At 41.7% G+C, this 57,671-nt stretch carries 48 protein-coding genes (1 of these 48 running past the window's edge); 36 read left to right on the forward strand and 12 right to left on the reverse strand.

Annotated features, from left to right (window positions below; genetic code table 11):
- Nucleotides 1-704: 704 nt before the first annotated feature.
- The 7 genes from C4F40_RS00815 to C4F40_RS00845 form a co-directional block, all read right to left on the reverse strand.
- The gene (locus C4F40_RS00815; protein ID WP_196937475.1) at nt 705-1,190 is read right to left on the reverse strand and encodes a GNAT family N-acetyltransferase; all 486 of its coding nucleotides are present in this window, start codon (nt 1,188-1,190) and stop codon (nt 705-707) included.
- A 1,109-nt stretch (nt 1,191-2,299) separates the two neighbouring features.
- The gene (locus C4F40_RS00820) at nt 2,300-3,343 is read right to left on the reverse strand and encodes a hypothetical protein (protein WP_196937476.1); all 1,044 of its coding nucleotides are present in this window, start codon (nt 3,341-3,343) and stop codon (nt 2,300-2,302) included.
- Nucleotides 3,343-3,609, reverse strand: a complete 267-nt coding sequence (locus tag C4F40_RS00825) for a hypothetical protein (RefSeq protein WP_196937477.1) — start codon at nt 3,607-3,609, stop codon at nt 3,343-3,345. Before C4F40_RS00825 ends, C4F40_RS00820 begins: the two co-directional genes overlap by 1 nt.
- 502 nt (nt 3,610-4,111) lie before the next feature.
- Nucleotides 4,112-4,720 (reverse strand): hypothetical protein, encoded by a 609-nt coding sequence (locus C4F40_RS00830; RefSeq protein ID WP_196937478.1) that lies wholly within the window; start codon nt 4,718-4,720, stop codon nt 4,112-4,114.
- 448 nt (nt 4,721-5,168) lie between these two features.
- Entirely contained in the window at nt 5,169-5,849 is a 681-nt protein-coding gene (locus C4F40_RS00835) for a 2'-5' RNA ligase family protein (protein ID WP_196937479.1), read from the reverse strand.
- Nucleotides 5,850-6,044: 195 nt separating this feature from the next.
- Entirely contained in the window at nt 6,045-7,118 is a 1,074-nt protein-coding gene (locus C4F40_RS00840; RefSeq protein WP_196937480.1) for a Fic family protein, read from the reverse strand.
- A 252-nt stretch (nt 7,119-7,370) separates the two neighbouring features.
- Complete coding sequence (locus tag C4F40_RS00845; RefSeq protein ID WP_196937481.1) at nt 7,371-7,775, reverse strand: hypothetical protein; 405 nt, start codon at nt 7,773-7,775, stop codon at nt 7,371-7,373.
- On the opposite strand from C4F40_RS00845, the gene C4F40_RS00850 reads away from it, so the two are divergent.
- On the forward strand, nt 7,758-8,150 hold the full coding sequence (locus C4F40_RS00850; RefSeq protein WP_196937482.1) for a hypothetical protein: 393 nt from the start codon (nt 7,758-7,760) through the stop codon (nt 8,148-8,150). The two genes, C4F40_RS00845 and C4F40_RS00850, sit on opposite strands and share 18 nt — an antisense overlap.
- A 511-nt stretch (nt 8,151-8,661) precedes the next feature.
- On the opposite strand, the gene C4F40_RS00855 is transcribed toward C4F40_RS00850, so the two are convergent.
- A complete protein-coding gene (locus C4F40_RS00855; protein WP_196937483.1) occupies nt 8,662-8,898 on the reverse strand; it encodes a helix-turn-helix domain-containing protein in 237 nt (78 codons plus the stop codon).
- A 930-nt stretch (nt 8,899-9,828) separates the two neighbouring features.
- Here C4F40_RS00855 and C4F40_RS00860 point away from each other — a divergent pair.
- Genes C4F40_RS00860 through C4F40_RS00870 form a run of 3 tightly spaced genes read left to right on the forward strand, consistent with a single transcriptional unit; the run spans nt 9,829 to nt 16,079 of the window.
- On the forward strand, nt 9,829-13,194 hold the full coding sequence (locus C4F40_RS00860; RefSeq protein ID WP_196937484.1) for a SusC/RagA family TonB-linked outer membrane protein: 3,366 nt from the start codon (nt 9,829-9,831) through the stop codon (nt 13,192-13,194).
- 40 nt (nt 13,195-13,234) lie between these two features.
- Nucleotides 13,235-14,560, forward strand: coding sequence for a RagB/SusD family nutrient uptake outer membrane protein (locus tag C4F40_RS00865; RefSeq protein WP_196937485.1), 1,326 nt, complete (start codon nt 13,235-13,237; stop codon nt 14,558-14,560).
- A 1-nt stretch (nt 14,561) separates the two neighbouring features.
- Complete coding sequence (locus C4F40_RS00870; protein ID WP_196937486.1) at nt 14,562-16,079, forward strand: TlpA family protein disulfide reductase; 1,518 nt, start codon at nt 14,562-14,564, stop codon at nt 16,077-16,079.
- 61 nt (nt 16,080-16,140) lie between these two features.
- On the opposite strand, the gene C4F40_RS00875 is transcribed toward C4F40_RS00870, so the two are convergent.
- Nucleotides 16,141-16,515 (reverse strand): hypothetical protein, encoded by a 375-nt coding sequence (locus C4F40_RS00875; RefSeq protein ID WP_196937487.1) that lies wholly within the window; start codon nt 16,513-16,515, stop codon nt 16,141-16,143.
- Nucleotides 16,516-16,855: 340 nt separating this feature from the next.
- Entirely contained in the window at nt 16,856-17,386 is a 531-nt protein-coding gene (locus C4F40_RS00880; RefSeq protein WP_196937488.1) for a hypothetical protein, read from the reverse strand.
- Between the two features lie 539 nt (nt 17,387-17,925).
- Between C4F40_RS00880 and C4F40_RS00885 the strand changes: the two genes are divergently transcribed.
- From C4F40_RS00885 to C4F40_RS00900, 4 genes are all read left to right on the forward strand, one after another.
- On the forward strand, nt 17,926-18,843 hold the full coding sequence (locus tag C4F40_RS00885; RefSeq protein ID WP_196937489.1) for a lysophospholipid acyltransferase family protein: 918 nt from the start codon (nt 17,926-17,928) through the stop codon (nt 18,841-18,843).
- A gap of 42 nt (nt 18,844-18,885) precedes the next feature.
- On the forward strand, nt 18,886-19,902 hold the full coding sequence (locus C4F40_RS00890) for a LytS family sensor histidine kinase (RefSeq protein ID WP_196937490.1): 1,017 nt from the start codon (nt 18,886-18,888) through the stop codon (nt 19,900-19,902).
- Nucleotides 19,895-20,623 carry a LytR/AlgR family response regulator transcription factor gene (locus C4F40_RS00895; RefSeq protein ID WP_196937491.1) on the forward strand — a complete coding sequence of 243 codons (729 nt, stop codon included), beginning with the start codon at nt 19,895-19,897 and terminating at the stop codon, nt 20,621-20,623. Before C4F40_RS00890 ends, C4F40_RS00895 begins: the two co-directional genes overlap by 8 nt.
- Before the next feature lie 75 nt (nt 20,624-20,698).
- The gene (locus C4F40_RS00900; protein WP_196937492.1) at nt 20,699-20,980 is read left to right on the forward strand and encodes a hypothetical protein; all 282 of its coding nucleotides are present in this window, start codon (nt 20,699-20,701) and stop codon (nt 20,978-20,980) included.
- On the opposite strand, the gene C4F40_RS00905 is transcribed toward C4F40_RS00900, so the two are convergent.
- Entirely contained in the window at nt 20,981-21,310 is a 330-nt protein-coding gene (locus C4F40_RS00905; protein WP_196937493.1) for a hypothetical protein, read from the reverse strand. It abuts the gene before it with no gap.
- A gap of 244 nt (nt 21,311-21,554) precedes the next feature.
- Here C4F40_RS00905 and C4F40_RS00910 point away from each other — a divergent pair, with 244 nt between their 5' ends.
- The 9 genes from C4F40_RS00910 to C4F40_RS00950 all read left to right on the forward strand — a co-directional run bounded on the left by C4F40_RS00910 (nt 21,555) and on the right by C4F40_RS00950 (nt 33,018).
- Nucleotides 21,555-22,184, forward strand: a complete 630-nt coding sequence (locus tag C4F40_RS00910; protein ID WP_196937494.1) for a fibronectin type III domain-containing protein — start codon at nt 21,555-21,557, stop codon at nt 22,182-22,184.
- Between the two features lie 203 nt (nt 22,185-22,387).
- Nucleotides 22,388-22,792 (forward strand): DUF5675 family protein, encoded by a 405-nt coding sequence (locus C4F40_RS00915; protein ID WP_196937495.1) that lies wholly within the window; start codon nt 22,388-22,390, stop codon nt 22,790-22,792.
- 256 nt (nt 22,793-23,048) lie between these two features.
- Complete coding sequence (locus C4F40_RS00920; RefSeq protein WP_196937496.1) at nt 23,049-23,288, forward strand: hypothetical protein; 240 nt, start codon at nt 23,049-23,051, stop codon at nt 23,286-23,288.
- Between the two features lie 404 nt (nt 23,289-23,692).
- Complete coding sequence (locus tag C4F40_RS00925) at nt 23,693-24,223, forward strand: RNA polymerase sigma-70 factor (protein ID WP_196937497.1); 531 nt, start codon at nt 23,693-23,695, stop codon at nt 24,221-24,223.
- Between the two features lie 55 nt (nt 24,224-24,278).
- Complete coding sequence (locus tag C4F40_RS00930) at nt 24,279-25,418, forward strand: FecR family protein (protein ID WP_196937498.1); 1,140 nt, start codon at nt 24,279-24,281, stop codon at nt 25,416-25,418.
- 186 nt (nt 25,419-25,604) lie between these two features.
- Nucleotides 25,605-29,219, forward strand: coding sequence for a SusC/RagA family TonB-linked outer membrane protein (locus C4F40_RS00935; protein WP_231389876.1), 3,615 nt, complete (start codon nt 25,605-25,607; stop codon nt 29,217-29,219).
- Between the two features lie 24 nt (nt 29,220-29,243).
- Entirely contained in the window at nt 29,244-30,830 is a 1,587-nt protein-coding gene (locus C4F40_RS00940; RefSeq protein WP_196937500.1) for a RagB/SusD family nutrient uptake outer membrane protein, read from the forward strand.
- Between the two features lie 2 nt (nt 30,831-30,832).
- On the forward strand, nt 30,833-31,720 hold the full coding sequence (locus C4F40_RS00945; protein WP_196937501.1) for a zinc-binding metallopeptidase: 888 nt from the start codon (nt 30,833-30,835) through the stop codon (nt 31,718-31,720).
- A gap of 5 nt (nt 31,721-31,725) precedes the next feature.
- A complete protein-coding gene (locus C4F40_RS00950) occupies nt 31,726-33,018 on the forward strand; it encodes a DUF4302 domain-containing protein (protein WP_196937502.1) in 1,293 nt (430 codons plus the stop codon).
- Between the two features lie 354 nt (nt 33,019-33,372).
- Here the strand turns inward: C4F40_RS00950 and C4F40_RS21720 are convergent, their stop codons facing one another.
- Nucleotides 33,373-33,552, reverse strand: a complete 180-nt coding sequence (locus C4F40_RS21720) for a sigma factor-like helix-turn-helix DNA-binding protein (protein WP_390881601.1) — start codon at nt 33,550-33,552, stop codon at nt 33,373-33,375.
- A 14-nt stretch (nt 33,553-33,566) separates the two neighbouring features.
- On the opposite strand from C4F40_RS21720, the gene C4F40_RS00960 reads away from it, so the two are divergent.
- The 19 genes from C4F40_RS00960 to C4F40_RS01050 form a co-directional block, all read left to right on the forward strand.
- The gene (locus C4F40_RS00960) at nt 33,567-33,923 is read left to right on the forward strand and encodes a family 43 glycosylhydrolase (protein WP_196937504.1); all 357 of its coding nucleotides are present in this window, start codon (nt 33,567-33,569) and stop codon (nt 33,921-33,923) included.
- A gap of 348 nt (nt 33,924-34,271) precedes the next feature.
- Nucleotides 34,272-34,694, forward strand: coding sequence for an adenylyltransferase/cytidyltransferase family protein (locus C4F40_RS00965; protein ID WP_196937505.1), 423 nt, complete (start codon nt 34,272-34,274; stop codon nt 34,692-34,694).
- A 68-nt stretch (nt 34,695-34,762) separates the two neighbouring features.
- Nucleotides 34,763-35,626, forward strand: coding sequence for an aldose 1-epimerase family protein (locus C4F40_RS00970; protein ID WP_196937506.1), 864 nt, complete (start codon nt 34,763-34,765; stop codon nt 35,624-35,626).
- Nucleotides 35,627-35,799: 173 nt separating this feature from the next.
- Nucleotides 35,800-36,804: a class 1 fructose-bisphosphatase gene (fbp, locus tag C4F40_RS00975; RefSeq protein WP_196937507.1), complete on the forward strand. Its 1,005-nt coding sequence runs from the start codon at nt 35,800-35,802 to the stop codon at nt 36,802-36,804.
- Between the two features lie 535 nt (nt 36,805-37,339).
- Nucleotides 37,340-39,961, forward strand: coding sequence for a xylan 1,4-beta-xylosidase (gene xyl3A, locus C4F40_RS00980; RefSeq protein ID WP_231389877.1), 2,622 nt, complete (start codon nt 37,340-37,342; stop codon nt 39,959-39,961).
- 229 nt (nt 39,962-40,190) lie between these two features.
- Complete coding sequence (locus tag C4F40_RS00985) at nt 40,191-41,372, forward strand: glycoside hydrolase family 88/105 protein (RefSeq protein ID WP_196937508.1); 1,182 nt, start codon at nt 40,191-40,193, stop codon at nt 41,370-41,372.
- A 284-nt stretch (nt 41,373-41,656) separates the two neighbouring features.
- The gene (locus C4F40_RS00990; RefSeq protein WP_196937509.1) at nt 41,657-42,679 is read left to right on the forward strand and encodes a glycoside hydrolase family 43 protein; all 1,023 of its coding nucleotides are present in this window, start codon (nt 41,657-41,659) and stop codon (nt 42,677-42,679) included.
- A 244-nt stretch (nt 42,680-42,923) separates the two neighbouring features.
- Nucleotides 42,924-43,784, forward strand: coding sequence for a PstS family phosphate ABC transporter substrate-binding protein (locus C4F40_RS00995; protein ID WP_196937510.1), 861 nt, complete (start codon nt 42,924-42,926; stop codon nt 43,782-43,784).
- A 66-nt stretch (nt 43,785-43,850) separates the two neighbouring features.
- Nucleotides 43,851-44,741 (forward strand): phosphate ABC transporter permease subunit PstC, encoded by an 891-nt coding sequence (gene pstC / locus C4F40_RS01000; protein ID WP_196937511.1) that lies wholly within the window; start codon nt 43,851-43,853, stop codon nt 44,739-44,741.
- A complete protein-coding gene (gene pstA, locus C4F40_RS01005; protein ID WP_196937512.1) occupies nt 44,731-45,588 on the forward strand; it encodes a phosphate ABC transporter permease PstA in 858 nt (285 codons plus the stop codon). The genes pstC and pstA overlap by 11 nt, the downstream gene beginning before the upstream one ends.
- Nucleotides 45,578-46,324, forward strand: coding sequence for a phosphate ABC transporter ATP-binding protein PstB (pstB, locus tag C4F40_RS01010; protein ID WP_196937513.1), 747 nt, complete (start codon nt 45,578-45,580; stop codon nt 46,322-46,324). Before pstA ends, pstB begins: the two co-directional genes overlap by 11 nt.
- 398 nt (nt 46,325-46,722) lie before the next feature.
- On the forward strand, nt 46,723-48,426 hold the full coding sequence (locus C4F40_RS01015) for a trypsin-like peptidase domain-containing protein (RefSeq protein WP_196937514.1): 1,704 nt from the start codon (nt 46,723-46,725) through the stop codon (nt 48,424-48,426).
- An 81-nt stretch (nt 48,427-48,507) separates the two neighbouring features.
- The gene (locus tag C4F40_RS01020; RefSeq protein ID WP_196937515.1) at nt 48,508-50,853 is read left to right on the forward strand and encodes a GH92 family glycosyl hydrolase; all 2,346 of its coding nucleotides are present in this window, start codon (nt 48,508-48,510) and stop codon (nt 50,851-50,853) included.
- Between the two features lie 2 nt (nt 50,854-50,855).
- The gene (locus tag C4F40_RS01025) at nt 50,856-51,797 is read left to right on the forward strand and encodes an endonuclease/exonuclease/phosphatase family protein (protein ID WP_196937516.1); all 942 of its coding nucleotides are present in this window, start codon (nt 50,856-50,858) and stop codon (nt 51,795-51,797) included.
- Nucleotides 51,798-51,859: 62 nt separating this feature from the next.
- On the forward strand, nt 51,860-52,441 hold the full coding sequence (locus tag C4F40_RS01030; RefSeq protein WP_196937517.1) for a DUF4202 domain-containing protein: 582 nt from the start codon (nt 51,860-51,862) through the stop codon (nt 52,439-52,441).
- A 61-nt stretch (nt 52,442-52,502) separates the two neighbouring features.
- Nucleotides 52,503-54,038, forward strand: a complete 1,536-nt coding sequence (locus C4F40_RS01035; RefSeq protein ID WP_196937518.1) for a SulP family inorganic anion transporter — start codon at nt 52,503-52,505, stop codon at nt 54,036-54,038.
- A gap of 289 nt (nt 54,039-54,327) precedes the next feature.
- Entirely contained in the window at nt 54,328-55,728 is a 1,401-nt protein-coding gene (locus C4F40_RS01040) for a 3-keto-disaccharide hydrolase (RefSeq protein WP_196937519.1), read from the forward strand.
- 30 nt (nt 55,729-55,758) lie between these two features.
- The gene (locus tag C4F40_RS01045) at nt 55,759-57,177 is read left to right on the forward strand and encodes a Gfo/Idh/MocA family oxidoreductase (protein WP_196937520.1); all 1,419 of its coding nucleotides are present in this window, start codon (nt 55,759-55,761) and stop codon (nt 57,175-57,177) included.
- A 136-nt stretch (nt 57,178-57,313) separates the two neighbouring features.
- Nucleotides 57,314-57,671, forward strand: partial view of an RNA polymerase sigma factor gene (locus C4F40_RS01050; protein WP_196937521.1) — the 5' portion only. Its footprint extends 245 nt past the window's final position; only the first 358 of its 603 coding nucleotides appear in the window; the start codon lies at nt 57,314-57,316; its stop codon lies off the right edge, out of view.

Consider the following 57,671-nt stretch of genomic DNA (forward strand, 5'->3'; position numbering starts at 1 on the left):
CACAGGTTTTGAAACTGATCCGTTTAAACTGTTAAATTTTTGTATGCAGATTGTTTTTTTTAACACAACTCGTTTTACATTGCAGAGCTGGGCTTTCAGCCTTCGGTTCGAGAAATATTCCTTATATATGCGTTGCGTCAAAAAGTATCGTAAATATAGTAAATGTTGTAAGTTAATTCACCATGATGGAAGGTTATGTTTAGCGAAGCAAAATTAACTGAGCACGCTTCCCTAATCGTATTCGAATATATGCAAACATAGTAATAGAAAAAGACTGTATTCTGTACAGGATTAATTGTCTCCAGAAGAATATGGACAAAAATTAAATAAACAGAACATTGCAGCTTAACTAAATGTCCGTTTTATTATTGCAATTCCACCGGCTTCTTTATTACTTTTTGGATAATCGCAAATGGATATCCCTCCCGAATATAATTACAGCTATTGGTATATTTATCAATATAGATACAAGCGTCAAATTTTCGCTTAGAAGGTCGGCCATGCGCTTATGGAGACAATTGCCTTATTAACGCTAAGCTTTTCCAAGAAGACGTTTAAGATCAAGGGCTGATTATGCTGTACATGCCTCTAGCACGAGCACCGCACTGCTAACCGAACGACCGCCGAAGGCAGCTGCGAAGCAAACTGAGCTCTACGAAGTAAATGTTCGCGCAACAGGGGATTAGTGTCAACAATCTTGTTCTTCACACTTTCCTGATTAATTTCTCTGTAGGTATTCCATCTTCCACGCCACAGAAAAAGCTCTTAAATCCAAATTTTTCAAGGAGTCTTTTTGAAGCCAAATTATCGGGATCGATGACTCCGATTAGATCTACTGTCGGATACACCTTGTCCGCTAGATGTAAGAGCTTCGTGCAGACCATTGTACCGTATCCTCTCCGCCAAAATTTTTCTTTAAGTAGATATCCAATCTCCAGTTTCGACCTGTCGTGTTTGTACCATTCTATTTTGCAATCCCCAATAAATTTGTGCTCATTATTATGGATTTTGAAATAGCCGATTTCGTCGTACTGCGCATTAACCTCGAGGATTGAATCAAATTTTAACCTAGCTTCTTCTACCTGAAGTCCTTTGCCAGATATATATCGCATCACGTTGTTTTCCTGTACAAGGGCGTAATACGTTTCGAAATCACTTTTTGTATACTTTGCAATTGTAATCGTATCCATATAAAAAAATATACATGACGTTGTATATGCAATCTCTGGTTTCCATCACTTCTTTTTCATAATCTCATAACCCATACTTTTCCTTCCCTGAGGAGTAGGTGCTTCCAGTTTTTCCTGGAGCATATGGGAGCTAATCTTTTACCTTAATAGGCACGGGACAAAGTCCACGCGCCAGCGAGTTGGATCTACCAGCGCGAGCGAGGTGTTTGTAAACGTCTGTTAAAATATCAACTGCTAAGATACAAAAAAGCCAATGCCGGTAACATTGACTTTCTTTAATCACTTTAATAATTTCAGAGTATGGAACAAACGACCTTTCCATACAGAAGAATTCGGCTGGCAATTAGTGTGTCGGATGTACATGTGATAAAGGTAAGCTACTACTTCATGTAGAGAGAATGTAGCTTATCTTTAAGTTATCCTCGTGGTTATCCTACGGCTCAACTGGGAGGATCCCTCCACTTTTAAGTTCAATAACTTTTTCAACCCACCCCGTCAAACCGCAATTGGTTGATGCTCGAACGCTTACCCTTACCGTCCGATTTCCTGAACCGCTTCCAATTCTCAAATTCAACGTTGGTCCACTGGTATTGTGAAGTGAATTTGGCGGTGCTCCGACAACAGTCCAATTATATGTTGCACCAGCAACTGGCGAAACCGAGAACGTGTAAAGACCAGTGCATGCTAGTGGCCCAGCTGGACCAAAAATCCTTGGATCTTCAGGACCTACCCTAATCGACTTAGTTACTGTCAATGAATTTTGAACAGACTTTAGTAGCACATTCCCGTTAGCACTTCCAATTCGAGTAATTTTATATTGATTATTTCCTAAGTTTGTTAAAGTCGCAATATTTGTTGCGTTTTCTAATGTTATCACACCTGGATTAGTAATTGTATAGGTTTCTTCGTCGCAATCTTAGGAAGCGGGACAGGCACAAGAAGAAGATCGGCAGGCACTATTGGCTTAGCTGGTCACGAGCAAAGTAGAACAATCGTTTAATAGTAGTAAGAGAGGTGGCCAATATTCGTTGACCACCTTTTTATTTAACTTGGTGCTAGTCGAGAGTTCTTATAAGTATGATAACAGTTCATTTTCGAATCGTATTCGATTACCAGGGAGAGTTTCCAAAATAAAAAGCATATTCCTTTGAATATGTTGCGCAACCATTAGTGGCAGTGCATATTAACGTAATGAAGCCACCAACTCCCTTAGAGCGCACTTCTACTGTATTCCCGTTTGCGGACCAAGTCACTGCAGGAAGACCCGTGGAACCTCCCATTTTCGTCCACGAATACGTCGTAGAACCTTCACTATTCATGTTTCTTACTTTAAGAACTCCGGTATACCTGTAATTACCATTGCCACTTAATACAGTAAAGGCATCTCCAGTAGGACTATCTTGTAAACCAATCATATCTTCAATTCCCAAATTAATAAGTCCACCAATATTTATCTCTTTTGTAGTAACAAAATTGCCAGTAGTTGCTTTCAAAGTAATTACTCCGTTAGCACTTCCAATTCGAGTAATCTTATACTGGTTATTTCCTAAGCTAGTTAGCGTAGCGATGTTTGTTGCGTTTTCTAGGGTTACCGTTCCGGGATTTATTATAGTATATATATCCTCTGAACAAATGCTTTTGGGCCCCGAAATTTCTGTTTTGACGACTATCTCTGTTTCCCAATCGTCGTAAACGATTTCGACAGTATTTCCGCCGTTCAATCGGCCTCGATATCCTATCTTAAGTATTCCACCTTCGTTATATTCTTTTGGGATATAAATATTAAGCTGTTTGAGGGATGTGGAAGTCGGGCTTCCTTCGGGAGCCATAAAATCTGTGTGATCAAATTCTACCTCATTCGATACAACCTCATAACCTCCATTAGGGCGGAAAAGGAACATAAATGCTTTTAAGTCATAGAAAAGGGTCCCGGTATGTTGTGGACTTCTTTTTAGGCCCACCATTCCCGTGTAAATTTTGTCGGTACCATCATCTGTATATAAGATCTTGTTTTTTCCGTCGACACCTTGAAAAAATGTAGCTGTTCCTGCCTGAAAGCCAAACTGGGCTCCGTTAATTACATCACTAAATGTTTGCGTATAAGCTGATGTAATTGTTAGTGTTGAAATTATTAATAAATATAGTACTTTCATTATTTCTGTAAGTTTAGGTATACCTCAGGTTCAATCGACATAATATATTCACGAAGTTTAAATACTTGTGCTTCTTCGTCAAAATAAAACATGGAGGTGTCTAATCCAACCCCTTTCGAAAATTCTAACATGATAGAATCCTTGTTGTATTTTTTGCCGTAGATTAAGAGATAATCCTCGACCTTATTATCGGCTGATCGATCATCTTTTTTACATGCATTTAGGCCTAAACCCAATGCCAAGAATAAATAGAAAATTTTTTTCATAGTTTTTTAGTTAGTTTGCTACGTTAGTACTTTGCAATGCTAAAATATATGAAAAATATCCCGGAGCAAAAAAAGTATCATTAATGTTACGTGTTATCTTGTTTTGCAACTGGTTGATAGTGTGTGAAAAGCACTGGTGATCCACGACAATATTTACACTATTCGCAGACTAACACCGCAATGTCTCCGGTGCTTTTCATGATGAAGAAGTAGCTATATTTCATTTATGCTTCCCATAAAAAGTAGCTCTGGGTCCATTAATTTTGAATCTAAGTTAATAGTCTGTTTACTTATGAGGTCAATTTTAATTGTTCCACTTCTTGTATCGAGAAATTCCACCCGCTGGAATTCCACCATTGAGAGTGTCGACATAGGTCGCCTTATTAACGCGGAGCTTTTTCAAGAAACGTTTAAGATAAAGGTCTGATCAATGCCGTACATTTTGGATTTTCCGATCTCGTTACCTTTTTTTAAAAAAAATATCGCCTGCAGTTTCTGTTTTTTACTTTCTATTGTAGTTCCTTTCGTTATATTCTTGAATCACTCTTTTCAATTCTTTTACGGAAAGCCTTCTCTTTATGCCAGTTTCAAGAGCAGCGACAGACAATTCGTCATCACTTAATATCGCCTTGAGTTTATTGATTTTTTCTTTACCCGCACTTCCAAAAAGCCCAGTACTATTGACGTAGATCAATTGGTTGCTTCCTTCTTTGATTAAAAACATAATACTCTGGGTCCATCCTCCACCAGAAAATCCAAATCCTCCTGCCATCGGAGCACCGCCGTAGTTGATGTTTTCAATAAGAAATATTGGGCCTGTGCTGGTCGATTCGTATATTTTGAGACGTGCGTCAGACTTAGCATCTTCTTTAATAGCGGAGAGGTACGTTAGACCCTTGCTAAACCGATATGCTTTTTTGAAGTCGTTTGCACCAATCTTGGTACTTTTCTTTGTGCTTATCGGCGTAAATTTAAATGACTTGGATTTTTTACGGCCAATGTTTCCATAGACGGTATCCTGTGAGTTTGTAATATAATAATCGCTCTTATCCTGTCCAAAGCTATACATACTGACGAAAAGCATAGCTATACTGATAAATACAAATTTCATATATATGTTTTACTGATAAAAAATTATTTTCATACTTTCGCTATGCTGAGAAATACCCAAAAACACAGAGTACAGGAACAAAAGATCTATTCATGATTCTCTGTTAAATGGCCGTGGCCATATGCTTTATAAGGCTTGAAAAACCTTTGAATATTTGTTGCAGCTTTTTTTAGCGCCGGGCTAAGGTACTATAGATGTATTATGTGCAGGTTAATTTTTGTAAATATTTGAGTTAAGTTCTAGCGCTGTTTTCACACACTTTCGATAACACCTTGTCAATAAATCGGTTGAATTTTCGTTTTCGGAAGGTTTTCTCCCGGGGGCAGGTTAAAGTCGATACGGTGTTGAATTAGTTTTCGGATCTCGGGCAGTGAAAAAGCGGAACATATTATAATGACCTTCTGTGAGGCATCGATTTGATTTAATATGTCATCAATGATGGACATGTTTACAAGTGGGCCTTAAAGAGCGTCTTTACGATATGGGCCTTCTGGTACCAATCATTATAGACAAGTTCGACAGCTTCTGGTCTGAAATGTCCAAAGTCAACATTCCTGTAGTTTTCCAATAGTTTAGCATATTTTTCAGGATGCTTTATTTGTTTTCGGAAACGTGCTGTTGTGATATGCGCGGTAGATAATGTATATCTGGCATCGATGCTCTGCTGTAAAGAGGTTGCCTTAAAGTTACTTCTCAACCGATTCCTTAGGTATTCAAGGTTGTCATTTAATGGGAAACCCTGAACCATTACAGCTTCTGCAGAGGTAGATATTCCTTTAAATTGGAGGCCGATCTCCGGGATATTTCTGATACTTTCCTTAATGAGGTGCACATAATTTGGAATATTTACTTGACTAAGGTCAAAGCCGTCATAACAGGAGATGATCGATAGCACGGTGATGTGCATATCTGTGATCGGTTGATAATACTGTTGGTTGTCAATATTACTCATTTCCCCTTGGAAATACTGAATGCTCTTTTTGATGTCATCACTGGGCCTTATCAGGACAGTCAAGCCTCGTCGTCTGTCATTTCCATCATCGATCAATTTATCGGTTAGCACATTTCCATTACGGATTTTTTCGATAGATTGGTTATACAGTTTATTGTAATGTTCCGTCAAGTTCATGTGTCTTCACTGTTAAAGATGATCAAATGGGCTAATGACAACCTCTTCAAATTCGCAGTAAAAGTAGAAATACCGGTTGGAATATTTAGGAATAACTGATGATTTTTAAATCTTTACGTCCGTATCCTTCTCTTTTAGCACTTTTTGGATAATCGCAAAGAAACCCAGGTAGTTCTGAAAACCTTGCTATGAGGGTTATTCTTTTTCGTTCAAGACATAAACACTTCCTTTTCCTTTTCCAATCATTGTCAGCACTTGTTCGTCTCGTAAATATTGTAAATCCTTTTTCAAAGTACTCAATCCTATTTCGGGAAATTGCTTTGCCAGATCACTTACTTTGATAGGTTGACTGTCTTGAATAAAATCTTTTATTAACCTTTGCCTGTTGTTCAGATAACCGCCTTTGGATTTGAATACGTCATATTTTTGTTCCAATTTTTCGGTAAGGGTTTTCAAACTCTCTAAAAAGAAAATCAACCATTTGTCAATACGTTCTTGTTCTGTTCCTCTGTTTTTTTGCCCTGTCATTAAGACTTCGTAATAGGCTTTTTTATTTTGCTCAATATGATTTTCAAATGAAATATACTGAATAAAAGGATAATCATTTTGTAGAAGACAAAGTGTTGTAAGTAGCCGGGATAACCTGCCGTTTCCGTCTTGAAAAGGGTGTATACTCAAAAAATCGTAAACAAAACTACCAATAACAATAAGTTGATGAATGCTTTTTTGTTCTATTTGCTCGTTTGTCCATTCAACTAATTCCTGCATTTCTCCTGCTACCAATGCAGGTTCGGTGGTTGCAAAAATGGTTCGTTGTTCGCCTGTCGGATAGGTTGCTACTACTTTGTTTGAAAGAAACTTGTAAGTACCTCTGTGTCGTTCGTCTTTATTGCTGTATTTCAGCAATATTTGGTGTAATTGTTTGATATAACTTTCGGAAAGGCGTATATCAGAATAGTTGTCATAAATGAGTTCCAAAACTTCATAATACCCGACAACTTCCTGTTCGTCACGGCTTTTTAGTTTTGTTATTTTAATGTCGTTTAGAAGTTCTTGCACTTCTTTGTCGGTAAGTGTTGCTCCCTCAATTCTCGTAGATGAACCGATACTCTCAATAGTAGCAATTTTCCGTAATTCTTTCAGATAACGGTTTTCCTGTTTTTCGGCACTATTCCATTTGCCCTTAAAACTGTCAATGTAACCAACAAGCTGTAAGACTCTTTGGTTGGTGATAAAATCAAAATTGAGCTTTTGAATAAATTTATCCATATATTATCTGTATTTTATCCGAAAAAGGGATTGTACAAAGATATGAATTTATCTGTATCTTATCCGTATTTTATCCATAAAAACGGATTGAAGTACGGCAAGTTTTTCCCTTGACGGCCCCTAGCTGCATTGCCTCAATGGAGCCAAATGTCAAGAAGTTCTTTATTTGGAATGAAATTATCATGGTATTAATCAATTATTTCCCAATAGCCTCCTTTTAGTGGAAGGCTTAATGGGAAATTCAGATATGGTTTATTTTATAATCTCTTTCAGCTCGGAGTTTACTATATAACCGCCGACTTGATTTGCTCCATCTGTAAAGTCTATTAGTTCATGTTCGCGTAAGATCTTGATATACCGCTCTACCGTTTTCCGAGACATTCCCGTAATCTTGCTGTAATCAGGTACGCGTTTCTTTTCGTTGTATAATATTGCCTGAAGTAAAACCGCTAATTTTCTTTTGGTGGTTGGTCTAGCTCCCTCAATAGTTCCCTCAATAGTTCCCTCAACAGCAGGTTCAATAGTTATAAAATATTGGATCAGGATGAGGCGGTGCTCCGTGCAGACAACAATCCGTTTGCGGTAGTTGTCCTCACTGCATTGCTGGCGATATTGCACCGTAATGTTACAGATGAGCAGTTGAAAGAGATCAAACACGATCTTTATGAAGAGATGATAAAGCGTGAGATGGATAAGGATACACGACAGGGGATATACGACTTTTTGGCACGTTATGTGAGTTTTAAAAATCAGGAAACATTTATTATCTTTGAGAAAGAAGTAGAAATCAAACTAGGGAGGAATACTACAATGGGAACACGAGAATATTTGCTGGAAAAGGCTAAGAATCAAGGATTATTGCAAGGGATTGAAAAAGGGATTGAGAAAGGTGCTGAAGCGAAGAGTTACGGGGTTGTGGAGAATCTAATTACTGAACTTAATCTTGCGGACGATGCGATTGTCCGCATAGCCGAGGTATCTCTTGAATTTGTGAAGAAAGTACGTGCAGATCTAGCTAAAGGGAAAAAATAGGTAACACTTTATTTTACAGATATTAAATAAATAGCCGTTCGGATATCCCGAGCGGCTATTTTCTTTTTTTTAAATTATCGCTTTATGTCAAGGCACTGGAAACATTTGCTCCGCAGCTCGCTACGCTCGGTTCCGGCGCCAGGGAGATATATCTTGTATATAACAACCTCATCCGGTATCATTATTTTTTTACAGTTTTTCTTTCAATTTTAGCCATAAACCTATAATTGTATTTGCTATCTCAATTTGCGATGTCAAAAATTACTTCCCACTCCGTTTATTCACCTCCGCCTTTGTATCAGCATCGACAACAACAATCTCAACCACCTCATTTTCCATTAGCTTAGACGGAGTCCCGTCAGCTTTTTTCTTGGGGACTTTATTTATATCTAATTACGATCTGTTCTTCCTTTGGAATTCCATCATGAAAAAGATCTTCTAAGTTTTTAAAACCAAAAAAGCTTTTTTCAAGACGAGTTAAATAACTTATACTGCATTTTGCAATATTCAGTTATTCTTCATCTTTCTTTAAGGTTTCTTCTACTGAGATTTCTAAAGCATCGCAGACATTCAAAAGTTTAGAAAAGAAGAAATCTTCTTTTCCATTTTCCATGTCACTTATTTTGGCTCTATCCATTTTTGGAATTTTATCTGCAACTTGTTGTTGTGTTAATTCCAATTCGATACGTCTCAGTTTTAATTTCTTTCCAATTCTTAAAACTATTTCCAAGTGCTTCTTATCTATCATAAAAATATTTTTGTGGTTTTATTGCCACTTTTGATAATTATTACTATATTTGTTTAAGCGATTAGACAATAAGGCCGTTTAGCCATATTGAACGATGTTTTCTCGATCTACGAACGACTAAATACCATCGAGGGAACCGTGAAGATCGCCTCATGCTTAAAAAAAGTTTCTTACTTTTGTCATAAAGCATGGTGGTGGTCTCGCGTAAACTTTAGATGGTAGAGTCAAATGTCTCGTGTAGACATAGACGACAGGGCTAGTCACCCGTGGGTCTAAAGTGCGAGGCCGCCCTTTGCTATTTTAAGGGCTTCGAGTTCACATTGTTCACATAAATTTTTTAAGAATTATGAGAACGACAAAACTAACCCACAAGACCTGCAAAGACCTGATCAAGGATCAGAATCGCGGGTATTCCCCTAAGCAACATTTAAAGAACGTCATTTCACCTCCGGAATAAGTTTACTGATCTTTCAGATACTGAAAAGAGGGGGTAATAAATGCCAAAACGAAAGATTCGCAGGGCTGAATAATTTCAGAGGGCGAATGATTCTCGAAAGCAAAACTCTACTTTCTTTCTTGATGTATCTGGCCGACCTCTACCAACATTAAAACAAAATTGTTTGCAATGGGTCAATTGATCGGTTACACTTATACTAGTTCGTACCTAAAAGTAGTAATCTTTCCATAATCTGACAAATAATTTCTGCTTATATGTAGATATTGTAATGCGATATCGGTGCGGGTCGGTATTTTATTTCCGCAAATACGATAACTGAAAACTCTTTAACCTTTTTATGTCGCGTGATCTCGTATTCGGATTTTTCAAGAAAATACTTATTGACGATGTAATGACGTAGATAAAATAACGTTGAAGCTACGGTTTCATTCGGATTATAGAAGTCTATTCATAACGTCTTAACCATTAAAAGAATGCGAAAATTACGCAAAGGGGAAAGTTATGCGCTGTTGCGAAGTGTTATTCCCAGCCAATTTAAAGATCCCTCCAAAGTCGGGATGACAAAAAAGAAGGAAACCCTGCCTTGTCATGCCGAGGATACGAGGTATCTACTTAGCCGTTTATTTAGATCCTCCGCAAACAACAAATTTTTAAGCGGAGTTCTACGAATATGTATCCTGTTTTTCATAGTTGTGTTGTTTAGTGATGCCCAGGCGCAGTCGGGGCGTACACTCGGAGGAGAAGTGCGCTCGGCTGCCGACGGGCAGACTATCGAAGGGGCATCCGTACAGACTGGTAATAAATACACGTTAACGGACAAAGAGGGGAGGTTTAGTATCACGGCACCCCAACCCAAAGGAACACTAAAGATTCACCACATTGGATATGTGGCACAGACTGTCGCCTATGATGAAACAACTACGCCATTAGAAATAAGATTAGAGCCAAATGAACAGCAGATTGAAGAAGTAGAGGTGGTGAGTACGGGATACCAGCGTATCCCTAAAGAACGGGCTACAGGTAGCTTCGTGCAGATTGATAATGAGCTGTTGAATAGGCGGATTTCCACAAATCTGTTAGATCGGTTAGATGGAATTGTACCAGGCATGCAGTTTCGATCATCGTCGAGTGGGGGCTACAATCCATCTCTAATCGAGATCCGTGGAAGGAATACCATATCGGCGGGCTCTGCTCCACTGATTATTTTAGATGATTTCCCCTATCAGGGCGATATCAATGCAATCAATCCGAACGATGTACTATCGATTTCGGTACTTCGTGATGCCGCCGCCGCCTCCATCTGGGGTGCTCGCGCAGGAAACGGCGTTATTGTTATCCAAACCAAAAAAGGAAGTAACAAAGCAAGGGCGGAGGTAAACATAGCAAATAACGTCACGATCGGCAATAAAGTAGATCTTTACTCCGCCAATAGACCCATGCTCTCGTCCACCGAATATATCGAAGTCGAACAGTTTCTGTTCGATAAGGGGGCATACAATACCCGGATCCGTAACGGATTTCAGGGAATTTCCCCGGCCGTATCGATCTTTCAACAAACGAAAGATGGCACAATTTCGCTAGAAGAATCAACCCTTCTGATCAATAACTTGAAAGAACAGGATGTCCGTAATGATCTTCTACGGTTTTATTACAAACACCCGGTTAGCTACCAAACGAGCGTCGGCATCAGCGGAAGTTCGGCTGCCCACAGGTATTATATCGCAGCGGGCAATGATCTCCAAAATGGTAACGTGGTGAACGACAAAAGAAATCGAACTACACTGACAAACAACCACAGCCTGCTGTTTTTCGCGGATCGATTGCATGTTGATATCAATACATTCTACGCTTTCGATCGCCAAAAAAGTGGTCATGCAATTGCGAGCTTCTATCCGTACGATAGGATGCAGGATAATGAGAGAAATGCAATGGCTTGGACGAGCGCTAGCGGGTTAAGTTTATCGTTTACGGAAAACGTAAACGAACAACTGCTCGACTGGAGATACCGACCCTTGGATGAGCTAAACTTAGGCGCTAACAGAACGAATGACGATCGATTTCTACGGGTGAACACGGCAGTATCGTATAATCTATTCGATAAAGTAAAGGTAAAGTTGCTTTATGGCTATCAGCAGGGAGAAAGTAGCTCCTTACTTCAGAATGATCTCGACCGATTTTACACCAGAAATCTGATCAATACCTTCAGCAAGATTGAAAGCGGGGTGTTGCAGTATAATTTACCACAAGGTGAAATTTGGGACAGTGCAAACACAAGTAGGGGTACACATACTGGACGGCTGCAGGCCGACTACAAAGTTAAGTTCTTTAGGAATGACCTCGATCTCTTTGGTGGTTTCGAAGTCATGTCGGATAATAGATCCGTTGCGACCAATATATTGTACGGTGTGGATGCTGAAAAATTAACGAATCGGAACACCGATATCGATTTTAATAGAGCCTATCCCTATTATTACAACAACACTACAGCTACCATTCCCAATGGCTTCAACCAGGTGCGACATACAGATAGGTTCGTGTCGTATTACGTTAACGGGCTTTATAATGTTAGGGACAGGTATATGCTTTCTTTTAGTTTAAGAAAAGATGAATCCAATCTCTTCGGGGTCGATGCAAATCAGAAAGGGGTGCCCTTGTGGTCGGTCGGCGCAAAATGGGATCTCAAAAGGGAACAGTTTTTTAATCTGGACGTGGTAAGTAACCTAAAGCTCAAGGGAACATTTGGGTACACGGGAAATATTGATAAGTCTACTTCAAGATACCTAACCGCGCAATCGGCATCTTTTCTGACTAATCTCTACGGTCAGCTGTACGCAAATGTGATCAATCCACCCAATCCAATGCTACGCTGGGAGAAAATCCGAAATTCGAATCTAGGCTTGGAAATGTCTTTATGGAATAATAGCATTAACCTGGAAATCGAACGATGGGAAAAAAGCGGACAGGATCTCATCAGTAAGATCGATCTGGCTCCGCAGGCTGGGCTGGCAAGTTTCATCGGCAATGCGGCTTCGACAGCATCCGAAGGGATTGATGTGTCACTCCATACCAGAAATATGCAACGTAGCCGCTTTTCGTGGGATAGTTTTTTATTGATGAGTAAAAGCAAAAGTCTGGTCAGCGAAATATTCATCGAGCCGGGTTCAAATTACAATGTCGTCTCTTCGCCGGCGCAGAACTTTATCGAAGGGAATCCCTATTGGTCAATCTACAGCTTTCCATATAAGGGATTGGACGAGGCAGGTAACCCCATTGGCTTCCTGTTGGGTGAAGAGAGTAAAGAATACCCGGCGATATTGAACAGTACGGAGCGGGACGGTATCAAACTCCACGGCTCGAGTATCCCTACAGTGTTTGGGAGCTTTCGGAACCAATTTACATACAGAAGTTGGTCGCTGTCGTTCAGCTTGTTATATAAAATGGGGTATTATTTTAAGCGGTCGTCGCTTAATAACAGTACAGCATATGGCTCGGGTGGTACGGTCGACGCGTATCAGACCGATTACGAAGGTAAATGGATGACAGCCGGAGACGAAGCGCATACCGATGTGCCATCCCTTATCTATCCGGCAAACCTAAGTCGGTCTAGATTATACATCCAGTCCGATCGGTTGATCGAATCGGGAAGCCATATCTATTTTCAGGATGTGAATATTTCGTATGATATGGATCTTTCGTCGGGCATCAAGATGCGGACATACTTTTTTATCAACAATCTTGGTATGATTTGGCGAAAGAACAGACAAGGTATCGACCCGAATGCTTTAGGCGGGTACCCGATGCCGATAACTTATACCCTAGGTTTAAACTTTAATATATAGCGCCATGCGAATTTTTTATATAATCATAACGTGCGTATGCATGATCTCCTGTACGAAATCAGATTTCTTAGCAGAGAAACCGAGATCTTCGATGTTGGTTCCATCTACGGTGGAAGATTACCAATTGCTATTAAATAACCCACTTATTAACGAAGGCACTACGGGTTTGGGTCTAATTTCTTCCGACGATGTGTATTTCGATCAAGAGTCGCTAGAGGCTATCAGTCCACTGGTACGCCATGTGTACCTCTGGGATCGGGATATGTATGCAGGCGAACAGCAGGTTAAGGACTGGAACAATGGATACTTTGCAGTTTTTATTGCAAACAATGTGATCGAAGGGATAGAAGATGTAATTGGAACGACCAAAAACAAGCGGGACGTATTAGGTCAGGCTTTCTTTAAAAGGGCGTATGCGTATTTTGATTTGGCAACGCATTTTTGTGAATATGTTGACGACGCTAATGATAGCCAATTGGGTTTACCATTGCGAACGACGGCCGATGTGAATGTCATTGAACAGCGCGCTTCATTGGAGCAAACCTTCGAACTGATCAAATCTGATCTGTTACAGGCTAAAGACCTACTGATACATAGCGTTCCGGTGCAGGATAAGTATAGACCTTCCGTGTTGTCCTGCTTTGCGCTGCTTTCCCGTATGGAATTATACCGCGGTAATTACGAAGGTGCGGAGATTTATGCAGATTCTTGTCTAAAGCTTTCAGATGGCCTACTTGACTATAATAACATTGATCTCACAGTTTCGAATCCGTTTACAAGTGATCATGTAGAAATTATTTATAAAACTACCTGTCCAATGTACGTAGAGCTCTACGGTGCGGATTTTTCTCCAGCTCGTGTAAATCCACTATTGATCGAACTGTTTAATGCAAATGAACCCCGTAGAAGATTGTATTTTGGAACAGATAGCCGCGGATTGAGCTATGCTAATTACAGTTATACAGGTTTTTCCACATTTCCATTTACCGGCCTCGCCACCGACGAGATTTACTTGATCAAAGCCGAATCGGCCACTCGAAACGGTAACCTTTCCGAAGCGCAAGAAAAATTCGAAAATTTCCTACGCATGCGATATAGCGATATACCCTACGATCTTGAAGAGCTGAGTAAGGATAAGGAAAAAATGATGGATATGGTATTGTTAGAACGCAGAAAGGAACTGGTGTGGCGCGGAAGCCGATGGTTAGATCTCAAGAGACTAAATGCGGAAGGATATTCAATTTCCGTGCGTAGACAACAAGCAGTTGGGGCCGAGTTTTCACTGCTTCCAAATGATCCCAAATATATTTTTTCTATACCGGTAAGCGAAATTAACCGAAGTGGAATTACACAAAATTTAAGATAACATGCGGAACAAAATCATAATCGGATTAGTAGTATACCTGTTATTAGCAACGGGAGCAGCCAGCGCGCAGAAATATGCCAAACTTTCTGTGCGGCAAGATAATAATACAAAATTTTATATAGAGGAGATAGCCTTTACCAAGCTCAATAAGCAGATCAACTCAAGATCGAGTACAGATTTATCTGAATTTACTTTGAAACTGGATAGTGGGGTGAGCGATATCATGCTACCTGTAGATGATCAATTTTGCTATTATTGGCTAAGATACTCCGTCAAGGATACTACGGGAAAATATGTTGCAAATCAAAATACAGATGCACCTGAAGGTCGGCCATTTATTTTGTTGGAGAACGATTCATTGGAATTATCTTATGAGTTTTTCGACGGTAGAAATCCGAAGATAGCTTATTTAAGGTGTTTTTTCGATGGGAAAAATAAGGACTTCTACAGATTTCAATTTAATCCATTTTTTGTGGATCAAGCTGGGGACGAATTGCATGCTCGATTACTGGATAAAACACGATATTACATACCCAACGAATTTATTAGACTAGCTGACTTATATGTAAGAAAGGTGCAAGCTGCTTCTTCATCGATACTTGAATTTTTGAGAATTGATAGTTTAGTAAAAGAGATGTTGGTTGCGGATCATGTGACACATGTGTTGGACAGAACATATTCCATGATGCATAGTTACTATTTAGCAAATCCTGAAATAACCAAGTTAGAACTTGCGAAGTTATACGATGATATCGATATGTTAGTATATTTAGAAGGTTTCTCGCCTATAGGACTAGAGCGTTCGTATTACACTGCGAACGTGATGTACAGAAAGTTGATAAGGCAGATGAACTTAAGATCTTATGACGCCGCATGCAAGTTTGATGAGGATTTGTTGTATTACACGGCCGACGAAATGTTCAATGAAATTATTAAAATCAAGAACGAACGTTTACGTTCAAAATTAATCAGAGAGTGGTACGTTCAATTGTATAATATTGGAAAGCTAGATATTGATGATTATCGGGAAAGATTAGGCGAAATTTTGCTGGCACCGTACAATGAAATTTTGGCGGTAAATAGTGCAGCAGTGGAATATGAGTTTGTCGATATGGACGGGAAGTCAATAAAGCTTTCGGATTTTAGAGGCAAAGTCGTCTTATTGGATTGGTGGTTTACAGGTTGTACGGGTTGTAAGATACTGGCTCCCAAAATTAAGCAGGCCAAGCAGCTCTTTACAGAAAATCCCGATATTGTGTTTGTCTCGATTAGTATTGATAAACATTTTGACGTGTGGAGTAGATCTCTTGAAAGCGAGGAGTATACATCGTCGGAAGCGACAAATTTGTACACTGGTGGACTGGGTAAAGGGCATCCCATGATTGCTGACTTTGATATCATTGGCTATCCTAAACTAATATTGATCGATAAAAATGGTATGCCGGTGGCGGAGCATGTACCAGACCCAAGGGTTGATGTTGAGGGTTTTGTCCATTTTCTTAAAACATACATAGAATAATATTTGATAGGATTGATTTTAAAAAGAATAGCACCCGGCTGCGGGCGCTATTCTTGTCGATTTAATTCTGATAAAGTGCAAGCCCCGATTGTGCATGAGGCTCGATCCAGCCGTTGCTTTCATACTCTTCTATTTGAGTAGGAGTGTAAGATTCTTGTTCCGGCACATTCTCCATACCTTCTGCCGTGATTTGATACGTACAGTTTTTGCTGTCCGTCTGATTGCAGTTTAAAGACGGATTTACTGTATTACGCGGACTAAAGGAAGCTCCCTTATTGACCAAGAAGTTTGGTGCAAGTACTGCACTCTTTTTAGCATCTGCTTTTTCTTCGACATCTTCCTTGTTATCAAAAGACTGTGTTGTTACTGCTAGACCTAATAGTGCCACACCGAGCACGGTTAAGTTTTTTGTTGTGTTTTTAATTTTTGCTATCATTTTAGTAAACTTAAAACTGTATAACTTTTTTTGTTTTTCCATCATTGCCGCAGCCGTGTAGCCTTTATGACCCTGTTAGTGCTACGGTATGCTTTCCGTATTTCGATCCCCTGACTGCTACAGCCGTTGAACCACTTTGTCTTTAGCGCACCGGAACATCCGGGAACAATGCAAATTTTCTGTTATGATATTTCTTTTTCATTTTGTATGCTTTATTTGAGAAAGCAATACATTACGCCTCCCCGCAATTCAAAATTAGAAACAGAAATCAGATGATGGTTGGGCTATTGCGCCAATGAATTGGGATTCTATTGCAACGAATTGGGATTATAACCTGGATTTAAAACCGCTGTCGGAGAAACTCTTCGCTGGTGTCCAAAAATTTGGCAAGCTCTCGGCGCGTAATCAAGGGTATGACCTGCGAAAACTTTTCCCGAAACAACGTTAACCGGTCGCCTTTCGATATCTCCAACAGATGTGTCCTGAAATCCTTTTCCTGCTGCTGTTGTGCCAGTAGCTCATCGTATAGCTTGATCAGGTCGGGAGAAAGTTTCAACAGGCTGTACAGCGCATCGCGCTTTAGCAACAATACCGCTGAGGCCTCGATCGCCTTTAACTGTACATTATTACGTTTTAGCGGTACGATAATAATACCCGTTTTCAAAATATACCGCTTCGGTATGTGTTTTTCATATTTGCCAATAGTACCTACGCCAACGAAGTAGATGTCGCCCAGCTTAGCAGGTAGGTGTTCACCGGTGTCGAGTTCGATGTGGATAAAATAATCCAATAGGGTAGGCAGTTCGGCAAGCCAATCTGGGTATAAATCGGACAAATAATCACCGAATAGGGTTTCCATGTTCTCATTCATATTTAGATGTGTTGTTAGGCCCGAAATATACGGAATGAGCGGTATCGAATCCTAATTTTGGTACATATAGCATATAAGAGGGATATCGGTGCAAAAATCAGTGATATCTTACCCTTTCTACGCTTCGCGACCGTTTAAAATGTTGCTTAAAACGTATTCAGGCTATTCTTCCCACTTTTTTCTTTTATGAAATCTGTCCGTGATATTTGCGTATCAGCTGATGAGAAATAGTAAAAATCGTACGGTTTGACGGGAGTGATCTGACCCGTTTGGTTCCAGGTCAAAACAAAAATTCAAGTAGTATGGAAAATGTACTGAATGTTTTGGATGTGTCGGTCTTCATAGGCCGTGACATGGCGGAGATGATCAAAGGGGATCCGATCCTCGACGATCTGATCGACGCTGAAAAATGCTGGGTTTAATCATCTTAATCGGGTGAGTTAACCGCAAGATTTGTCCAAAAAGGGTGGAAGAGTTTATGGATATACGAAATCCACCTTTTTGGACATCTCTTATTGACCAACTATAAATAAATTGTTATGAACAACACGAATAATAACGAGGTGGTGCGTGCGCTCTGGTACGCGAATGTATTGCAGCACTTTCCAGATAAAAGTATCCTAGAATTGCAGGATGGGTTTGAAATATGGATGGCCAACAAAAAGGAATATGCCGATCTGTATAACAAGTGCACGGTGGCTGATTTATGTAAACAACCGGCTGTTTCTTTAAACACGGGCTCGGGAATATGGCTCACCTTCCACTTTGGACCGTACCGTCTACTCCCACGGATATTAATTGCCTCGGGGTATAAAGTTACACTGTTGGCATCTGCACGTATCATAGCGCGCGAACAACAATGGTATGAGGAAGAAATGGGTCGTGCAAGGTTAAGGACAGATGTCTTCGACTGTATTGTAGCCGATAATAATATGGTACTCAAACAGGTATTGACGCATGTGAAACAGCGTAATCGCTGGGTGCTTATTTATTTGGATGCCGATGAAGGTCTGCAGCAGGATGCGGTAAAACTCGACGGAAGCTTGTTAAAAGTGCCGTTGCATAAGGGGCATGTCTACTGGCGAACCAATATCTTAAAACTGGCAGAAAGGTTTAAGATAACCGTCGCGATCGGTCATCTAACCAAGAGTGAAATAGACGATAAGTGGAGAATAGATGGCCCACATTCGATTGGCCATGAAGACTCAACCTGTTGCGACGCATATCACGTGCGGTGTAGCACACAGTTAGTGCAGACGTTTCAACAGATGATCAAAAACAACTGGCTAGCCTGGGAGAACTGGGCATTGCTGCATCGGTACCAGAAGGAAAAGATCGCACCTGTGCCATTGGAGTTGAAGCAACCGGTCTTGATGATGCCAATGTTGCTCCGCGGTAAACCGTTCTTTTTCGATATGCGCGGGCAACAATTTTTTGAAATAAAATCCATAGAATAACTATTTTATTATTAATTTAACGATTCACCGATATCTAAATCAATGCATCAACTTAAAGACTGGTTCTTATCGCAGAGAGACGGCTTGTTTTTCCGGGCATCCTTGTGGCTGTTAGTCATACTAGCTACGCTGGTCGGAACAACACTTGAGGTCTTACACAGGTTTACCTTCGTTACGTTTTTAGCATATGCATTTCCTTATTTATTCGTCTTTTTAATATGGTTTTGCATAGGCTATTTCGTCGTGCATCGAAGGTGGATGAAATGGCTTTTATTGCCCTTGTCCGTTATCCTGATCTTAGCCACGATCGAAGCGACCTTTCAATATTATTATCACCTGCTTCCACGCTGGGATATTGTTTTCTTTTCAGAACTGACCGACGCACGAAGGATAATATTTAATACGAGAGTAGTTACAGCCAATCTGATCCTGATGGCAGCCGTATCGATAGACTATTTCTTCTGGCAGCGGTTTGTACTGCAGTTGGAATTTGCACGGGTAAAGAGTAGACTGAAGATGCAAGAGCATAGCCAGCTGCTGTCCGGACATTTCATCTCCTCACTATTAGATATGGCAGAGGATAACCGGTCAATCAGTACGGCAGATACATTGATTTTTTTTCGGTATATCTATACGATGCTTGCTCAACGTAAAACATTGGTAGCTTTGGAGGAGGAGTGGAAACACGTAAAGTTGTTGATGCAGATCGCCAGCCACCGCCGGTTTGAAGTACATGGAGAAAACCTCCTCAGTAAGCGGATGTGGAATAGATCCGTGCCTGCACTGACCCTGATGACTTGGTTGGAAAATGCGATTAAGTACAGCCCGGATAACTTAATGCAACCGATTTACCTGGAGTGGATGCTGCTGGAAGGAAAACTCCAGCTTATGATTCGCAATAGCGTGTCTACTGCGGTATCGCCGGGAACTGGTAAAGGGATGGCCTTGGTGAAACAGCTTTACGGAGAGTTTCTGCCAAATGATGCTGCTATCGTTTACGAAAACCAGAACGAGCACGAGTTTACTGTAATTTTAACCTTAACACATAATTATGCCTAAATTTTCTTTGTTGGTTGTCGACGACAACGCTAACGATGCGACGAAGTTAGTAGAAATATTGGGGGAGTTTGATGAGATAGATGATATAAATGTAGTAAAAGATGGATTTGAGGCTGCCCGCCTCATAAAAAAGCAAAATTTTGACATGGTTTTTTTGGATATTGAGATGCCCGGCATATCCGGAATAGAACTTTACAGTTCGCTGCCGCTGGATAAGCGGCCAGCGCTGGTATTGGTCACGGCACACGAAGAGTTTGCGCTTCAAGGGTTTGCCATTGATGCGATGGATTTTTTGGTGAAGCCAGTGACGTACGAGGCGGTAGCTAGAGCATTGATCAAAGTGTTTTCACGCCTCAATTTTTCCATAACCATAAAAACCTCGGTCGAACGCAGCTATATGTTCTTTCTGATGCAGGGAGGTATTTATAAACAGGTTATTTTCAAGGATGTGATATACATAGCCTCACAGGGCAATTACGTCGACATCATCGGCCGGGATTTCGAACTTACCGGGCGATATACGATGAAAGAAATGGAACTGGAGGTGCCTGCTTCATACTTTCTCCGTGTGCATCAGAGCTTTATTGTGAACATGAATTTTGTGGACCATCTTGTTGGGCAGCATTTGTTTCTAACAGAGGGTCAGATAGAGAAGGTGCCGATCAATCGCGAATCACGTAAGAAGCTCATCAGACGAGGGAAAGATAGAGGGGAGGACTGACAGTCAGATATAAATATCAAAAATTTTATTAAACCCAGCCGCTTTCGGAAGTGGCGAAAAACGTACTAACCAGTTATGAAAAGTTTAGTAAACCTTGTCCTTCAGGTCTTGAAGGATACCTATTTATTATTAGGCGAAATCAAACAACATATCGGACACCGTAGGCTTCCATTGGAGAAAAGACGGCGCTGGACCAAGTGGGAGGTGATCCAGGAGCTTGGCATGAGTGAGTCTACATACAATCGCCATATCAAATCGGGCTTGCTTAAGCCGATGCGACTTACCGGTGAGGACAACTATTTTGAGGAGGATCTGCAGGAGGCGTTCGAGCAGAGCCGGCTCAAAGGCAGGATCTGATTACAGTCTTACAGTATACGTTAGCAGGGGTACAGCTTTATGTAGGAGCCGTAACAGGTCTTGTGTGCTTTGTATCGGCGTATGTAGGCATGCTATCGCCTGGTGTAGCTCATCTATCACCTGCTGTATGCGCGTTAGCAAGGTATGCAAGTGCGCTATGTGGGCAGATACGTCTTTTACACCTTCCGATAAGTCGCCTAACGGGGTGTGTCTCCCTGCTACCGCATGGTGTAGACAGGATGCAACATGCTGTACGTGTGCTATACACGAGGGTAGGCTACATAACAGCTTGTGTGTCTTTTCTAGCATGGGCTGTAGTTCGTGTAGCATACGTTGAATGTACGCCACCGTATGCTGTATGCGGTGTTTTTTAGGTCTTTTTTAGATTTATCCTGTCTGAAAAATGTCTCATCGTGTCAATTTATGCCAAATCGTGTCAAAAGTCGCCGTGGGCCACATTGCATACCTACGTTTGTATCGTTCGGTCAGCTCGCGAGGACTACGGAACGGCAAGGATAGGTGAGAGGTGAATGTCGGCTTCATGGATCACCCTGTTCACGAAAAAAATAAAAAAATGGCAATTAAAGCAAAAGCACTCATCAGTTTTTCCCGGATGAAAGACGATGAACTCGTAGTAACAGCCAATACCATTGTTGGCGCTATGACAGACAACAGTAATTACCCCGCTCCGGCACCTGTACTCGATGATGTCCAGGTCTTGTTGGATGACTTTACGGGAAAACTGGCGATATCCCGCAAGCGGGGTTCGCCGGAGGATACGGCAATTAAGAATGACAGCAAGGAACCACTTGCTGAGGCGCTGCAACAGCTGGCCTATTATGTGAATTCGGTGGCCAAGGGAAGGCTTGCTGTTCTATTAAGCTCAGGATTTCCGACGAACAATATGGGCTCGGCAGCGTTGGTGCCGCTGATGGTGGAGTCGGTGAAAATGAGTGATGGAAGGCAGTCGGGACAGGCGCGGTTAAACTTTGCAGCACAGCGGGGGGCGCTGATCTACGAGTACCAGTACCGGATGATCACACAACCGGAGTCGGAATGGAGCGACCGCCTCACGACGACGTCGAGCCGCAACAATATACTCGCTCCGCTCGAGGTCGGAAAGCGCTATGAGGTACGTGTACGTGCCGTTAATACGCAGGGTGCAGGCGACTGGAGCCAGACCGCTAGCATTTTAGTGCGCTAGTGACTGGTGATTGGTGACTAGGGGTTAGTGATTGGTGACTAGGGGTTGGTAGTTAGAGGTTAGGAGATGTTTCTTCTCGTCTTTGCGAGGAGGAACGACGAAGCAATCTTTTTATGGATTGCTTCACTCCACCTCATATCCCCAAGCTTCGGTTCGCAATTACGGTTTAGGTCTTAATACTCAATACTTAATACTCACTACTAATGAATACAGCAACACTCTATCTCCGACGGAAATACGGAGAGAAGGGAACAAATGGAACCATCACCTACAAAGGTGAACACATTTGCCATGCCATAGAATTACCGGATCGGAATAACCTGCGGCGACTGAGCTGTATCCCGGAAGGGCGATATAAACTGGAGAAGCGCATCTACCCGAAGAACGGGGAACAGATCGGTATCCCGAATGTACTGGGGCGCGAAGCGATCCTGATCCATCCAGCCAATAACGCGATGAAAGAGTTACATGGCTGCATCGCTCCGGTTACAACGCTCACCGGGGAAGGAACCGGCGACCACAGCCGTAAGGCGTTGGAAAAGCTCAAAGCACTGGTGTACAGCCTATGGGATATGGAAGCAGAAGTGTTTTTGGTGATTAGGGGTTAGTGACTAGGAGTTAGGAGTTAGAACTGTTATTCTCGTCATCGCGAGGAGCATAGCGACGCGGCGATCTTAGAGGGGGCAGGCGTTAGGGGTTAGAAGACTAGGAGTCAGAAGTGTTATTCTCGTCTTGCGAGGAGCGTAGCGACGCGGCAATCTTTTGTCTTTTGCAAAATAAGATCGCGTCACCCTCGTGCCTCAGGTTCGCGATGACGTTGTAACGGTCATACATCTCAATACTCAATACTCAAACTTAATACTAATGAAAAACATTATAAACAAAATAAGCCGTGCAGTACAGGTGATACTGCTGGCTCCGATTAAATTGCCGGGAAAGGCATTAAAAATTATTAAATATGTCGCGGTGGGTCTGGGAGTGCTGGAGTCCGTAATGGATAATGGGAAGCAGGAATCTGAGACCGGGGATCAGGAAGCAGAAGTCCGAGGTCAGAAGGATAGCGAGGTAGACGAAGAAGAAAGGCCGGAGTGTGATGAAACTTAACGACGTGCGCATCAGTACGCTGGGCGGTACCTTTTGCTCGGTATGGGCTTCTATCTCACTAGGAGGGATCGCAGAAACTGTTGTACTCTCGACCGTAGGTGCGATAGTCAGTTTCTTCATCAGCGGCTGGCTTGGAAGAATAAGAAAAAAAGAATAGATAAGACCGTAACGCGATCCCTTAGAAAGGATCGCGTTTTTTCAGTTGCACGAGAGTACATCGCAATTCTTAGGGTAATGTTACAATGTTGGGTGGTTTTACGGTTTTATTTGTATTTTTTCTGTTATTGTAGGGTTTTCTTAAAATAAATCCTTTTTTTTGCTAACTTGCTTGTAGCATAGAGTCAAATCTCTGATTCTAGGAGTTGCTGCCAATCTAAATTGTCAACGATCAACAAATTAAGATTATGGATGCAGATAAACTGTTGTTTGATAAGTACTACCGTTCGTTATGTTACTTTGCGTGGCAAATGGTACAGGATGAAAGCCTAGCAGAAGATTTGGCTCAAGATGCGTTTGTGAGTTATTTTCAACATAAATTGACAGTGTCGGAAGATGAACCGGCAATCAAAGCGTACCTGTACTCCTCTATAAAATTTGCGGTATATAACCTCAATCGGAAAAACAATACAGTCAAAAAATTCTGGGAGCGTAACACGTATCAGGAGTCGGATGATATCGATTATGAACATCATATTATTCGTGCTGAATTTATGGCCGCTATTCATACCGTGCTAGCCAAGCTTCCGGATGCGTGCCGAAATATTATGTCAATGAGTTACGTAGAGGGACTTTCTAATGCGGAAATCGCAGATCAGCTGCAATTGAGTATGAATACGATTAAAACACAAAAGAAAAGAGGACTCCAAGTTCTTCGTGAAAAACTGCATCCAGATTATTTTTTGGTATTAATAGCTGTATTTCTATACGATTTTTAAAAAAATACATTTTTTTGTCACCCCATTTCCTGATTTAAGTTTCTTAGCTTAGATTATGGATACTAACCCCTTAAAAATAGCTGACATTTTAGTTAAAATGTTTAAGAACGAGTCTATCTCCGAAGATGAAAGACAGTTTTTAGACGTTTGGTTAAAGATGGATTCTCGGAATAGGGATCTTTTTGATGAGTTGCTAACTAGCAAGACGGAGTTAGATGGCAGTTGGTTGGAGCGTATCGATGAAGAGAATGCGTGGACGCAAATCAACAATAAACGAAATCGAGGTACAAAAAAGCATTTTTCTTGGATGGTTGCAGCGTCTATCGCCTTGTTGTTTTCTTTAAGTTTTTACCTGTTTTTCAATAATAGCGATTTCGATTCCCAGCCGCGCTTCGTGAAACGTGCAGATACCAAGTATACCAATGATATTTTGCCTGCAAACCTCGGCGCTAAGATCGTGTTGGCAAATGGAAAGGAGGTAAAAGTGGACGACACACTTACTGTTCCTCAGAATGGGGGCTTACTAGCCGAAGATCAGATAACCGCTTCCATTGCCGATGTAGCGGTGTTGAATACACTAGTGGTTCCCACGGCAAAATTTTTTAAACTGACGTTGTCCGACGGAACTATTGTGTGGGTTAACTCCAATAGTGAATTAAAGTTTCCTACCCAATTTAACAATACGGAAAGACGTGTATTTCTTTCTGGAGAAGCGTATTTCGAAGTAGCTAAAGATGTTTCTAAGCCTTTTTATGTAGAGACGGAAGATTTAAAAGTAAAAGTGCTGGGTACGCATTTCAATGTGTCGACTTACGGTGCAAAAAGCAAGACGTCTTTAAAAGAAGGAAGTGTAGAAGTGAGTAAGGACGCGCAATCTGTTATTATTTCGCCGGGACAAAGTGCTGAATGGAGTACGGAAGGCCTCAAAGTGAGACGTGCCGATTTGCAGAAAGACTTAGCTTGGAAGAACAACGAATTCTATTTTAAGGGGGATAATATCATCAACATCGCCAACCAATTAAAGCGTTGGTATGATTTGGAGGTTGTATTTTCTAAAGAAGTATCGCTCACTGATACATATTCGGGTGAAATACGACGGGATGTCCGCCTTTCCGAAGTACTGAAGATGTTGGAATTTGTGAGCGAATTAGATTTTAAACTGGATAAGAATAAATTATTAATAACAAAAAAATAGATTATGGTATAAACGGACAAAAAAGAAAAAAACAGGAGTGTTGGCGCACCCCTGTAAGACATTAAGTTAAATTAAGAATACTAACCCCTAACATCAACTCAATTACTCAAATGTATGAATAACTTATCATTTGACAAAAGGCGCATGGAAGCGTGGAAACCGCCTATTGTCTCAATTTTCCGAATTATGAAAATAACAACATGTCTTTTGTTGGTTTTTATGACTTGTGCTTACGCTGAAGGGACCGCACAAAAAGTATCACTTTCGCTAAGGAACGCGAAATTGGAGGATGCTTTTGCCCAGATCAGTAAACAGACAGACTATAGATTTTTGTACAGCGACGAGGTGCTAAAAAGGTCGGCGAGCGTGAATGTCAATGTACGAAACGCAAATTTAAAAGATGTTCTGAACGCGATTTTGCCCGGCGATAATTACTCTTTTAAAATTATTGCTGAAACCATTTCTGTCGTTTATAAAGAGAGTACTTTGCCTCAGCCTAGGGTAATCGAAGAGCAGCAGAATAGGGTGTCGGGAAGAGTCACAGACGGAAATGGGGATCCACTTCCTGGTGTGTCGGTAGGCGTCAAAGGCACATCTCTAGGCACTACAACGGACGAAGATGGAACTTTTGCTGTATCGGCACCACAAGGTAGTGTGCTGTCTTTTCGTTATGTAGGGTATTTGACGAAGGATGTTGCGATTCGAACTCAAACGGTGGTAAATGTACAGTTGGTTTCCGAGGATCAAGCCATTGAAGAAGTAGTTGTCACGGGTATGGGACAGCGTTTAGACAAGCGACTATTTACCGGAGCTACATCACAGATTTCAGGCGACGACGCACAAATTGGCGGACAAATTGACCCAAGCCGTGGACTCGAAGGACGAGTGGCGGGGGTTTCTGTACAAAATGTAACGGGAACTTTTGGAACAGCTCCAAAAATACGCGTGCGGGGTGCAACATCTATTTATGGTAGTTCTAAACCGCTATGGGTAGTAGATGGTGTTATCATCGAAGATGTGGCAGACGTGAATGCGGATGCGCTATCCTCTGGGGATGCACTTACGTTGATCAGTTCGGCGGTTGCAGGTATAAATGCACACGATATAGAATCTTTTCAGATTCTGAAAGATGGCTCTGCTACTTCTATTTATGGAGCTAGGGCAATGGCCGGTGTTATCGTAATTACGACAAAAAAGGGAACCGCTGGACGTAGCTCACTTAATTATGTTGGTGAGTATACATCAAGAGCAACTCCCCGGTATTCGGAGTTTAATATTATGAATTCCCAAGAGCAGATGTCGGTTTACGATGATATGTATAGCAGAGGGTATCTTAAGTTTGCCGAGACTGCTGTAGCGCAGAATACCGGTGTTTATGGTAAAATGTATGAATTAATTGCAAATGGCGAACTTTATAACGATCTATACGGTGATCGTAAACACACCAATGCACATTTGCGGGAAGCGGAATACCGGAATACGGACTGGTTCGGCGAATTGTTTCAGCCAAGTCTGCAACATAACCATTCAGTCAGTATGTCGTCTGGAACGGAAAAATCACAGTATTATTCTTCCATAAGTGCCCTAGTGGATCCCGGATGGACGGAACGTAGTAGCGTAAACCGGTATACAGGTAACTTGAATGCAAATTATAATATTTCAGACAATCTGAAACTCAATATAATTACCAATGGATCCTATCGCAGTCAGCAAGCGCCCGGCACTTTAGGGCAGTCTACAGATGTGGTTTTTGGCGAGGTAAAGCGCGATTTCGATATCAATCCTTATGCGTATGCCATGAACTCTTCACGTACCTTGGACCCAAATCTATTTTATATCCGTAACTATGCTCCTTTTAATATCCTACATGAGTTGGAAAACAACTATATGGATATTGATGTCGCAGATTTGAGATTTCAAGGTAATCTGAAATGGAAAGTTATTTCCAAGTTGGAGCTCGGAGCATTCGGATCTGTTCGATATCAGAACACAACCCAGCATCACTATATTAAGGATCAGTCTAATCAAGCGATGGCTTACAGGGCAGGTATTTCTCCTGAAAATTCTACGATACGGGATGCAAACCCATTCTTGTATAAAGATCCGGATGATCCCTACGCGCAAAAGGAATCGATCTTATCGGAAGGCGGGATATATAACCGAACCGATTATAAAATGTTGGAAAAGCTGTTCCGCTTTACGGCTCAATATAATGAGACGTTCAATATAAACCATACATTTAATGTTTTTGCAGGATCTGAAGTAACGGCTTCGGACAGGGGTAATACTTGGTTCAGAGGATGGGGACTGCAATATGACCTAGGTGAAAGTCCTTTCTCAGATTACCGAGTTTTTAAGCGTGGACAAGAGGAAAATACGCCTTATTTTTATGTAAATCGGAATAAAGATAACGATCCTACAAGTACAGTGTATAAGCAGGCGGCTTTCTTTACAAATGCCACCTATTCATTTGCTGGGAAATATATATTAAATGGGACTTTCCGTTATGAGGGAGCTAATAAATTAGGTGAAGCGACATCGGCACGGTGGATGCCAAGTTATAACATTTCAGGTGCCTGGAATGCGCACGAAGAAAACTTCTTTGAGAATATATCCCCAGCATTGTCGCACTTAACCTTGAAAGCTTCCTATAGTCTGACCGGAGATAGAGGTCCAGCGGATGTTACTAACTCATATGCGGTTTATCGTTCTTATACACCATGGAGACCTACAGCAGGCGATACGGAATCTGGATTGGAAATAGCGGATCTGGCAAATGAAGAGTTAACCTATGAGAAGAAGCACGAGCTAAATATCGGTACGTCGATGGGCTTTTTAGACAATCGTATTAATGTTGAATTTGATTGGTTTAAGCGTAATAATTTCGACTTGATCGGCGTTGTGAATACCCAGGGTTTAGGTGGTACCATATCCAAAATGGGGAATGTTGCGGATATGCAATCGCAAGGTGCGGAATTAAGTCTGACCGGACATATTTTTAGAAAAGAAAACTTCAAATGGACATCGAATATAATTTATTCGAATGTAAAAACGAAGGTAACAAAATTAGACACCAGAAGTCAAGTGATCGACTTGATTACAGGAACGGGATTTGCAATGCAGGGACGCCCTGTACGTGGATTGTTTTCTATTCCTTTTTCTCATCTGAATGACGAAGGGCTTCCTGTTTTCATTGGTCCGGATAGCGAGGAGACCATTACAGATATTTATTTTCAAGAGCGGGACAAGATTGGCTATTTGCAGTATGAAGGTCCTACGGATCCTATTCATACCGGAAGCTTTGGCAACATGTTTACCTACAAGAATGTTGGATTAAATGTATTTGTGACTTATTCGTATGGAAATGTGGTACGGCTAGATCCCGTCTTTAAAGACGAGTATTCTGATTTAACATCGTCTACAAAAGAGTTTGCAGATCGTTGGACGGTACCAGGAGATGAAGCATACACAAATGTTCCGGCAATAGCATCTGCAGGACAAAATCGCGCGTATAATTTTGATCTTCAATATGCCTACAATGCCTACAACTATTCTTCTGTTCGCACGGCAAAAGGTGATTTCATCCGTTTAAAGGATGTTTCGCTGACCTATGAATTGCCGAAAGATTGGATTAGTGCCTGGAATGTGAGCTCACTGGGATTACGTTTTAATGCGACCAACCTCTTGTTAATCTATGCTGATAAAAAGCTAAATGGACAAGATCCGGAATTTGTAAATGCAGGAGGGGTAGCAGCACCAATTGCTAGACAATATACCCTGACATTGCGATTGGGGTTATAATGGAAAATTTTAGAAAGTAAAGAAATGAAAAGAAAGAACACACTATATACAGCGATCGTTTTCTTATGTGGTCTCGGTCTTACTTCTTGCAACAAGTTTCTGGATGAGATGCCTGATAACCGAGCGACGCTGGATACAGAAGCAAAAATCGATAAAATGTTGGTTTCTGCCTATCCACAGACAGCATATCTGGTTTCGGCAGAGTTCTCTTCAGATAATGTGGACGATTATGGAGCAACAAATCCGTATAGTGAGCGGGATATTGCCCAACTGTTTCGCTGGGAAGAGGTTACAGAAAATACAGATGACAGTCCTAAAAGTTTGTGGGAGGCTTGCTATCAAGCAATTGCCAGTGCAAATGCTGCATTGGTTGCTATCGAAGAAATGGGAAATCCCGCATCGCTAAACCCCCAGCGCGGCGAGGCTTTGGCTGCGAGAGCGTATAATCATTTTATCCTGGTGAACCTTTTTGCTCAACATTACAGTAAAACACATTCCCTTACGGATCTAGGTGTGACGTATATGCTTAGTCCCGAAACGGAGTTAGATCCCAAATACGAACGCAATACGGTTCAGGAAGTATACGACTATATGTTACAGGATTTAGCGGAAGCCATTCCATTAATTGATGACGCTACATATAATTCCACACCCAAGTATCATATGAACTTTGCGGCTACAAATGCATTAGCGGCTAGAATAGCGCTTTATATGCAAGATTGGGAAAAAGCAGTTCAATATGCGAACGCCGCTATAGGCGTAAACCCTTCGGCAATACTTCGTGAAAATGATAAGATTAGCGCAAATGCCGTAGGAGGTGTATTGGATGTCGCGATTTTTTATAACCGGAGTGATATAAAAGCCAATCTGCTCCTGCAAACCGCTGGGACAAATCATGGTGTGTATTTCGGACCTTATTATGAAGGCGGTCGTTATAGTCATGGAGCGTTAATTGCTAACACAGAAACGATGCTTGCACCGGCCCCATATGGACAGCGAAACTCTATCGGATATAAGGTGAGAGCATTTGTTTATTCAGGCACTAATCTCGACAAGATCTTGATGGCTAGAGTTCCCTATCTATTTGAATTTACTGACCCCGTTGCAGGGATTGGTTATAGTCGAGGGGTTTATGCTGCTTTTACAACAGAAGAAACAATGTTAGTTAGGGCAGAGGCACTTATTCATTTAAAGCGATATAACGAAGCCGTTGTGGATATGAAGAGATGGGTTGATAATACGTTGGTAGCTCCTCCTGCCGTATTTACGGTAGAAAGTATCAATACTTGGGCGAATAATCTGGAGTATTTTACACCTCAGATGCCTACGCCTAAGAAAAAGTTGAACCCAGAATTTGCCGTGGAAGCCGGAACACAAGAAAACTTACTTCATGCGTTGTTGTTTATCCGCCGCGTAGAGACAATACATACGGGTTTACGCTGGTTTGATGTGAAACGATACGGCATAGAGATTGAAAGACGTATTGTTACCTCCGGTACTACCGTTGCCTCCGTAGAATCAGAGTCTAAATTGACTGTTCGTGATAAAAGGCAGGCTCTACAAATTCCTTTGGACGTAATCAGCGCAGGTTTAACCCCTAATCCGAGATAATTATGAAAAGATTAACTAAACTATTTACCATTTTATTGTCTTCAGTATTATTGTTCTCCTGCTCCAAGGAGAAACTTAATCCAGATAGTGTTTTTAAAGATTTGGACGTGGAGAAGAATGCGCTAGACAACTATATTTCCGCAATGTATACGGAAGACTACAACATCGCTATTGTATATAAATTCGTGGAGGGTGAATCAGACTTGAATTATAACCTCAGTCCCGCTCATTACGAAAGCTCGGTCCGTATGACCAAATTAATGCATTACCTTGGTATAGCACCTTACGATAAGGTGACAGGTAGCAAGAGTTTTATAAAGTCTTATTTTCCAAAAATACTCAATTATATTGGGTCGCCCGCCTATCGTAACAATGGTACCATGGTATTAGGCACCGCTGAGGGTGGAAAAAAGATTACTATGTATAATTTGAATGCACTCGATGAAGAAACAGGAGAGGATATTGAGTATCTAAATTTCTACTATTTTCATACGATCCATCATGAGTTTGCACATATTTTGCATCAAACGAAAGATTATCCAACATCTTTTGATCAGATTACGGGTAATGGATATGTATCGGATGCATGGAGCGATATCTACGATGATGAAACGGCTGTCGCCGAGGGCTTTATTTCGGCCTATGCTTCGAAAGAAGCAAATGAGGATTTTGTCGAAACCTATTCTTATTATATTACGTTGACACCCGAACAATGGGAAGAACGGACGACAATTGGAGGTGAGGAAGGTAAGGCGATCATTGAGGCCAAGCTTGATATTGTGCGTACCTATTTTTTAAATATATGGAAAATAGATTTAGACGAATTGCGGGCAGAGATCTTAAGTCGTCAGGGTAATTTACCAAATTTTGATCAGACATCTTTAAACTAGGAAATATGAAACTAAAATATTTAATATTAGCATTTATACTTCCTGTAATGCTAATTACATCGTGTAAACGGGAAGAGGATCGAATTTTTGATAAAAGTGCATCGGAAAGAATGACAGCGGCAATCGCTAATGTCTATACTGTCTTACAGGATAACGAAGCTGGGTGGATGATGAAATATTATCCGAGTAGCACGCGTGAATTTGGAGGTTATACTATTTTTGCCAAATTTGTTTCCAATGCACAAGTGTCTTTGACTTCAGATATTAACGATGACGTCATTACGAGTTCCTATTCTGTCGTGCAAGAATCAGGGCCGGTATTAACATTTAACGGCTTCAATAAAGTGATCCATTATTTTTCGGAGCCGGGATTGGATAATGGGGGCATCGGTGCGGATGATACGGGTATGAAGGGCGACTTCGAGTTTATAGTGTTAAAAGCTACAGCAGACTCGGTTGTTCTAAAGGGAAAGAAAAGTGGCAACGAAATTGTGATGTTACCTTTATCTGGAACTGAGTTTGAAACGAAAGCTGTAGAATATCAGGAAGCAAGTATATCCTTTGCAGAATTTGGAGTGTTTAATCTAGAAAATAGTAGTGGAGAAATTTCTCCTTTAACATATAGTTCAAGAACATTTCAGGATGCTTCAGACGCAAATAGTAAGTTGTTAACTTTCAGGGTGGTGCCTGGAGGTTTGGAATTTTATGAACAGGCGGATTTACAAGGTGCAAAATTCGACAAATTAAGTTTTACCGCCCCCAACGGAGAATATCCTTTGGGTTATTATTCTGATGCTAATAACAGTGTGAAAATTGTGCCACAAGTTACGCCTATCAATATGTGGTTTAAAGACAACTTATGGTCAATGTCCTATAATAACGTTGGAGCAACTGGTAAAAGTTTTTGGAACGACGCCCGTACGAGTTTGACGAATAATAACATTGTGCTGAATAATTATTATATAGGTACTTACAGCGGGTTAACAAGTATGGTTTATGTTTTGCAAAACGGGGCTGTAGTTGGTCTGATTACACACGATATCATGTTGATTCCCGGAACAGAAGATCAGGTTAAAATCTCGTTGGATGGAAGTATTTACAATTTAGGAGGTGGATTTGGTGTCGCGTATTGGACGGCTGGTCTGAACGCGCTTACCACGCCGTTCCAAAACCGTACATTTAGGATAACCGCTGATGATCCCAATAAGCCAGGCAGTGTTCTGTTGACGGATATTGGAATTCCGACAAATACATTTAGACTGTTTTTAGATGATATCGATGATCCATTTAATAATTAACATTGAAGAATTACCGGTATGGATGCGCTTCTTAGACTAGGTAGAAGTTTCTAGATATTCTATTTTAACCTATTCGTTGTGTCTATTCATCGAAGAGGGGATTGTTAAACTTGTTTGATAGTTTAAGGAAGTAGTTACCGAACCCCGAGGATGGTCAAAACCGGAATCGGGGTTTCGTTACTTACACCTGAATATACAAAGTTACTATCCAAATTTAAAGTGTACTTATTGGAATTTTAAAATTGATAAATCTTTGGTCCGTATGAATTAAAACAACACAAACTTTAGGAATCGATTTACTTAACAGCAATATTTTCAAAAATAGTGGAACCGAATACGGTCCGTCAGCATTCATTATTGAAGAAACTGGCACAATAAAAAAGCCGTATATAGGCTGATATCTTTTTCCTTAAAGATGAGGCGTAAAGCCGACAGGGATTTTGACCGGGCATAGTAGACGTTGCTTACGGTGGTTCCTAGTGTCTCACATATCTCCTGGGTGTCCATCCCTTCGAGATAAGACAAGCGAAACACTTCTGCCTACCGTTGTGAAATTGAAAAATAAATATTACTTGTTCTATTCGGCTAATCACTTCATGAACATCGATTATTCGGTGGGATATGCGGTGGCTGATTCACCTTATGGTCCTTGGGAAAAGCAGAAAAATAACCCTATTATCCATCGTTCTATTGTTGGTGAGAATGGTGCTGGGCATGGTGATCTGTTTGAGGGACTAGACGGGCAATTATATTATACCTATCACATTCACGTTGATGAAAATAACGTCAGGCCAAGACGAACACGTATCGTGCCGGTAACAAAGCAGTGGAATCCGCAGACCGGAATCTATGAATTTTCGGTAAAAGGAAACGAGGTGATCGTACCTGTGATAGCGGAGAAATGAGAAGGTAGTTCCTCGACTATCCCATGGGGCCATGATCCAAAGATATCTTTATTAAATAGGTGAAACCAGCTGCACCTATGCAAGAATGTATATGTGACCGATGGGTGCCTGTATGACGTCTACCGCCACGCAGATTCCAACACTTACCGCACATGCTGTAGATCATGCGGTCAAAGAAATAAAAAGAATGGATAGATAAGGAGATCTCATACCGCTGAAAGTGCGTTTTCAATAGAAGAATTAATGTGTTTTTAACAAAGGAAATCTTAAAAATTAGTATATTTATCCCGAAGTACCTCAATTTAGCCGGGCCGATGTGCTCACCGAAGATAATTTTGAATTTGAACAATGAAAATAGGAATAACTTTTGGCGTATTTGATCTGCTACATGCGGGTCATATTATGATGCTTGAGGAAGCAAAACGTAATTGTGATTATTTAATCGTGGGACTTAACACGGATCCATCCGAGGTATCGCCCGAAAAGAATAAACCGACGCAATCCGTCGTTGAACGCTACATACAGCTGGAAGGATGTCGTTATGTGGACGAAATTATCCCCTATGAAACAGAGCAGGATTTAGCTGATATGATTAAGGCATTGCCGATAAATGTCCGTTTTATCGGAGAAGAATATCGCGACCGGGATTTTACTGGCCGTAAATATTGTATCGAAGAGAAGATTGATATCTATTTCAATAAGCGCAGCCATCGCTTTTCGAGTCACGGACTGCGCAAGGTTGTAGCGGAGAAAGAAGCGTCTAATAAGTGATTAGGCGGCAGGAGTTAGAGATGTGTAATGTCTCACTCCTGATATCTGACACCTAATGCCTAAAAAAGATGCTTGAAAACGATATACTAAAGATAAAAGTAGTACCAAAAGGAGCGGAACTGCAGAGCATATACAATAAGAATGCAAAGCGCGAGTATATCTGGCAGCGTGACCCGCGTTTTTGGACCAAAAGTTCTCCCGTGTTATTCCCGATCGTAGGAGGTTTAAAGAACGGTAGGTATTGGCTCCATGGACAGGAATATCAACTACCTAAACACGGTTTTGCGCGTGACCATACGTTTGATTTGGTTGTACAATCAAAGACGGAACTTAGCTTCGTCTTGCGGGCAGACAGGCAGACGAAAGACATATACCCTTTTGATTTTGATTTTTTTGTACATTACATCTTGGAAGAGGATACATTGTATTGTACTTATGAGGTATGGAATAACAGTGAAGAAAAAATGTTGTTTTCCGTAGGAGGTCATCCCGCTCTGCAGCTGGATTTTTCGCAACGCAGGGGGTGGGCTGATTACTTTTTGGAGTTTCCCGATGATAGTGCACTGACCCGATATTACCTCCGGAATGGATTGTTGCACACACAGCCCGAGTTTTATCCTCTGGAAGGCCACCGCCTTCAATTAAGTGGAAACATGTTCCGGGATGATGCTTGGGTGTTGAAGAATCTCTTGTCTAAGAAAATAATACTGGGTAACAGACAGGAAGACTATGCTGTAGGGTTTGCTGTTGAAGGATTTTCATACCTCGGCCTGTGGTCTGCACCAGGATCATCTTTTATCTGCTTGGAACCCTGGTGTGGTGTAAACGACACGGAGCAACACAGCGGACTATTGGAAGAGAAGGAGGGGATTGTCGTGGTATCGCCAACAGATCGATGGCAACGAACCTGGTCTCTGTCAATACTAAAGTAGTACGGCTAGGTTGAGCTTACCGCTCCCGAAGTTGCGATATGATAGAGAGAAGCGAATCATCTACAAATCGATAACGATTGCGTAGAATTTGTGCTGTAAAATAGGGTATTGACGTGCTTTTTGCAGGCTATTGATTACCTTTATGGAACCTACAAGCCACTAATTCACATATCATGACAGTATTTAAAACATTAGGCCAGTTTATAATAGAAAAGCAAGCGGATTTTCCATATGCAAAGGGCGAGTTCTCCCGTTTATTACGTGATATCGGTATTGCCGCGAAGATAGTAAACCGTGAGGTGAACAAAGCGGGATTGGCGGATATCTTGGGTGCTGCAGGTAAGGTAAATATACAGGGCGAAGGACAGCAGAAGTTGGATGTATACGCCGATGAGCAATTTATTGCAGCCTTGCGTAGTGGGGGAGAATGCTGTGTAGTCGCGTCGGAGGAGCATGAAAATCCCATATGTATACAGTCTGAGGTTTCCAAAAATGCAAAATACGTTGTCTGCATTGATCCACTCGATGGATCGAGCAATATTGATGTCAATGTATCTGTAGGAACTGTATTTTCGATCTATAGGCGTATCTCTATGAGCGGGGAAGCAACGTTGTCGGATATTCTGCAAAAAGGAGCCGTACAGGTCGCTGCAGGTTATATTATTTATGGTTCGTCAACGATGCTGGTGTACACTACAGGGAAAGGCGTGAATGGATTTACCCTTGATCCCAGTATTGGCGAATTCTGTCTGTCGCATCCAGAAATTAAAATTCCGGCTCAAGGAAGGATTTATTCCGTTAATGAGGGTAACTACCGTAAGTTTCCGGAAGGGGTAAAAAAATATATTAAGTACTGCGAAGAAGAGGATGAGGCAACGGGGCGCCCTTATATCGCACGGTATATTGGATCGTTGGTAGCAGATATCCACCGCAACCTTTTGTTAGGAGGCGTATTTCTATACCCCAACACCTCTTCTCATGCCAACGGCAAGCTGCGCCTGATGTATGAAGCAAATCCGGTAGCATTTATTGTGGAGCAGGCAGGAGGGAAAGCTTCTGACGGTGTGCAGCGCATATTGGATTTGACGCCTACTGAGCTGCACCAGCGTACGGCATTGTATTGCGGCAGTAAGGACATGGTCGAAAGAATTGAATCCTACCTTCAAGAACGAACCTAAGAATACATGCTTGATAATAGTGACGAAAGCCGGTTGAGGGAAACACTTGAACAAAAAATAAGAGATAAATTTTGAAATGACATTAGTTTGACATACAAGTTGTACTAAATAATGCAGAGTGGGCGTTATAATAGCTCATAATTTAGGTTAATAATTGGTTAATTAAAATATCCTGGAGCTCCCGCTTCAGGATATTTTTTTGTCGTACAGTTGCGTGAGCAGATCAACATCGGTTCAGGAATACAGATCGTGAAAACACCACTATCTAGCTTTTTTGCAAAACGGATGGATACTCGCCGTGAGGATTATTTTGGTGTTTTCTGACTTAATGTTTTGATAAACACCGTTTTTAGGTTTTCTTCTCCGTATATAACCGTTCAATGTGTCAAAAAAAATGTACAAGAATGAACAATAAATGTACATCAAAAAAACTAGTTATGTTTAAATTTGAATGCTAGCTAATCGTAAAGTGTTAACTATAGTCGCAACCGGTTGCAACTGTTATTGAATCACTCAAAAATATAAACTGGAAATAATGAAGATAACCGAAATCAATTTTATGAACATACTTACTTTTTGTTTATTATTACTTGCGGCACCTTTTTTCTCGTATGGGCAGCAATTACCTTTTCAGAATAGGATGTTGGACATGGAGGCCCGCGTAGCAGATTTGCTAAAAAGATTGACGGTGGAGGAAAAAGTAGGTTTGATGCAAGACGTTTCCCAACCAGTCGATCGACTAGGGATTAAAGGTTATAACTGGTGGAATGAAGCACTGCATGGGGTAGCTCGATCGGGACAGGCGACGGTTTTTCCACAACCAATCGGTATGGCTGCTTCTTTTGATAGTGATGCAATTTTTGACGTGTTTAATGCCGTGTCGGATGAAGCGCGTGCAAAGCACCATCAGTATGCTGCGCAAGGGAGTTATGCCCGATATCAGGGGCTCACTATGTGGACGCCTACCATCAATATTTTTAGGGACCCTAGATGGGGGCGCGGAATTGAAACATATGGAGAAGATCCGTATCTAACGGGTGTACTGGGACTTGCAGCGGTTAAAGGTTTGCAGGGTGTGTCTAAGGATGGATACGATAAAATTCATGCCTGTGCAAAGCACTTTGCCGTACACTCCGGGCCGGAGTGGAACAGACATTCATTTAACGCGGCCAATATCAGACCAAGAGATCTATACGAGACTTATTTACCTGCTTTTGAGAAATTGGTAAAGGAAGGAAATGTAATGGAAGTGATGTGTGCGTATAACCGCTTTGAAGGTGAACCCTGCTGCGGCAGCGATCAATTGTTAATGCAGATCCTTCGGGAAAAATGGGGATTTAAAGGTGTCGTGGTAGCAGATTGCGGAGCGATAGCAGATTTTTACAAAGAAAATGCGCATAAAACACATCCGGATGCAATCACAGCGTCCGCCAAAGCGGTATTAAGTGGTACGGATCTGGATTGTGGATCAAGTTATAAGGCATTGATTGATGCGGTTAAGGACGGCCATATCCAAGAAAAAGACATTGATGTCTCCGTTAGTAGGTTGTTGTTGGCTAGATTTAGACTCGGAGAAATGGATTCTCCGAACGATGTTCCTTGGTCTAAAATTAGTTCGGATGTCATCGCATCCGAGTCTCATGATAGTATAGCGCTGGAAATGGCACGTAAATCGATGACCTTATTGCAAAATAACAACAAAATCCTCCCCTTAAAAAGAGGAGGATTAAAAGTGGCGGTGATGGGGCCGAATGCGCAGGACTCGGTGATGCAATGGGGGAACTATAACGGAACACCTAAGAGAACGATTACCATTTTAGCGGGTATACAGCAGGCGTTGGGGAAAGACGACGAACTGGTTTATGAACAAGGGTCTGGCCTAGTAGAGAATATCATCATGGAGAGTGCATACAGTCAGTGTTTTTCGGAGGAGGGAGCTGGATTCGCAGCACACTATTGGAATAATAAGGAAAGAACCGGCAGTATGGTGGCAAAGCAACTGATGAAAACACCTTTTGCGTTATGCACCTCAGGTGCTACAGTGTTTGCTCCAAATGTTGAGCTGACCGATTTTTCTGCAAGTTATAGAAGTACGTTTAAACCCGACAAAACAGGCGAGGTTACACTACAGCTGTATGTCAACGGCGTTGTAAGTTTATTAGTTGATGGAAAGGAAGTTAAAACTGCCAGAACGGGTCACGGTGCTCGAAAGATAAACCATACAATGAAAGTGCAGAAAGGAAAACAGTATGATATACAATTGGATTTTGCCCATCATAACGGAGATGCGCAGTTGAATTTTGACCTTGGATATCGGGAGGTAATAGATATACAGCGCTCACTTGCACGTGTGGCCGATGTCGACGTAGTGGTATTCGTTGGGGGTATTTCACCTTCTTTGGAAGGTGAAGAAATGGGTGTGGATTTTCCGGGGTTCAAGCGCGGAGATCGTATAGATATTGAATTGCCGACCGTGCAACGCGAATTTTTAGCTGCCCTAAGCAAAGTTGGTAAAAAGGTTGTTTTCGTAAATTGCTCTGGTTCCCCGATCGGTTTGGCTCCTGAAACCGAACGTTGTGAAGCTATCTTGCAAGCCTGGTATCCAGGTCAGGCAGGAGGACGTGCAGTGGCCGACGTGCTCTTTGGCGCGTATAATCCTTCGGGCCGATTACCAGTGACCTTTTACAGGGACACCACCCAGCTTCCAGATTTTGAGAATTATGATATGACAGGAAGAACGTATAGATACCTAAAAGAAAAACCACTTTTTCCTTTTGGACACGGTTTAAGTTACAGTCGGTTTGATTATGGGACACCGATGGTTGATCGGGAAACATTCGTTGTGGGAGATTCGGTTTGCCTCACCGTTCCGATCGCAAATTCTAGCACGATCGATGGAGATGAAATTGTTCAGGTTTATATCAAACGGGTAGATGATCAGGATGAAGGACCCATAAAATCCCTTCGGGCGGTGCAGCGGGTTCATATTCCAGCTGGAGAGAAACATGAAGCAAAAATCTGGTTATCGAGCAAGCAATTTGAGTTTTGGAATGAATCCAATCAGCTAGTTGATGTGTTCTCGGGAAAATTTAGGGTTTTTGTCGGTGGGAGCTCTACAGCGGAAGATCTGAGGGAACTAACGTTACAAATTCTTTAAATTTAAATATAACACTGACGTCGGTTTGAATGACCTATAGTCGTTTGAAACAAGTCTGTGGCTTGTCAATCTAGTTTAAACTTATTTTTTAATAATGAGAATTTTTAATTTCAAAGGAATCGTATTTGCAGGCATGGCAATATTCGTTACGCTATGTAGTTCGGCTGCCCTGTATGCACAATCCGTGACTCCTCAAAATCCAAATATAGCTTAGAAAATGATGTCAACGATGAGATTAACTAAATTGATAATAATGCGAATGTTCATGCTAATGATGTGTGTATGGGCATCGCTGGAGGGAATGGCGCAAGCCAATGCAATAAAAATGGCTGACTCGGATATGAAACGTAATCCTGAAGCTTGGATGATTGACTTTTCGAAAGCCCTGAAGTGGAATTATTGCCATGGTCTGGTCATGCAATCTATCTTACAGGTGTGGGATAAGACGGGAAATACAAAATATTATGATTATGTATATGACTATGCGGATACGATGGTAAATACGGATGGAACAATCAAAACCTACAACGCCTTAGATTACAATATTGATCGGGTAAATACAGGCAAAATTCTTTTTCCCATCTTAAATAAAACAGGTGAACAGCGATTTGTAACGGCGATAGAACTGCAACGTGAACAAATGCGCACCCATCCCCGTACTTCGGGCGGTAGTTTTTGGCATAAGAAAGTATATCCACATCAGGTTTGGCTTGATGGTCTGTATATGGCCGGACCTTTTCTAGCGCAGTATGCAAAAGAAAATAACGAGCAGGCTTTGTTTACAGATGTTGCACTGCAAATTACGGATGTACGTAAACACTTATACGATCCAAAAACGGGTCTTTACTTTCACGGGTGGGATGAAAGCAAGCAACAGCGCTGGAGTGATCCCAATACGGGTTTATCACCACATTTTTGGTCACGAAGTATCGGTTGGTATATGATGTCTATCGTTGATGTATTGGATTTTTTACCGGCGAATCATACAAGCAGACCGGAGATTATAAAAATATTGCAAGAACTCGCTGCTTCTCTGGAGAAATTTCGAGACCCTGAAACAGGGATGTGGTATCAGGTAACAGACTTGGGATATAGAGAAGGGAATTACCTAGAATCTACAGGTTCGATCATGTTTATTTATGCTTGGATAAAAGGAGCTCAAAAAGGATATCTAAATGAGAACTACTTGGAAAAGGGCAAAAAAGCATACGACCAGTATTTGGCACAGTTTGTAAAAACGGAAGAAGATGGTACTTGCTCAATAACAGACTGTTGTTCCGTTGCTGGTCTTGGTGGGGAAAAGAATTACAGAGACGGAAGTTTTGAATATTATATCAGTGAGCCTATTCGTGACAATGACCCCAAAGCGGTAGGGCCTTTTATTATGGTTAGTTTGTTGTTAAATAGGTAATGATCGGTTTTTGAGTAAGATAGATTCACTTTTTACTTAAAACTAATGTAGTACTAACTTTTAATTGTGTTTCATTATATTTCCGCTATAAATAAGTTATCAAAGCCGAGGAGAACCGACCGTAGGGAGCTCACCGTAGGTAAACCGATAAATTTACATTTTTATTCAACGCGATTATAATTGCACGGAACGGCAAATTTATCTAAGTTTGTTATGCAAGTTATAAACCGAACTGTGTAAATTATATGTTCTGGCTAATAAGAAATTAACCCTATAAAGAAATAATGAAAGCGCTTTTAAAAATTTGTATCTTATTCGTTTGTACCCTATCGGTAGGCCTTAGTGCTGCTCAAGAAGCTGTGCAACAACCTGATGTAGCCCCTTTTATTCCACAGCGTGCTGATCCGTTTATCACGCGAGGAATCGATGGTACTTATTATTTTATTGCTACCGTTCCGGAGTATGATCGTATTGAAATACGTCAATCAAAGACACTCGATGGTCTTAAGGATGCCAAAGGAATAGTCGTATGGCGGAAACATAGTGAAGGCATAATGGGTAGTCATATATGGGCTCCGGAACTTCATCAGATAGACGGAAAATGGTATATCTATTTTGCGGCGGGCTCGGCTAAGGATAAATGGAAGATTCGTAAATATGTGTTATCAAATACCTCCAAAAACCCGACCGAGGGCAATTGGAGAGAAGAGGGGGAGATGGAAAGCCATCGTAATGAATTTTCGCTGGATGCAACAACCTTTGCCTTGAAGGGACAACGCTATATGATCTGGGTAGATCGGGCCTCGGACACGGTTGTTAATACCGGTTTGTATATTGCTAAGATGCTCAATCCAACAAAATTGGATGATCGGCAGGTGGTTATTAGCCAACCTCAATATGATTGGGAAATGAAAGGTCATAAAGTGAACGAGGGACCCGCAGTACTCGTTCGTCATGGAAAGGTGTTTTTAACTTTTTCTGCGAGTGCGACGGACGCTTCCTATTGTATAGGTCTTCTTTGGGCTGATGAAAAATCGGATCTTTTGGATCCTGCGTCGTGGCATAAGCTGCGTGAGCCTGTTTTTTTTACGAATGAAAAATTACGTCGCTTTGGCCCAGGACATAACAGCTTTACAACATCGGAAGACGGTAGCACAGATATTATGGTTTATCATGCCCGTGATTATAAAGAGATAGATGGTGAGCCATTGTATGATCCCAATCGTCATACCCGTGTGCGGGTGTTAAAATGGACAAATGACGGTATGCCTGATTTCGGTCAGGAATATGGTGACGAGGTATTCTGATACGAAACGAAGGATGGTTTGGATATTGGGATATACCTGTGCGGGATGAAAAGCTTACCGGTATTTTTCTCGAGGTAGCCGCTCAACGAAGGAATTTACACGGGCGGCAGAGGGGAATAAAAGATATATGTCTATTATTTTGGTGGAAATCTAAGCTGTAAATTTAGAAGCAAGTAAATAAATATTAATATTTTGTTAACATTAACCTAACGTAAATACAATACCAGAATAGGAGATTTGCTGCATGGAGCGAGGGCTAGTTAATTGGATTCTGTTTCTTTCCGTGTTCTTGGGATTGACGCTCTTTACGAGTTGTGGTAATCGGGATAATTCCATAAAGATGAAAGGCTCAGATACGGAAGTAAACCTAGCCGTTAATCTCGCTGAAAAATTTGCAGCAATCGATCCTGCATTTAATATTGCGATTTCGGGCGGAGGCTCCGGGCTGGGGATTACATCATTGCTTAATGGCCAGGCAGATATTGCAAACTCTTCCCGTCCATTATCGGAAGAAGAAATACAACAATTCAAAAACAAAGGTATTGCTCTACGTACCATTGTGTTCGCCGAAGACGCTACTGCTTTTGTAGTGCATCGGGATCTTCCGCTGGAAGAAATCGATGTGCTAACTTTGGGGAAAATTCTGAAAGGAGAAATCCGAAATTGGTCTGAACTAACAACAACTCATCTTCCCATCAATATTTACGGGCGTCAGAGCAGTTCGGGTACACATTCATTTGTCAAAAAGAAACTGAATATTGAATTTTCAACGGCGGCAAAGGAAATGACCGGAAATGCTCAAATTCTCGAAGGCGTGAAGGCCGATAAATCTGGTATAGGTTATGTCGGGGCTGGTTATGTGGCACATGAAGCTAACGCAAATCAGAGCGTTAAGATTTTAAAGATAAAAGAGTCGGAGACAGAAATTGCGCGTTCTCCGACAGACCCCGAATCCATCAATCATCGGCTCTATTTTTTTCAACGTCCGCTCTATCAATTTGTGATTGAAAAATCATGGCATAAAGTGAAACCACTTGTCGATTTTGAGAGAAGCCCACAGGGCAAACAGTTGATCGAAGCGCACGGTTACTATATTATAGAATAAAATTTTATCGATATACATTTGAATTCACTAGCCCTCTGGGTGGCGGTTTCTAAAAAACAGACAAGTATGAGATATAAAACCCGTATTTCGTTAGACAACCTATTCAAAATAGTTTTTAAAGCCACAGGTCTGTTGGTTTTGGCCTTGTTGGGTGGTATATTTTTGATGTTGATCTATAATTCCTTTTCGTTCTTCTTAGATGTTAGGCCATTGGATTTTATCACGGGCATGGAGTGGAATCCAACGGGAAAAACACCAAAGTACGGTATGCTTCCATTGATTCTCAGTACAACATTGGTTACCCTGGGAGCCATGGTAATTGCGATTCCACTGGGAATAGGTACCGCTGCTTTTATAGCAGAATACGCCAGTCCCCGTTTGAAGAATATCCTCAAACCGGCTATCGAAATGCTTGCTGCTATTCCATCGGTAGTTATCGGTTTTTTAGGAATCGTGGTGTTGAGCCCACGGATTGCAGATATGGCAGACTTATCAAACGGCCTTAACGCGCTTAACGGAGCTATTCTTTTGGCAATCATGGCATTGCCTACGATCATTACGGTAGCGGAAGACGCAATACATGCCGTACCAAATACGTATAAGGAAGCAAGTTATGGTGTGGGTGCTACAAAATGGCAAACCTTACGCAAAGTGGTTATCCCTGCGGCATTTCCAGGTATTATAGCTGCCATCATGTTAGGGGTAGGTAGAGCTATTGGTGAAACGATGACGGTACTGATGGCTACTGGTAATGCATCAATGTTCCCAACGGGAATGTTTGATGCGGTGAAGACCATGACTGCAACCATAGCAATAGAAATGGGAGAGGTACCTTATCAAACCACACATTATTATGCCTTATATGCGATTGCTACCGTGTTGTTCTTTATGACGCTAATAGCGAATATGTTGGGTGAATATTTTATCAACAAGTTCCGAAAATATCATGCGGTATAAAACACCAAAAATAGCGTCTATAATAGAATGGAGCACTTTACTGTTAAGCACCTGCTTGGTCTGTTTCTTCCTGCTCGTGGTTCTCTGGGAAATCATTTCCAAAGGAGCCAGTAAGCTTTCTTGGGAATTCGTGTTTAGTGTGCCGACAGATGGGATGACAAAAGGAGGTGTTTTTACACCTGTTATAGGTACCGTGCTACTGACGATGATTACCGCGCTTTTTTCTATTCCGTTTGGCGTTTCCTGCGCAATCTATCTGAATGAATACGCGGAAAACAATTGGCTTACACGTACGATAAGAGCCTCTATTCGTAACCTGTCAGGTGTACCATCGATTATTTACGGTTTATTTGGGTTGGCCTTATTTGTACAGGCGTTACAATTCGGAACGTCGATGTTGGCGGCAGGTTTGACGTTGGGTCTATTGTCTTTACCTTATATTATCACGACTACTGAAGAGGCATTGGTACGTATTCCTAACAGTACGCGTGAAGCGGCCTTGGCCATAGGAGCTACGAAATTCGAAACCATTAAGGACGTTGTAGTGCCTTCGGCGATGCCAGGTATTCTTACAGGGGTAGTGTTAACATTGTCGCGTGCCGCTGGTGAAACGGCCCCTATTCTATTTACCGGTGCAGCGTTTTATATCAACAGATCTACAGGATATCTGAATGAAGAATTTATGGCGCTGCCTTACCATTTATATATGCTCTCTACACAACATCAGTCCATAGAAGAAGTGCGGCCTATAGCCTATGGAACGGCTTTGGTGTTGGTTATTGTTGTGTTTTTAATGAATCTAACTGCTTTTTACTTCCGCTATAAATACAGGAAAAATGAGAACTAAACTTTCAGCTGAATCGCTTAATTTAAGCTTCGGAACCAAGCAGGTTCTAAAAAGCATTAATGTTTCCTTCAATGAGCACGAAATAACAGCATTGATCGGCCCTTCGGGCTGTGGTAAAAGCACGCTGCTCCGAAGTTTTAATAGAATGCACGACCTTTTCTCTTACGCACATATTGACGGAAAACTGAAGCTTGAGGAACTCGATCTATACGACAAAACAGTACCTGTCACCGAAATTAGGAAGCGGATAGGAATGGTATTTCAAAAGGCCAACCCTTTTCCTAAAAGTATATATGAGAACATTGCGTACGGTTTGCGAATCAATAATCTGCCTCATGGCAAAGATGTGGTAGAAAAAGCATTGCGCGAAGCATTCCTGTGGGAAGAAGTGAAGGATGATCTGAAAATGCCCGCAACAAGATTGTCAGGCGGACAACAACAAAGACTATGTATCGCGCGTGCGGTAGCACTCCGTCCGGAGGTTATTCTGATGGACGAACCCTGTTCGGCACTCGATCCAGTAAGTACATTGAAAATCGAAGAACTGATAACCCATCTAAAAGAAAAGTATACCATTGTCATTGTTACCCATAATATGCAACAGGCGCAACGTATTGCAGACAAGACTGTGTTTATGTACTTGGGTGAGATAAAAGAAGAAGGTGCTACGCAGGATATTTTCAATTTTCCGAAAAATGAAGTAACGGCTAATTACATCAAAGGGCAGTTTGGGTAATTTTGAATTTAGTTTCTTTTGAAAGGGTTGTTCTTTTAAACGACCCTATTTTTTTTATTAATTTCTCTTGTCGCATTGATCGAGACATAATCTAATTTTTAATCTTTTTGTCTTTGCCTTCGGAGAGGCTCCTTCTTCTTTTTTTTAAAGAATCAAAAATCACTGTACCTGCCACAACATGTCACCATTGGCACTTCTGTTAAATTTATCTTCGACAGGGAAGGTGAGATCCGGATGTATTAACGGATCAAATGGCAATGCAGATTACACCAAATTAGAAATGATCGAATTAGTCGAGTCCGCGAAAAAGTCTCGTAAAGGCTAATGTTTTCAATATTGTCAGTATATTTATCGGCACGGTTTTTTTAGCTGTGCCGATTTAATTTTTTAGTGACCTCATGCAACGTAATGATTTCTTCAGTCCGATGAATTTTCGAGATACTGCTCGGCGGATAGCGATGTTTCTTTTTGTTTCAGCTTTATGCTTGGATGGAAGCGTTTATGCAGTCTCCGAAGTTGATATCCCTGATCGGCAGATTGCCGACTCTATCCTAAAAAAAGTATACCCGGCTTGTATTAAACTGTATGGTATTGATTCCCTGACGCAACGACAAAATGCGGCTCCCTTTAGCGGAGTGGTCGTTAGTGCTGAAGGAGATATCCTTACCGTTGCTCATGCGACTAAACCAGGTAACGTGTATCGGGTGTTATTTCCAGATGGTAAAACGGGGACGGCGAGGGCATTGGGAAGACTGGTAACCGACAGCTCCACGAATTTGCCGGATGTCGCGATGATGAAGATGGAAGGAGAGGGGGCTTGGCCTTATGCCGAGATGGGCTGGTCTTCCTCGTTAGTAGAAGACCAGTTGTGCTTCGGTTGGTCTTACCCCGAAACGTTACGCTTGAGTAAACCGTTTTTGCGGATTGGGCACATCATCAATCCATTGGATACCTATGGTTTTGTACAGAGCTCCTGTATTATGGAACCAGGAGACTCTGGAGGTCCGCTGTTTGACGCCCTAGGACGTGTGGTAGCTTTGCACAGCCGTATCGATGGTCCTGAGGGCCGAAATTATGAAGTGCCTATAGACATTTACCGAAAATACTGGTCTGCTTTACAAAAGAGTGAAGGTATCGATCAGTACCCCGCGGTAGAAGATCCCATCGGATTAGACCCCCTGATTGATAAACTTCAAACACAGCCGTTGTCGAACCCGGTAGAAAAATCACGGAAAAAGTCTCTTCCCGTCTTTACGATAGTAAGTACAATTAGCTCGGATTCGGTACAGGTTCTGGGTACTGGATTTTCCCTCACTAAAAATAAACAGATTATCGTAAGCAAGAGTAGCCTTGTGGGACACTACCCAGTTTTGAAATACGGGAAGAAGGAATATCCATTACAGGTAATAGCTAGAGATAAGAACAATGATCTAATAGCACTGCAGGCTCCGATACAATTACGTGAAACAGTTCGTCAGACAGCAATTGCTGATGGCCTGCTTACAGAGGATGATATTGGACGAGCTATTTGGACTTCTATTTCTCCGACAGATACGAAAAAGGGAGTGGTAGGAATGGCTCCGCAAAGTATGCCGGCATGGCAGAGTTCGGGGAGTATTAGTGCACGACTACAAGAGATCAACGGGTTGCCAACTGTATTGCATGTGGACAGCCTCGGACCGGCGTATATAGCAGGGTTAAAGAAAGACGATAAAATTGTGCTATTGAATGGTCATGACGTGGCAAGCGCGGAAAAAATTAATAAAGAGTTTATGAATTATTTTCCGGGCGATACCGTCACCGTTTCTTGGATAAGAGGAGAAGCTAATTTAGCATCTGATTTGATCCTCACAAACAAAGTATTTGGGGAAAGCAATCATCCGGCAAACAACATAAAGGGCGGTAAATCCATCCGAAGAGATGGTTTCTCAAGTGTATTTCTTCACGATTCACGCATCCATAGTTACGAATGTGGAAGCCCTGTTTTTAATACGCATGGCAAATGCATAGGTTTAAATATTGCGCGATATAGCCATACGGCATCTTTGGCTATTCCGGCAAATGTACTTCAGGCTTTTTTACAAAGGATAGAGTTGGAATAATTTAGTATATTGCGGTTGCTAAAACGATTTTAAATATTAAAAACGCCTACACGCACCTATAAACTGTAATTATTGCTATCTATGATTAAAGATATTAAAATCCATGATCAGGCGGGTCGACGCCATACGAGACACATCGTGCTTGCTTTTCTTTTTTGTAACCTTTTTTTTACATCTTCTACTTTTGCCCAATATAAGGAACCGGTCGATTATGTCAGTACATTAGTCGGCACACTCTCCAAATACGAACTCTCTACTGGAAATACGTATCCTGCAATTGCTGTGCCTTGGGGGATGAACTTTTGGACGCCGCAAACGGGAAAGATGGGAGATGGTTGGATTTATACCTACACTGCCGATAAAATTAGAGGATTTAAGCAAACGCATCAACCTAGCCCTTGGAATAACGACTACGGACAGTTTGCGATTATGCCGATCACGGGACAGCCCAATGTCGACGAGGAGAAACGGGCAAGCTGGTTTTCGCACAAAGCTGAAATAGCAAAGCCATACTATTATAGTGTGTACCTGGCGGATTATGATGTGACAACAGAAATCACGCCGACAGAAAGGGCTTCATTGTTTCGGTTTACGTTTCCGGAAAGCGATAGCGCATATGTTGTGATTGATGCTTTTGATAAGGGCTCCTACGTAAAAATAATTCCGGAAGAAAATAAGATTATTGGATACACCACTAAAAATAGTGGAGGGGTTCCGGATAATTTTAAAAATTACTTCGTGATCGTTTTCGATAAACCATTTGCCTCACATGCTGCCGTAAAGAGCGGAGTAATCCAAAAAGGAGAACGCGAAACAACAGACCAGCATGCTGGAGGTTTAATAGGTTTCCGTACGAAGCGAGGCGAGCAGGTCACTGCACGTATAGCCTCCTCTTTCATTAGTCATGCTCAGGCTGAACTGAATCTTCGGGAAGTGGACAAAAAATCATTCGATCAGATCAAACAAATTGGCCGTAAAAAATGGAACGAGGTGCTAGGGAAAATAATAATCGAGGATGATGACATCGATAAAATCAGAACTTTTTACTCCTGTTTGTATCGTTCGACGTTGTATCCCAGAGATTTCTCGGAGATCGATGCGCAGGGCAACAGGGTACACTACAGTCCGTACAATGGCAAGGTGTTACCGGGTTATCTCTTTACCGATACCGGATTCTGGGATACCTTCCGTAGCTTATTTCCCTTGCTGAATCTCGTCTACCCGTCGATGAACGAAAAAATGCAAGAGGGACTTGTCAATGCTTATCGCGAAAGTGGCTTTTTACCAGAATGGGCTAGTCCGGGGCACCGGGCATCCATGATCGGGAATAATTCGGCATCTGTTGTGACCGACGCATATTTAAGTGGACTCAAAGGCTACGATGCGGAGATTCTTTGGCAAGCGGTAAACCACGGTGCTAATCACGTGCATCCGACCAATTCATCTACCGGTAGAGCTGGATTTGATCTGTACAACGACAAAGGGTATATCCCGGCGGATAATGAACTCAGCCAGCATGTTGCACGTACACTCGAATATGCATATGCAGACTGGTGTATTTATCAATTCGGTAAAGCCCTAAAAAAACCAGAATCGGAGATTGATATTTACGCAAAAAGAGCACTTAACTATAAAAATCTCTACGATAGAGAGACGCAGCTGATGCGTGCCCGGAATAGTGACGGTACGTTCGTTTCCCCTTTTTATCCCAGTGATTGGACCAGGGCATACACAGAAGGTAACGCCTGGCATTGGAGTTTTTGTGTTTTCCACGATCCACAGGGATTGATTGACTTAATGGGGGGGAATGACAGATTTATAGCTATGCTAGATACGGTATTTGCTGTACCAAGTCATGAGGGAATGAAAAGCAGGCGTATGATCCATGAAATGAGAGAGATGCAAGTTATGAATATGGGCCAATACGCACATGGTAACCAGCCGATCCAACATATGCCCTATCTGTACAATTATGGGGGACAGCCATGGAAGACACAATATTGGGTAAGACAGATCATGGATAAGCTGTACTCTGCTGCTCCAGATGGGTATTGTGGTGATGAAGACAACGGGCAGACATCTGCATGGTACGTCTTCTCGTCATTGGGATTTTACCCTGTAGCTCCGGGATCGGGCGAATATGCCATTGGTTCACCGCAATTTAAAAAAGTCACCCTTAAACTGGAGAATGGCAAAACGGTGATCATTTCTTCTAAAGCGCCTGATGATCAATCTATTTATGTAGATGATATGAAGGTGAATGGAAAATCGTATACACATAATTATCTGAAGTATGCTGACTTGATGAAAGGTGGAGAGCTGGTCTTTAAGATGTCGACAAGTCCTAATCTAACAAGAGGTACGCAACCGGAGGATATGCCTTATTCATTTACCAAAGAATTACAACACACAAAATCAAAAAAATAACGATGATGACACGACGATATAATAGCAGATGCGTCTTATTATTTTTGTTAACGGTAATGCTTCTCGTGCCTTTCTTGTCGCAAGCACAGAATACATGGAAAGTGGCGACATTTAATGTGCGATATGACAACAAGGGCGATAAAGAAAAGGGGAATGGATGGGATAAGCGATTGCCCGTCATTTTGTCTCTGATCAAGTTTCATGAATTTGATGTTTTCGGGGCGCAGGAAGTGCTAAAAGGACAATACGCTGACCTGAACCAAGGCCTTGACGAGTATGCATCGGTAGGGATAGGACGTGATGACGGTGTAGACAAGGGGGAGTTTGCGCCTGTCTTCTATAAAAAGGACAAATTTAAACTGATAAATTCGGGAACCTTTTGGCTCTCAGAAACACCAGACGTTCCGTCGAAAGGTTGGGATGCTTCCTTACCCCGCATATGTACCTGGGCACAATTGTTAGAGATCGCCACCGGACGCAAATCATGGTTCTTCAACCTCCATATGGATCATGTGGGCATCGTTGCCCGGGAAGAAAGCGCTCGGCTTGTCATCAAAAAGATGAAGGAGATGGTTGGCGGTGATCCGGCTTTTCTGACAGGAGATTTCAATGTGGACCAGAACAACACGATCTACCGGATACTAGCCGACTCAAAATTTGTAAAAGATAGTCACGAACACACGAAGGAACGCTATGCGTTAAATGGAACTTTCAATGCTTTTGATAGTAATCTGATGACCGATAGTCGTATCGATCACATCTTCGTTACTTCGGGCGTATCCGTAAATAAGTATGGGGTATTGACAGACTCTTATAGAAGCCCGACAACACAAACAGAAGAAATTAAAAAAGGAGATTTTCCGAAGGAACTTTCCTTCCGTCAATATGAAACACGCATGCCATCAGATCACTTTCCGGTCGTGGTGGAAGTAGTGTTGGAATAAAATTATTTTTTTTGCTATCTTTCCCGAATGAATTAGTTATTCATTCTTTATACTACCTCCTTATGGCAAAATTAGACGAAGCCTTTGCATTGTTCGATTCCTATAATCGTCAATCACCTATTCATATTAGTAATTCGGGACAAGATTATCCGATTGAATATTTTTACGCCATCAAGCTTCATGAATGGATTAAAGAGCTACGCCCAGATGCGACCGAAGCATTGCTGTTGGCTTCGCGCTGTCAGCATATCGGTCGTTGGGAGATTCCGCGGGATAGCTATCCGGAGGGGCGTGTCGGATACCTCACCTGGCGTAGCGACCTTGCCAAATTTCATGCGCAAAAAGCAGAAGAAATATTGCTTTCAATAGACTACGATGACGTTACGATTAAACGCGTAAAAGAAATTGTACAGAAAAAGGCGATAAAAAAAGACGACGAAGTGCAGACTATGGAAGATGCATTGTGCTTATTATTTCTACAATACCAATATGATGAACTGATCGCTAAACAATCCGAAGAAAAAATGATTGCTATTTTGGAAAAGACGTTATCCAAGATGAGCGGGCAAGGTACACAAATGGCGCTCACGTTGCACTTTAGTGCCGAAGGTGAACGTTTATTGAAACAAGCGCTGTCCTCTTAAATTTTTGCTAGTAACGTTGGAATTGGGAGAAATGATGCAATTCGGTTAACTTCGCAGCCATATGCGGACACTTACTGATATTTTTCGGATCAATCAAAAATCGAATCTCAAAAATGAGGTTCTGGCGGGTCTTACTGTTGCCATGACAATGATTCCTGAATCGTTATCTTTTGCTATTCTTGCAGGATTATCTCCGCTAACGGGTCTTTACGCCGCATTTTTAATGGGAATAGTGACCGCATTTCTTGGAGGAAGGCCCGCTATGATATCCGGCGGTGCGGGGGCTACCGTTGTAGTACTCATTGCACTGGCTGCGTCCCATGGCGTTGAATACTTGTTTGCAGCAGTCGCTTTAGCCGGCATCCTGCAGTTGGGTGTGGGCCTTTTGAAACTCGGGAAATTCGTTCGATTGATTCCCCAACCTGTCATGTACGGATTCCTCAATGGATTAGCCATTATTATTTTTATGGCTCAGATAGCGCAGTTTAAAACCCTCGGAAATGGAACATCGCATTGGATGCATGGTGCTCCGCTGTATATCATGTTGGGACTTACCGCACTGACTATTTTGATCGTAGTGGCCTTGCCGAGAATAACGAAAATTATTCCAGCTTCCCTAGTGGCTATCCTTGTCGTATTTGCATTGGTCTTCTTTGGTGGTATCGAGACCAAAAAGGTGGTCGACATTGCGAGCGTGAGCGGTTCGTTACCTGCGTTTCGTATCCCGTTGGTGCCGTTCAGTATGGATACGTTGATGATTATTTTCCCCTATGCGTTAGTGATGGCGGGTGTAGGTCTGATCGAATCGCTGTTAACCTTAAGTATGGTAGACGAGATTACCAATTCGAAAGGTAATTCAAATCGAGAAGCAATGGCACAGGGTACCGCCAATATTGTAAACGGCTTCTTTGGTGGTATGGGAGGATGTGCTATGGTCGCACAGACACTTGTAAATTTAAGCTCGGGAGGAAGAACGAGACTGTCTGCAATTATTGGGGCAGGCACGATTTTACTGGTAATTTTAGTAGGAGCACCTTTGATCGAGCAGATACCTATGGCGGCGTTAGTTGGGGTAATGATCATGGTGGCATTTGGTACATTCGAATGGATCTCATTGCGGATAATAAATAAAATGCCTAAATCCGATATTTTTGTAGGTATACTGGTTGCCGCTATCACAGTATTTTTGCATAACCTAGCCTTAGCCGTACTTGTAGGTGTTGTGATTTCTGCATTGGTGTTTGCCTGGGATAGTGCAAAGCGTATTCGAGCTCGAAAAGATATTGATATCTATGGAAATAAAGTCTATGAGATATTTGGTCCGCTATTCTTTGGGTCGATTTCTAATTTTTTGGAAAAATTCGATCCGGACGGTGATCCGGATCGGATCATTATAGATTTTAAGGAATCTAGGGTAGTCGATATGTCCGCGATCGACGCTCTGCATAAAATAACCGATAAATACGCCAATCAGGGTAAAAAGGTGATTTTGAGGCACCTCAGTTCTGACTGCAGATTGTTACTGCACAATGCGAAAGGAATTATTGAAGTCAATATAGAAGAGGATCCGACCTATAACGTAATGCCTTCTTCGTGATTTTTCAATGATTTAAATTTTGCTGTATTTTCCAGTAATAGTAGAATTACCATAGGAGCGTAAGCTCATACCTGCGGAAATGCACCTTTCTAGTGTTCGTTTTTCCGAAATTGGCTAAAACGTTTTCGTAAAAATAACCTTGATGTGGGCTATGTTTTTCGTAAATAATTGATATTATTGTGCCTAACTATAAACTATATGTGGTGCAATTAAGTAGGATTTTCACCAGGCTTAAGGTACTGGAGGAAATTTAAACCTATAGATCTAATTGAAAACGAATATTACAAAAATGAAAAAAAACTTGTTTACTAGAATTGCTGCTGTGGCGCTATTGTCTGCAGCCTGCCTTACCTACTGGTCTTGCAGTACAATAAAAGCCAATGAAGATCAGAAAGAAAACTGGAAAAGTCTATTTGACGGTAAGAGTTTAAAAGGGTGGAAGAAGTTAGGCGGAGATGCTCCTTATGAAGTTGTAGACGGAGCAATTGTAGGCACAATGACGAAAGGGACACCTAATTCATTCCTCGTTACAGAGCAAGAGTATGGAGATTTTATCCTCGAGTTGGATATAAAGTTGGAAGGCAATAGCACCAATTCAGGCATCCAAACCCGCAGCCATTTTGATCCATCGGGCAATAAGGGTAAAGGTAGAGTTTATGGCAGACAGGTGGAAATTGATCCTACTGCACGGGCCTGGTCGGGAGGTATCTATGATGAAGCCCGCAGACTATGGCTGTATCCATTGGATTTGAATGAGAAGGCCAAAGAAGCTTATAAACTAGAAGAGTATAATCACGTACGGATAGAAGCCATAGGTAATGAACTCAAGACCTGGATTAATGGCGTACCTACCGCCTATGTAATCGATACATTAGATCCAACTGGGTTTATAGGCCTACAGGTGCATAGCATTCCAAATGAATTGGATGGAAAGAAAGTGTATTTCAAGAATATCAAAATTCAAACCTCGAATCTAAAAGCGAAAGATTTTTCGACAGATGTGCATATCGTAAACTTGGCACCTAACCATCTTTCTGCTGCTGAAGAAAAGGCCGGATATAAACTGTTGTTTAACGGGCAGAATTTAACGGGTTGGAAAAGCGCACGTACAGGCCAGTTACCCGATAAAGGTTGGGAAGTAAAGAACGGCCAAGTCAACGTATTGAAATCCGATGGGGGTGAATCTACCAATGGTGGAGATATCGTTAGTGAAGAACAGTTTGCAGCCTTCGATCTTTCGTTTGAATTTAAGCTTACGCCTGGTGCAAATAGTGGGGTGAAATATTTTGTTACACTTAAAGAAAAGACGCATGGATCTGCCATAGGTCTAGAGTTTCAAGTATTGGATGATGCCTTACACCCAGATGCAAAAATGGGTAGGAATGGTAACCGTACATTAGCCTCATTATACGATCTAATTACATCCAATAAAGACGGCCGTGCACGTAGAACGATAGGCGAATGGAATCGTGGCCGCGTAGTAGTGACACCGGACAATAAGGTAACACATTATCTCAATGGAATAAAAATGCTAACCTATGAAAGAGGATCACAATCATTCAAAGACATCGTCGCAACGAGTAAGTATAAAGATTGGGAAAATTTCGGAGAAGCAAAACAAGGACACATCCTACTTCAGGATCATGGGGATGCGGTTTCCTATCGGAATATAAAAATCAAATCCTATTAATTTATAAGACCGAATATTAAAGTAATTGATATGACAGATCACTATTTTTCAAGAAGAAGTTTTCTCAAAAAATCTACCATAGCCGGCGGTGCAGTACTCCTATCGAATAGTGTGCTGGGTAATGTAGTTCTTTCCAAGCCCAATGAACGGGTCAACTTAGCCTGCATCGGTATCGGAAATAGAGCCGCCGAAATCATTAAAGAGTTGTATAAGACTGGTTTGTGTAATATAGTCGCTTTGTGCGACGTAGACTTAAATGCGCCTCAAACAGCCGGAATTCTGAAAATGTTTCCAGATGCCCGTAGGTTTACGGATTTCCGTAAAATGTTGGAGGAGATGGATGCACAGATCGATGCGGTTTCCATAGGCACCCCAGATTTTGCGCACTTTGCAGCCACGATGATGGCCATAGATATGGGCAAACACGTGTATGTGGAGAAACCCATGGCACGTACCTTTTTGGAGGTCGAGTTGATGATGCAAAAAGCTAAAAAGTTCCCTAAAGTAGTCACTCAGATGGGAAATCAAGGACATTCTGAAGCGAATTACTTTCAATTCAAAGCCTGGCGGGATGCCGGGATTATAAAAGACGTGCATCGTATTGATGCCCATATGAATATGCCACGCAGGTGGCACGGATGGGATCCTGCAATGAAGAGCTTCCCCAAAGCACAGCCTATTCCACAAACATTGGATTGGGAACTTTGGCAAATGCAAACCCTAGGACACGACTACAATAAAGATTTCGTCAACGGACAATGGAGATGTTGGTTTGACTTTGGAATGGGCGCATTAGGAGATTGGGGAGCACATCTCTTAGATACAGCACATGAATTTTTGGATTTGGGACTTCCGACTGAGGTGGATGCCGTGATGTTGGAAGGACATAATTCCTTCTTTTTTCCGATGTCTTCCACGCTTAAATTTCATTTCCCGAAGAAGAAAAGTAGGGGTGCCGTCGATATCAACTGGTATGACGGACTAGATAACCTTCCACCAATACCAGAGGGGTATGGCGTTTCTGGTCTTGATCCAAACATTCCTCCTCCGAGCACAGGTAAATTAGAACCAGCTAAATTGAATCCAGGTAAGATTATCTATTCAAAAAATCTGACATTCAAAGGTGGATCGCACGGAAGCACCCTAAAGATTATTCCGGAAGGGAAAGCGCAAGATATGGCAGCTAAATTGCCTACGGTGCCTTCTTCACCCTCTAACCATTTTGCTAATTTCCTGAAGGCCTGCAAAGGGGAGGAAAAAACGAGGTCTCCATTTGATATAGCAGGCCCATTAAGTCAGGTTTTCTGTCTCGGTGTAATCACGCAAAAACTCAATACAAAAATTGTTTTTGACCCGATAAAAAAGGAGATTACAAATGATAAATTTGCAGATGCACTCTTAATAGGTCCTCCTCCTGCAAAAGGATGGGAACAATATTATAAGGTATAAACACCTTACATTTCGCAATGAGGCCGGGCAATTACGTATTCGCCCGGCCTTTGTTGATTTGTACGACTTTTTAGCCATAATTTGTCTATGTGCTAAAGTTTTCTTTACTTCGCTTTATACCAGCCTAAACAAGACAATGGAAATCGCTTCGGCCACCGACGAAAAGAAATTATTGCGTAAGCTTCGCGAGGGTGATGTGTTGGCCTTCGAACAGCTTTACGGTCAATACAAAATCAAATTGACCGGCAACTTGTTGCGGATGCTTAAATCGCCGGAATTGGTCGAGGATGTGCTTCAGGATTTGTTCTTAGGGCTTTGGGAAAACCGCGCACGTATCGATCCCGAACGATCCATAAAGCCCTACCTCTTCCAGACTGCCGCCAATAAAGCAAAAAATATCTTTCGACGCGCAGGCTACGAACAAAAATTTCGCGACTACCTGTTGCCACAATGGAGTGAATATTACAGTCATGTAGAGGAATTGTTAGTGTTAG

It is taken from the genome of Sphingobacterium pedocola, from assembly GCF_015209965.1.
Taxonomy (GTDB): Bacteria; Bacteroidota; Bacteroidia; order Sphingobacteriales; family Sphingobacteriaceae; genus Sphingobacterium; species Sphingobacterium pedocola.

Coding starts and splice junctions, on each gene's coding strand:
- C4F40_RS00865 (WP_196937485.1), top strand. CDS start 13,235: ATGATCTCCTGTACGAAATCAGATTTCTTAGCAGAGAAACCGAGATCT.
- C4F40_RS00905 (WP_196937493.1), bottom strand. CDS start 21,310: ATGCTACACGAACTACAGCCCATGCTAGAAAAGACACACAAGCTGTTA.
- C4F40_RS00950 (WP_196937502.1), top strand. CDS start 31,726: ATGAAACTAAAATATTTAATATTAGCATTTATACTTCCTGTAATGCTA.
- pstB (WP_196937513.1), top strand. CDS start 45,578: ATGAGAACTAAACTTTCAGCTGAATCGCTTAATTTAAGCTTCGGAACC.
- C4F40_RS01045 (WP_196937520.1), top strand. CDS start 55,759: ATGACAGATCACTATTTTTCAAGAAGAAGTTTTCTCAAAAAATCTACC.
- C4F40_RS00940 (WP_196937500.1), top strand. CDS start 29,244: ATGAAAAGAAAGAACACACTATATACAGCGATCGTTTTCTTATGTGGT.
- C4F40_RS00870 (WP_196937486.1), top strand. CDS start 14,562: ATGCGGAACAAAATCATAATCGGATTAGTAGTATACCTGTTATTAGCA.
- C4F40_RS00820 (WP_196937476.1), bottom strand. CDS start 3,343: ATGAAAGTACTATATTTATTAATAATTTCAACACTAACAATTACATCA.
- C4F40_RS00945 (WP_196937501.1), top strand. CDS start 30,833: ATGAAAAGATTAACTAAACTATTTACCATTTTATTGTCTTCAGTATTA.
- C4F40_RS00985 (WP_196937508.1), top strand. CDS start 40,191: ATGAGATTAACTAAATTGATAATAATGCGAATGTTCATGCTAATGATG.
- C4F40_RS00835 (WP_196937479.1), bottom strand. CDS start 5,849: ATGAACTTGACGGAACATTACAATAAACTGTATAACCAATCTATCGAA.
- C4F40_RS00910 (WP_196937494.1), top strand. CDS start 21,555: ATGGCAATTAAAGCAAAAGCACTCATCAGTTTTTCCCGGATGAAAGAC.
- C4F40_RS01040 (WP_196937519.1), top strand. CDS start 54,328: ATGAAAAAAAACTTGTTTACTAGAATTGCTGCTGTGGCGCTATTGTCT.
- C4F40_RS00925 (WP_196937497.1), top strand. CDS start 23,693: ATGGATGCAGATAAACTGTTGTTTGATAAGTACTACCGTTCGTTATGT.
- C4F40_RS00990 (WP_196937509.1), top strand. CDS start 41,657: ATGAAAGCGCTTTTAAAAATTTGTATCTTATTCGTTTGTACCCTATCG.
- C4F40_RS00885 (WP_196937489.1), top strand. CDS start 17,926: ATGAACAACACGAATAATAACGAGGTGGTGCGTGCGCTCTGGTACGCG.
- C4F40_RS00815 (WP_196937475.1), bottom strand. CDS start 1,190: ATGGATACGATTACAATTGCAAAGTATACAAAAAGTGATTTCGAAACG.
- C4F40_RS00825 (WP_196937477.1), bottom strand. CDS start 3,609: ATGAAAAAAATTTTCTATTTATTCTTGGCATTGGGTTTAGGCCTAAAT.
- C4F40_RS00920 (WP_196937496.1), top strand. CDS start 23,049: ATGAAAAACATTATAAACAAAATAAGCCGTGCAGTACAGGTGATACTG.
- C4F40_RS00965 (WP_196937505.1), top strand. CDS start 34,272: ATGAAAATAGGAATAACTTTTGGCGTATTTGATCTGCTACATGCGGGT.
- C4F40_RS00900 (WP_196937492.1), top strand. CDS start 20,699: ATGAAAAGTTTAGTAAACCTTGTCCTTCAGGTCTTGAAGGATACCTAT.
- C4F40_RS01030 (WP_196937517.1), top strand. CDS start 51,860: ATGGCAAAATTAGACGAAGCCTTTGCATTGTTCGATTCCTATAATCGT.
- C4F40_RS01035 (WP_196937518.1), top strand. CDS start 52,503: ATGCGGACACTTACTGATATTTTTCGGATCAATCAAAAATCGAATCTC.
- C4F40_RS00840 (WP_196937480.1), bottom strand. CDS start 7,118: ATGGATAAATTTATTCAAAAGCTCAATTTTGATTTTATCACCAACCAA.
- C4F40_RS00970 (WP_196937506.1), top strand. CDS start 34,763: ATGCTTGAAAACGATATACTAAAGATAAAAGTAGTACCAAAAGGAGCG.
- C4F40_RS00995 (WP_196937510.1), top strand. CDS start 42,924: ATGGAGCGAGGGCTAGTTAATTGGATTCTGTTTCTTTCCGTGTTCTTG.
- C4F40_RS01025 (WP_196937516.1), top strand. CDS start 50,856: ATGATGACACGACGATATAATAGCAGATGCGTCTTATTATTTTTGTTA.
- xyl3A (WP_231389877.1), top strand. CDS start 37,340: ATGAAGATAACCGAAATCAATTTTATGAACATACTTACTTTTTGTTTA.
- C4F40_RS00890 (WP_196937490.1), top strand. CDS start 18,886: ATGCATCAACTTAAAGACTGGTTCTTATCGCAGAGAGACGGCTTGTTT.
- pstA (WP_196937512.1), top strand. CDS start 44,731: ATGCGGTATAAAACACCAAAAATAGCGTCTATAATAGAATGGAGCACT.
- C4F40_RS00830 (WP_196937478.1), bottom strand. CDS start 4,720: ATGAAATTTGTATTTATCAGTATAGCTATGCTTTTCGTCAGTATGTAT.
- C4F40_RS00895 (WP_196937491.1), top strand. CDS start 19,895: ATGCCTAAATTTTCTTTGTTGGTTGTCGACGACAACGCTAACGATGCG.
- C4F40_RS00860 (WP_196937484.1), top strand. CDS start 9,829: ATGCGAAAATTACGCAAAGGGGAAAGTTATGCGCTGTTGCGAAGTGTT.
- fbp (WP_196937507.1), top strand. CDS start 35,800: ATGACAGTATTTAAAACATTAGGCCAGTTTATAATAGAAAAGCAAGCG.
- pstC (WP_196937511.1), top strand. CDS start 43,851: ATGAGATATAAAACCCGTATTTCGTTAGACAACCTATTCAAAATAGTT.
- C4F40_RS00935 (WP_231389876.1), top strand. CDS start 25,605: ATGAAAATAACAACATGTCTTTTGTTGGTTTTTATGACTTGTGCTTAC.
- C4F40_RS01020 (WP_196937515.1), top strand. CDS start 48,508: ATGATTAAAGATATTAAAATCCATGATCAGGCGGGTCGACGCCATACG.
- C4F40_RS00875 (WP_196937487.1), bottom strand. CDS start 16,515: ATGATAGCAAAAATTAAAAACACAACAAAAAACTTAACCGTGCTCGGT.
- C4F40_RS00915 (WP_196937495.1), top strand. CDS start 22,388: ATGAATACAGCAACACTCTATCTCCGACGGAAATACGGAGAGAAGGGA.
- C4F40_RS00855 (WP_196937483.1), bottom strand. CDS start 8,898: ATGATAGATAAGAAGCACTTGGAAATAGTTTTAAGAATTGGAAAGAAA.
- C4F40_RS00880 (WP_196937488.1), bottom strand. CDS start 17,386: ATGAATGAGAACATGGAAACCCTATTCGGTGATTATTTGTCCGATTTA.
- C4F40_RS01015 (WP_196937514.1), top strand. CDS start 46,723: ATGCAACGTAATGATTTCTTCAGTCCGATGAATTTTCGAGATACTGCT.
- C4F40_RS00930 (WP_196937498.1), top strand. CDS start 24,279: ATGGATACTAACCCCTTAAAAATAGCTGACATTTTAGTTAAAATGTTT.